General features: G+C 46.0%; 52 protein-coding genes (1 of these 52 cut by a window edge). 28 read left to right on the top strand and 24 right to left on the bottom strand.

Annotation, left to right across the window (positions count from 1 at the left end; all coding sequences use genetic code 11):
• Positions 1-62: 62 nt before the first annotated feature.
• Positions 63-1,502, bottom strand: coding sequence for a tetratricopeptide repeat protein (locus NWE73_RS15600; protein ID WP_277579278.1), 1,440 nt, complete (start codon positions 1,500-1,502; stop codon positions 63-65).
• Positions 1,503-1,701: 199 nt separating this feature from the next.
• Here NWE73_RS15600 and NWE73_RS15595 point away from each other — a divergent pair, with 199 nt between their 5' ends.
• The 7 genes from NWE73_RS15595 to NWE73_RS15565 all read left to right on the top strand — a co-directional run bounded on the left by NWE73_RS15595 (position 1,702) and on the right by NWE73_RS15565 (position 8,577).
• A complete protein-coding gene (locus tag NWE73_RS15595; protein WP_277579277.1) occupies positions 1,702-2,127 on the top strand; it encodes a hypothetical protein in 426 nt (141 codons plus the stop codon).
• A 571-nt stretch (positions 2,128-2,698) separates the two neighbouring features.
• Positions 2,699-3,145: a helix-turn-helix domain-containing protein gene (locus NWE73_RS15590; RefSeq protein WP_277579276.1), complete on the top strand. Its 447-nt coding sequence runs from the start codon at positions 2,699-2,701 to the stop codon at positions 3,143-3,145.
• Between the two features lie 123 nt (positions 3,146-3,268).
• Positions 3,269-4,495 (top strand): S41 family peptidase, encoded by a 1,227-nt coding sequence (locus NWE73_RS15585; RefSeq protein WP_277579275.1) that lies wholly within the window; start codon positions 3,269-3,271, stop codon positions 4,493-4,495.
• Between the two features lie 255 nt (positions 4,496-4,750).
• Positions 4,751-5,365 (top strand): hypothetical protein, encoded by a 615-nt coding sequence (locus NWE73_RS15580; protein ID WP_277579274.1) that lies wholly within the window; start codon positions 4,751-4,753, stop codon positions 5,363-5,365.
• 39 nt (positions 5,366-5,404) lie between these two features.
• A complete protein-coding gene (locus NWE73_RS15575) occupies positions 5,405-6,628 on the top strand; it encodes an RDD family protein (protein ID WP_277579273.1) in 1,224 nt (407 codons plus the stop codon).
• Complete coding sequence (locus NWE73_RS15570) at positions 6,625-7,569, top strand: rhomboid family intramembrane serine protease (RefSeq protein WP_277579272.1); 945 nt, start codon at positions 6,625-6,627, stop codon at positions 7,567-7,569. The genes NWE73_RS15575 and NWE73_RS15570 overlap by 4 nt, the downstream gene beginning before the upstream one ends.
• A gap of 123 nt (positions 7,570-7,692) precedes the next feature.
• On the top strand, positions 7,693-8,577 hold the full coding sequence (locus NWE73_RS15565) for an endonuclease I family protein (protein ID WP_277579271.1): 885 nt from the start codon (positions 7,693-7,695) through the stop codon (positions 8,575-8,577).
• Between the two features lie 274 nt (positions 8,578-8,851).
• Here NWE73_RS15565 and NWE73_RS15560 read toward each other — a convergent pair whose 3' ends face one another.
• From NWE73_RS15560 to NWE73_RS15540, 5 genes are all read right to left on the bottom strand, one after another.
• Positions 8,852-9,421 carry a transposase gene (locus NWE73_RS15560; RefSeq protein WP_277579270.1) on the bottom strand — a complete coding sequence of 190 codons (570 nt, stop codon included), beginning with the start codon at positions 9,419-9,421 and terminating at the stop codon, positions 8,852-8,854.
• 423 nt (positions 9,422-9,844) lie between these two features.
• On the bottom strand, positions 9,845-10,282 hold the full coding sequence (locus tag NWE73_RS15555) for a hypothetical protein (protein WP_277579269.1): 438 nt from the start codon (positions 10,280-10,282) through the stop codon (positions 9,845-9,847).
• Positions 10,283-10,398: 116 nt separating this feature from the next.
• Positions 10,399-13,350 (bottom strand): proline dehydrogenase family protein, encoded by a 2,952-nt coding sequence (locus NWE73_RS15550; protein WP_277579268.1) that lies wholly within the window; start codon positions 13,348-13,350, stop codon positions 10,399-10,401.
• Positions 13,351-13,475: 125 nt separating this feature from the next.
• On the bottom strand, positions 13,476-14,063 hold the full coding sequence (locus NWE73_RS15545) for a fumarylacetoacetate hydrolase family protein (RefSeq protein ID WP_277579267.1): 588 nt from the start codon (positions 14,061-14,063) through the stop codon (positions 13,476-13,478).
• Positions 14,060-14,554 (bottom strand): SixA phosphatase family protein, encoded by a 495-nt coding sequence (locus tag NWE73_RS15540; RefSeq protein WP_277579266.1) that lies wholly within the window; start codon positions 14,552-14,554, stop codon positions 14,060-14,062. Before NWE73_RS15540 ends, NWE73_RS15545 begins: the two co-directional genes overlap by 4 nt.
• Positions 14,555-14,627: 73 nt before the next feature.
• Between NWE73_RS15540 and NWE73_RS15535 the strand changes: the two genes are divergently transcribed.
• Entirely contained in the window at positions 14,628-15,536 is a 909-nt protein-coding gene (locus NWE73_RS15535; RefSeq protein WP_277579265.1) for an Hsp33 family molecular chaperone HslO, read from the top strand.
• Between the two features lie 136 nt (positions 15,537-15,672).
• A complete protein-coding gene (locus NWE73_RS15530; protein WP_277579264.1) occupies positions 15,673-16,902 on the top strand; it encodes a sensor histidine kinase in 1,230 nt (409 codons plus the stop codon).
• A gap of 7 nt (positions 16,903-16,909) precedes the next feature.
• Here NWE73_RS15530 and NWE73_RS15525 read toward each other — a convergent pair whose 3' ends face one another.
• A complete protein-coding gene (locus tag NWE73_RS15525; protein WP_277579263.1) occupies positions 16,910-17,830 on the bottom strand; it encodes a hypothetical protein in 921 nt (306 codons plus the stop codon).
• Between the two features lie 3 nt (positions 17,831-17,833).
• A complete protein-coding gene (locus NWE73_RS15520) occupies positions 17,834-18,295 on the bottom strand; it encodes a hypothetical protein (protein ID WP_277579262.1) in 462 nt (153 codons plus the stop codon).
• A gap of 562 nt (positions 18,296-18,857) precedes the next feature.
• On the opposite strand from NWE73_RS15520, the gene NWE73_RS15515 reads away from it, so the two are divergent.
• The 3 genes from NWE73_RS15515 to NWE73_RS15505 all read left to right on the top strand — a co-directional run bounded on the left by NWE73_RS15515 (position 18,858) and on the right by NWE73_RS15505 (position 20,265).
• Positions 18,858-19,472, top strand: coding sequence for a matrixin family metalloprotease (locus NWE73_RS15515; RefSeq protein WP_277579261.1), 615 nt, complete (start codon positions 18,858-18,860; stop codon positions 19,470-19,472).
• A gap of 115 nt (positions 19,473-19,587) precedes the next feature.
• Positions 19,588-19,842 (top strand): hypothetical protein, encoded by a 255-nt coding sequence (locus NWE73_RS15510; protein WP_277579260.1) that lies wholly within the window; start codon positions 19,588-19,590, stop codon positions 19,840-19,842.
• Between the two features lie 120 nt (positions 19,843-19,962).
• Positions 19,963-20,265 (top strand): helix-turn-helix transcriptional regulator, encoded by a 303-nt coding sequence (locus tag NWE73_RS15505; protein WP_277579259.1) that lies wholly within the window; start codon positions 19,963-19,965, stop codon positions 20,263-20,265.
• A 70-nt stretch (positions 20,266-20,335) separates the two neighbouring features.
• Here the strand turns inward: NWE73_RS15505 and NWE73_RS15500 are convergent, their stop codons facing one another.
• From NWE73_RS15500 to NWE73_RS15490, 3 genes are all read right to left on the bottom strand, one after another.
• Positions 20,336-21,619, bottom strand: coding sequence for a hypothetical protein (locus tag NWE73_RS15500; RefSeq protein WP_277579258.1), 1,284 nt, complete (start codon positions 21,617-21,619; stop codon positions 20,336-20,338).
• A 45-nt stretch (positions 21,620-21,664) separates the two neighbouring features.
• Entirely contained in the window at positions 21,665-21,988 is a 324-nt protein-coding gene (locus NWE73_RS15495; RefSeq protein ID WP_277579257.1) for a hypothetical protein, read from the bottom strand.
• 807 nt (positions 21,989-22,795) lie between these two features.
• Positions 22,796-23,119 carry a hypothetical protein gene (locus NWE73_RS15490; protein ID WP_277579256.1) on the bottom strand — a complete coding sequence of 108 codons (324 nt, stop codon included), beginning with the start codon at positions 23,117-23,119 and terminating at the stop codon, positions 22,796-22,798.
• 227 nt (positions 23,120-23,346) lie between these two features.
• Between NWE73_RS15490 and NWE73_RS15485 the strand changes: the two genes are divergently transcribed.
• Both NWE73_RS15485 and NWE73_RS15480 read left to right on the top strand, forming a co-directional pair.
• The gene (locus tag NWE73_RS15485) at positions 23,347-24,291 is read left to right on the top strand and encodes a PBECR2 nuclease fold domain-containing protein (RefSeq protein ID WP_277579255.1); all 945 of its coding nucleotides are present in this window, start codon (positions 23,347-23,349) and stop codon (positions 24,289-24,291) included.
• A gap of 23 nt (positions 24,292-24,314) precedes the next feature.
• The gene (locus tag NWE73_RS15480) at positions 24,315-25,469 is read left to right on the top strand and encodes an MFS transporter (RefSeq protein ID WP_277579254.1); all 1,155 of its coding nucleotides are present in this window, start codon (positions 24,315-24,317) and stop codon (positions 25,467-25,469) included.
• 77 nt (positions 25,470-25,546) lie between these two features.
• Here the strand turns inward: NWE73_RS15480 and NWE73_RS15475 are convergent, their stop codons facing one another.
• From NWE73_RS15475 to lnt, 5 genes are all read right to left on the bottom strand, one after another.
• Positions 25,547-26,302: a hypothetical protein gene (locus NWE73_RS15475; protein WP_277579253.1), complete on the bottom strand. Its 756-nt coding sequence runs from the start codon at positions 26,300-26,302 to the stop codon at positions 25,547-25,549.
• 177 nt (positions 26,303-26,479) lie between these two features.
• Complete coding sequence (locus tag NWE73_RS15470; RefSeq protein WP_277579252.1) at positions 26,480-27,919, bottom strand: PAS domain-containing sensor histidine kinase; 1,440 nt, start codon at positions 27,917-27,919, stop codon at positions 26,480-26,482.
• Positions 27,916-29,361 (bottom strand): lipase maturation factor family protein, encoded by a 1,446-nt coding sequence (locus NWE73_RS15465; protein ID WP_277579251.1) that lies wholly within the window; start codon positions 29,359-29,361, stop codon positions 27,916-27,918. Before NWE73_RS15465 ends, NWE73_RS15470 begins: the two co-directional genes overlap by 4 nt.
• Positions 29,362-29,373: 12 nt before the next feature.
• Positions 29,374-31,704, bottom strand: coding sequence for an endonuclease MutS2 (locus NWE73_RS15460; RefSeq protein ID WP_277579250.1), 2,331 nt, complete (start codon positions 31,702-31,704; stop codon positions 29,374-29,376).
• Positions 31,682-33,304 carry an apolipoprotein N-acyltransferase gene (lnt, locus tag NWE73_RS15455; RefSeq protein WP_277579249.1) on the bottom strand — a complete coding sequence of 541 codons (1,623 nt, stop codon included), beginning with the start codon at positions 33,302-33,304 and terminating at the stop codon, positions 31,682-31,684. Before lnt ends, NWE73_RS15460 begins: the two co-directional genes overlap by 23 nt.
• Positions 33,305-33,343: 39 nt before the next feature.
• Here lnt and NWE73_RS15450 point away from each other — a divergent pair, with 39 nt between their 5' ends.
• Positions 33,344-34,138, top strand: coding sequence for a hypothetical protein (locus NWE73_RS15450; protein ID WP_277579248.1), 795 nt, complete (start codon positions 33,344-33,346; stop codon positions 34,136-34,138).
• A gap of 144 nt (positions 34,139-34,282) precedes the next feature.
• Here the strand turns inward: NWE73_RS15450 and NWE73_RS15445 are convergent, their stop codons facing one another.
• The 5 genes from NWE73_RS15445 to clpS form a co-directional block, all read right to left on the bottom strand.
• On the bottom strand, positions 34,283-35,659 hold the full coding sequence (locus NWE73_RS15445; protein ID WP_277579247.1) for a S8 family peptidase: 1,377 nt from the start codon (positions 35,657-35,659) through the stop codon (positions 34,283-34,285).
• Between the two features lie 372 nt (positions 35,660-36,031).
• On the bottom strand, positions 36,032-38,197 hold the full coding sequence (locus NWE73_RS15440; RefSeq protein WP_277579246.1) for a lytic transglycosylase domain-containing protein: 2,166 nt from the start codon (positions 38,195-38,197) through the stop codon (positions 36,032-36,034).
• Between the two features lie 160 nt (positions 38,198-38,357).
• Positions 38,358-39,254, bottom strand: a complete 897-nt coding sequence (gene htpX / locus NWE73_RS15435) for a protease HtpX (protein WP_277579245.1) — start codon at positions 39,252-39,254, stop codon at positions 38,358-38,360.
• A gap of 72 nt (positions 39,255-39,326) precedes the next feature.
• Positions 39,327-41,669 carry an ATP-dependent Clp protease ATP-binding subunit ClpA gene (gene clpA, locus NWE73_RS15430; RefSeq protein WP_277579244.1) on the bottom strand — a complete coding sequence of 781 codons (2,343 nt, stop codon included), beginning with the start codon at positions 41,667-41,669 and terminating at the stop codon, positions 39,327-39,329.
• On the bottom strand, positions 41,666-42,010 hold the full coding sequence (gene clpS, locus NWE73_RS15425; RefSeq protein ID WP_277579243.1) for an ATP-dependent Clp protease adapter ClpS: 345 nt from the start codon (positions 42,008-42,010) through the stop codon (positions 41,666-41,668). The genes clpA and clpS overlap by 4 nt, the downstream gene beginning before the upstream one ends.
• Before the next feature lie 262 nt (positions 42,011-42,272).
• Here clpS and NWE73_RS15420 point away from each other — a divergent pair, with 262 nt between their 5' ends.
• The 5 genes from NWE73_RS15420 to NWE73_RS15400 all read left to right on the top strand — a co-directional run bounded on the left by NWE73_RS15420 (position 42,273) and on the right by NWE73_RS15400 (position 47,760).
• Complete coding sequence (locus NWE73_RS15420; protein WP_277579242.1) at positions 42,273-42,878, top strand: type IV pilin protein; 606 nt, start codon at positions 42,273-42,275, stop codon at positions 42,876-42,878.
• Positions 42,865-43,566, top strand: coding sequence for a tetratricopeptide repeat protein (locus NWE73_RS15415; RefSeq protein WP_277579241.1), 702 nt, complete (start codon positions 42,865-42,867; stop codon positions 43,564-43,566). Before NWE73_RS15420 ends, NWE73_RS15415 begins: the two co-directional genes overlap by 14 nt.
• Before the next feature lie 96 nt (positions 43,567-43,662).
• Positions 43,663-44,775 (top strand): molecular chaperone DnaJ, encoded by a 1,113-nt coding sequence (dnaJ, locus tag NWE73_RS15410; RefSeq protein ID WP_277579240.1) that lies wholly within the window; start codon positions 43,663-43,665, stop codon positions 44,773-44,775.
• Between the two features lie 365 nt (positions 44,776-45,140).
• On the top strand, positions 45,141-47,054 hold the full coding sequence (gene dnaK, locus NWE73_RS15405) for a molecular chaperone DnaK (protein ID WP_277579239.1): 1,914 nt from the start codon (positions 45,141-45,143) through the stop codon (positions 47,052-47,054).
• A gap of 109 nt (positions 47,055-47,163) precedes the next feature.
• Entirely contained in the window at positions 47,164-47,760 is a 597-nt protein-coding gene (locus NWE73_RS15400; protein ID WP_277579238.1) for a Crp/Fnr family transcriptional regulator, read from the top strand.
• Here the strand turns inward: NWE73_RS15400 and NWE73_RS15395 are convergent.
• Positions 47,743-48,606, bottom strand: a complete 864-nt coding sequence (locus tag NWE73_RS15395) for an MBL fold metallo-hydrolase (protein ID WP_277579237.1) — start codon at positions 48,604-48,606, stop codon at positions 47,743-47,745. The genes NWE73_RS15400 and NWE73_RS15395 overlap by 18 nt on opposite strands.
• A 188-nt stretch (positions 48,607-48,794) precedes the next feature.
• On the opposite strand from NWE73_RS15395, the gene NWE73_RS15390 reads away from it, so the two are divergent.
• The 7 genes from NWE73_RS15390 (at position 48,795) to NWE73_RS15360 (ending at position 54,577) form a co-directional block, all read left to right on the top strand.
• Positions 48,795-49,109, top strand: coding sequence for a rhodanese-like domain-containing protein (locus tag NWE73_RS15390; RefSeq protein WP_277579236.1), 315 nt, complete (start codon positions 48,795-48,797; stop codon positions 49,107-49,109).
• Between the two features lie 2 nt (positions 49,110-49,111).
• Positions 49,112-49,531 (top strand): YeeE/YedE family protein, encoded by a 420-nt coding sequence (locus NWE73_RS15385; RefSeq protein WP_277579235.1) that lies wholly within the window; start codon positions 49,112-49,114, stop codon positions 49,529-49,531.
• 3 nt (positions 49,532-49,534) lie between these two features.
• Positions 49,535-50,005 carry a DUF6691 family protein gene (locus NWE73_RS15380; RefSeq protein ID WP_277579234.1) on the top strand — a complete coding sequence of 157 codons (471 nt, stop codon included), beginning with the start codon at positions 49,535-49,537 and terminating at the stop codon, positions 50,003-50,005.
• A 52-nt stretch (positions 50,006-50,057) separates the two neighbouring features.
• Entirely contained in the window at positions 50,058-50,864 is an 807-nt protein-coding gene (locus tag NWE73_RS15375) for a sulfite exporter TauE/SafE family protein (protein ID WP_277579233.1), read from the top strand.
• 74 nt (positions 50,865-50,938) lie between these two features.
• Positions 50,939-52,876, top strand: coding sequence for an acetate--CoA ligase (acs, locus tag NWE73_RS15370; RefSeq protein WP_277579232.1), 1,938 nt, complete (start codon positions 50,939-50,941; stop codon positions 52,874-52,876).
• 13 nt (positions 52,877-52,889) lie between these two features.
• Positions 52,890-53,417, top strand: coding sequence for a DUF6580 family putative transport protein (locus NWE73_RS15365; RefSeq protein WP_277579231.1), 528 nt, complete (start codon positions 52,890-52,892; stop codon positions 53,415-53,417).
• Positions 53,418-53,512: 95 nt separating this feature from the next.
• Complete coding sequence (locus NWE73_RS15360) at positions 53,513-54,577, top strand: tRNA-dihydrouridine synthase family protein (protein ID WP_277579230.1); 1,065 nt, start codon at positions 53,513-53,515, stop codon at positions 54,575-54,577.
• 449 nt (positions 54,578-55,026) lie between these two features.
• Here the strand turns inward: NWE73_RS15360 and NWE73_RS15355 are convergent, their stop codons facing one another.
• The gene (locus NWE73_RS15355; protein WP_277579229.1) at positions 55,027-55,281 is read right to left on the bottom strand and encodes a glutaredoxin domain-containing protein; all 255 of its coding nucleotides are present in this window, start codon (positions 55,279-55,281) and stop codon (positions 55,027-55,029) included.
• Positions 55,282-55,349: 68 nt separating this feature from the next.
• Between NWE73_RS15355 and NWE73_RS15350 the strand changes: the two genes are divergently transcribed.
• Positions 55,350-56,021, top strand: coding sequence for a class I SAM-dependent methyltransferase (locus NWE73_RS15350; protein WP_277579228.1), 672 nt, complete (start codon positions 55,350-55,352; stop codon positions 56,019-56,021).
• A gap of 21 nt (positions 56,022-56,042) precedes the next feature.
• Here NWE73_RS15350 and NWE73_RS15345 read toward each other — a convergent pair whose 3' ends face one another.
• A protein-coding gene (locus NWE73_RS15345; RefSeq protein ID WP_277579227.1) for a prolyl oligopeptidase family serine peptidase crosses the window boundary here: on the bottom strand, positions 56,043-57,500 show its 3' portion. The gene runs 702 nt beyond the window's last position; only the last 1,458 of its 2,160 coding nucleotides appear in the window; its start codon lies beyond the right edge, outside the window; its stop codon occupies positions 56,043-56,045.

Genomic DNA, 57,500 nt, shown 5'->3' with positions numbered 1-57,500 from the left:
TATGGTGTCGCATGTGCGTTAAATGCGGATCGAAATTTTCGGTTAAAATATTGGTTATTGAATTAATACGAAACGACTTTATACATCGTTGATTTTCCGACACCAATTTGTGAAAGCTTTCCTTCGGCGACATATCGTCCGATCAGACGAATGGCGGTGGCTTTAGGAAGACCCAAAGCACTCATGGCTTCTTTTCGTGAAAAGTATTTCAGCGCTTTTAAAATTTCAAATTGGGAATCGGTCGAAACATTGCGGTTTAAACTCTGCAAATCTCTCATCACTGCGAAGTTTTTTAAGGGCTTTAAAAGGTAAAAGCCTTCGCGATAAGTTAGTGAAAGTGGCAATTTCTTTTCTTCTATATCTTGGCGAAATCGATGAAGGGCTTGTCTGACTCTGTTCGGTGAATTGACGAAATGAAAATGCTCGTCAGGAAATAGTCCGCTAAAGATGTCGCCGATTTTTAGCGGCGAGTACAAGTCTTTCGAAAACACTTCGAGTAGCTTCAAAGAAACTCCTGAAAGAACAGAATCTGGTCCTCGTAAAAACTTTCCTGAGCTTAAATCAAGACAGGAGCCCTTGTTGTCCCCCCAACGAAAAGTATCGGGCACTTCAGCATTTGGAAACAATCGTTCTAGATCGCGTCGGAACTGAACAAACGGCGTTCCGAAATAGAGTTTTAAGAATAGTGATCGGTCGAATTTGATTTTCAAGGACTCTAGATCCACTTTTCGTAAGCTGTCCCAAGCGCGATCTTTGGCTGCGACCTTGCGGAAATCCTTAAGTGGTTTGAGATCGTTTAGTTCGGTGGCGGTATTGATACCTATCTGTCGATGCAATAAAAGTTTATCGGAAGTTTTTGCTTTTCCAAAAATACTCAAACCTTGTTGCAAAACTTGTTGGGACTTTTTTAGATCGCCTTGAGCATGAAGAAGCATTCCCTGAATATGCAAGGCATTTGCTCGCAGTCGGCCGAATGATGTCGCAGAAAGTTCTTTGATGATACTTTCAAGTTCACGTTCACAGCGCGTAAGATCTCGTGTTTCAAAAAGAGCCTCTGTTAAGTTGATGCGACCTGCAAAATTATAGTAGGGATCCTTCTGTTGTTGAATATATTCCGTCAATAGAGGAATCGACTCTTGGAACTCCCATACGCCGAAGTGGGTCCATACTTTTGCAAGAAGCGTTTCTGGATGTTGCGGTTTCTGAATTGGGTTTAATAATCTCTTAGCTTCTTCGAAGCCTCCATTCAGGGTTAGAAGAACTGCATACTCAGCCAGTTCTCTTTCTTGCGGTCGTGAGTGCTCAGAGAAAATCAGAGGATGAAGAAGTCGCAACCCCAAGCCGATGTGATAGGTTCGACGAGAGATATTCGCCGCCAGCAAGCGCTCTTCTCTAGATAGACCCTCGAAGTCTTTTTTCGGAAGAAGTCGTACAGCCTCAGCGATGCGAGCCTGTCGCAAGAGCTTATCAGCATTCTGTAGTTGTTCCTTCAATACGGACATAACCGCCCTTTGCCTTATGTTTTGAGTTGATGTATCACGCCTGCATAAAAACGATTCTAGAATTATCGGATATATCTTTATATCATATTGTATTGTTTATGTTTTATCGAATCATAATATAACTGTTCGATTTTATGCCTTCTGATATTATTCAATGCGTCAAATGAACTCATAACGAACTTAAACAAGGAGATATTAGATGAAAACAGTAGCACTTATTATCACTGGCTTGATGTTATCAATGGCTCAGTTCTCTCAGGCAAGTGATGAACTTATTCCCGTAGAACAAATCGTAAAAGTACGCCAGCAACAAGTTGTCGCTGAAGTCAGAAAACAAATTAAAAACAAAGACACCGTCATTGGGATAGCACTAGCGGACAAAGATTTTCAATCCCATGGAGTTCAAGGCGTAGACGCTCTGGAAGTTTCAAATTATCAGAGTGCCAGAACAGGAAGTTCTTTTGAAGAAAGAGACTACTTGGTGAGTGTAAAAACAATGGCGGTTCATTATTGCGCCGGCGATTGTAACGAAATCGAAACGACATCTTTCATGATAAGCTGCCACCTTAGAGCAAAGGACTACGGCACCAAAGCAGTAACTATCAACTGCGAACCACAAAAATAGATCCCCAAAAGGCTGTCTTTCGAGACGGCCTTTTTTGCCTCCGATTCTCTCTGCGGCAGCAAAAAGGTACGGACACACTTTTGGTGACGCCTCTGCGAAACCAAAAGTGTGTCCGTACCTTTTTCTATGTTCCAACCGAATCGCAGATTCCTCAATAACAGAAGAAGCCAATTCCAATCGAAGACGAGTTTGGGGATGAGGGTGAAGGATTGATGGTCGTAGGGCGGCCTTCAGCGGGGCCCGGATGGCCCGAACCGGCGTAGCCGGCGCTGACGAGCCTGGAAGGCGTGCCGCCCCCGAAGCACCAGCAAGCCTTCACCCTCATCCCCAAACCCTCGCACTTCCGATAACCAGGAACGAAGCCATCTCTTATATAAAGAGGCAGAAGCCGACTCGAAAGAGAACAAAAAGCAAGAGCCATTTCCTAGACCTACAAAAGTCGAGTGTTTTGGCCAGTTTAAAGTGTCTCAAAAAAAAATTGATTCTGGCTCTTTAGTCTCACGATGGAACGCCGATAGGTACAAAGTGAGTCAAATAGCATTCGTTAATGTTTCAAAAGGGGAGGACTAGAATGTCACGTACAGTAATGATCGTGGTGAGCGATAACCAGGAAACCGTAGATAACGCAAAGAAGTACTGGGAGAACCATGATGTGACTGTTCATGCTTATTCTTCAGCGCAATGGCGTGAAGGCTTGGACAATAATTTTTTCAGACAACAACTTGCAGCGGGTGTTCCTGCGTTGGTATCAGGCAATAGCCCTGTAACTACTGATGCTGGTGGCAATGTTCTTCAATTCCCAACTGCAACGGCTTCAACAGCTTCTTCTAACGTTCAAAAAATGGAAGAGTTGGAAGCACAAGCAATTGAAAATGCAATCGTTCAATACAAAGGCAACTTGACTGAAGCTGCAAAAGCTTTGGGTATCGGTCGCGCGACTTTGTATCGCAAAGTGAAGCAATACCATATTGATCCTTCTGCAGCTCGCAAGAAGAAATCAGGACCGATTGCTGCATAATTTTTTATGCAACAAAAATTTTCTTCAATCTTGATTCGATAGATTGGAAGAACAAAATGGACTTCGTAAGAAGTCCATTTTGCGTTCACCTTAAACCTGCTCCGATGAAGTCGGGGTGTAGACATGATAGCGAACTCGATGGTTAAAATCGTTCTCGCCACCTTCTTAGCATTGGCCTGCGCCGTGGGGGCCTTTTTCTTTGCGATGCAAAAGTCGTTTGTGAATCCCTATCCTCTGGTCTGTAATTTTGTCGCGGAGAAAATTTACCTTTCCGATGATCAACTGGCCGACTGGAAGAAAACCTGCCTTCGTCGCAGTCGCTTGGTGACTGCATATTCTCCGAAAAAATTAATCATCCAAGACCTCAATAATGTGTTCGATCTTTTGAAGGTATCTCATTTGGAAATCTATGATGCCAAAGAAGTGCAAAATATTTGGCAAGGAGAATCCACGGACACGGGTCTTGAGGGAGACTTCGTTGAGAGTGAACTGGTCATCTTTAAAGTACATCCCCAGTCACCTGCCGAAAAAGCGGGCCTTAAGAAAGGCGATATTGTTGTTTCTTTGAATGGGGAGCAGCCCAGTTCCTGGACTGTGGCCAGTGAACCGGGGCAATATCGAATTCTGCGTGGTAAGGAAAATCTAAGCTTTGAAATCAAGCAGGGATCGTTTCAACGAGACGACAGTCTGAGAGTTCAAAAGTTTTCCAGCAAGGTTTCAGTTTTAAAAGTTCCTTCGTTTCGAGCGGATTTTTTCACCGAAGAAAAAATGAAGGCGCTTTCTCTTGATCTTCGTGATTCTAAAATGGTCGTCTTAGATTTGCGTGGCAACGCGGGTGGAAATTTTGTCGCGGGCTTGCGATTGCTCTCGGAATTTATTTGTGAACCTGTTGAAGTGGGCCAGTTGGTAAAGCCACGTTATGCGCAAGACTCCAAGGCTGATCTTCCCAATGACTTGAAAGATGAAAACCAACTTGCGGTGCTTGATGTTAACAAGAAAGTCTCTTTAAGAACTTTTAAATCTGAAGGCTGCTTTACCGGCAAGGTGAGGGTTTTGATCGACGGAAAATCCTCTTCAGTTTCGGAGATGGTCGCACAAGCTTTGAAAGAATTTAAGAAAAGCTATATTGCAGGAGCACCCAGCCGGGGACAGCTCTTGGTCGGTGTTTGGTATCCGATGGATGAGATTGCGCCTGGTGTGCAAATCTCAATTCCTGAAGCTTATTATCAAAGCGCTCGTGGACAACGCATCGAAGGTCAAGGCGTGAGTGTCGATAGGGTTCTCTACTACAAGCTGCCGCAAATGCAGGCTGGTATTGATTCCTGGGTCGATGAAATGCTGCGGAACTAGCTATTCTGTTCTGCACTCCGGCGCTGCCGGAGTAAAACCTAGAGTGAGGTCCAGCTGTATTTTGTGTTTCAACATGAGATGATCAAAGTGATACGTCAAACGCCTTTTGTGCATGTGTACATGCATTTTACGGCGACAGATAATATATTAGAAGTGATGCAGGCACACTCCTGGCAAGGTCCTTTGTAACCAGTTACTCATGAAGACTTACATTTATGACGATAACTAAAATCGAACGCCGTGCAGGGAGATCAAATGGGGAACGCTAAGGTGATTGAATTTCCAAAAGAAAGATCTTTGAGAAAAAGATTGCAAGACAAAGCCCAAGAGCAAAAAGCTGTTTTGTTTCTTTCCATTGCTTCGGTTCTCTTGATGACTGTTTTTGTGAATCAGTGGTTGGTGGACAATGCTGATCACAGTCTTTCTGCGCATGGCACTCGTCAAGTTGCGAGTTTCGAGCCTGCAGTTTTCGCGCGTGATGTGAAATGGGAGCATGAACTGGCAAAGCGTTTAAACGGGGAGACGGCATTCGCAGCCAATCTTGCAGAGCGGCCAACCGTGCGTGATGAACTCATCTTTGGTTATCTTGAAGGTAAATACGGAATGAAACTGGCAAAAGGTCGTATCGAAAGCCTTGAGTTTATTGATGCTCAAGCGGGCGAAACGCCGATGGCCATCGCAGATAAAGCACAGTTCCTTAAAAAGTACTCGAATGCCTTTGGAATTGAATTTGTCGAAGTGTCTCCAAGTCAAGGTTCTGAGACAGAACAGGTGTACAGCCTGATCGATAGCGGCAAGACGATCGTGGGGCAAGCCCACTTCGCTTTAGATGAACAAGGTCGCATTCATTCCTTGAAATTCACGAAGTAAACACTTTAGTCTTTTCTGTCCCAAGCCGATACAATCTGTATGTTATTTCCAGATTTGTCGGCTCCAGAAGCAAGCCATAATAAAAATCAAAAGAATCCAAAAGCGATTGCCTTCGTGGCAGATCGCTTTTTGGCGTTGGTGTTGGATTTCTTAATCATTTCACCGATCGTCAGTTTGCTTCTTGCGGGCTTGATGAGGAAAACAAAGACTTACTTCCTGTTGGACTCGCAATCAGCGGAAGGTTTTGTTGCCGGGTTGTTGGTTTTTATTCTGGGAGCGGCATTAATCGTTCTAATTCAATCCGTCTTTATGTATTTCTGGCAGGCGACACCGGGTCAGTATTTCATGCAGATGCGGGTGATCTCTTATCCGCATGAAAAAGGTCGTGTGAGCTTTTCGCAGTGCCTGGTTCGTTCATTCTGTTTTAGTCTAAGTTTCGTTGCTTTAGCGATTCCATTTTTGGAAGTTCTGAGTCATCCGCTGCGCCGGGCTTTCCATGAACGTGCGTCGGATACAATGGTCATCACACTTAAAAAAGTAAGCGATGAGGGGCCTCTGGAGCTGGAGGAAAGATTTATTTCCTCATGGATGCGCATGAGCTTTCTGATCTTTGCGTTGTTTGCAGTGGTCGGAGCGCTTAAAACTTATCACTCCCTGCATGCTGGTGGTTACAAAACAGCTGTCACCGCGAGTGGGCAGTGTAAGGAAATTCAAGACGCTGATTTGCAAGGTACTTCGCGTTTGGATGCAGCCTTGGCTTTATTTATGCTCAATGAGATCTCAGATGAGTGTCTTCACAAAGAAGCTGAAGCTTCGTTGTGGGGGGATCCTGTGAACTCCCAGGAGATGGCTTATCTGGCGAAGTACCTGATCTCTGATAAAGAAGAGCAGGAAGAATATTTTAAAAAGATTTGTGCTGATGGCACGTCATCAGCCTGTCTGCTGGGAACTTATTTAAAGGAAAACGGCGAGAAGCAACTGCTGAAAGATGTGGATCAGAAATTATGGGTGACCCAAGTCCTTTTGATTGAGGATAAATATGAGTCACGGAATTTCATTGCCAGTTTGGAAGCCATTGAGAAGTTGCAAAAAGTGCCGGCACTGAGAGCGGCAATGGAAAAGAAATATGTTCGTTCAATTTGGGCCTTAAAAGAGGGCGCAAGTCGTAATTCAGGTCGCGTGCCTGCGAGTGTTCAATCTGACAGCAGAGCGGAAGCGAAATCTTGGATTGAAGAATTCAAAGAAAAATACGGGGTTCAATGATTCTGCCAAGCCCCGCCGACATTCGCGATTACAAACGCTTTCCGCTGACTCTGACGTTGGTGTTATTGAATGTCTTTATCTTTATACTTATTTTTAGCGGCCATCATTCGTCGCTGTCCTCAAGCAACTTACTGCAAGAGGATGGGCTGACGTTGTCGGGTCGACTGTATTATCAGTATCTCAAAGATGTTCCGGCAAAAACCCTTTATGAAAAACCTGAGTGGACTCATAACATGCGCCCAGAAAATACGGAGCAGATGGGTGTTCTTGGGGCATATGCTTTGCGTGACGCTGATTTCCTGAAGGTCGCAGAGACTTCCACTTATCGTGGTGACGATATAGCCATCGCGGCCTGGAAAAAAGATATCAGTACTTTTCGAAAACAATATCAAGAGCAGTTGCTATTTAGATTTGGTTTAAGCTCATTGGAAAAAGGTCCCTTCTCTTGGTTGACCTATCAGTTTTCTCATTCGAATTGGATTCATCTGCTCTCGAATTTGATGTTCTTAGTTGTGATTGGTGCTGCGGTGGAGTCTCTGGCGGGCAGTGGTGTACTGCTGTTGGTGTATTTGATTGGCGGTCTTGCTGGTGGTTTGGGTTTTTTGCTTTCGCAAGGAGCGGGGACCGTGCCTATGGTGGGAGCCAGTGCTTCCATTAGTGCGCTATTAGCTTTTTATTGCGTTGCCGAGATTCGCAATCGTGTTCGTTATTTCTATTTTGTGTCTCCGATGCCGGGCCATAATGGTTTCATTTATCTTCCAACTTTCATGATATTTCCTCTTTTTCTTCTCGTGGACCTGGCTAATCTTTGGTCAACTCCAGAAGGCCTTGGGAGTGGGGTTGCCTATGCCGCCCATCTCGGAGGAACTGTGTTCGGTTTGATTGGCGGTTATGCCTATCGCGTGGGCACCAAAGGTGTCCCTGTCTTAACTAAATACTAACACTGAAATTTCTACCCACCCATTGACAGAAAATGGGCCTTCGCGGACATTACAGCCAGCAACTCTGGCAAAGCTGGAGTGCAAGCTACCCAACAGCAGTAATGCCTCAAGGAGTGGAACCGAATGATGCTATCTAAGCTCATTAAGTCAGTGATTGTTTTAACGTCGTTGTTGTTCATTGGCGTCGCGCAAGCAGGCCAACAATCACGAGTCCTTCCATACTACGGGCAAGAGTTTTTCGCAGATCTCAAAGCGGGTGTGCGAGATGAAGCCTTGGCGCAAAGACTAAAAACTGTTCTACGCAAAATGCATCAGGTGCAAGCAAACAGCTTCGATAAAATCGTCGATCAATGTGCTACCGGTGAACGTTGTTATGCTCACCGCGCGATCGGTTACAACGGTGCACGTGTTTGGTTGATGGGTGGTTACTACTTAAAGCAAGAAGGCACCAACGGCTATGCCGTATGGGATGTTTACTGCAATGAGTACCGTGGTCAAAGTGACTTCAGAGGCAAAGGTCCCTCACCGGGCACTATTCCCAATAACACTGTCGTAAATATTGAGCACACCTGGCCACAAAGCCGATTCAATCGTGCCTTCAATAAAGAGGATCAGAAGTCAGATTTGCATCACTTGTTTCCAGCGGACTCGAAGTTGAATGCAATTCGTGGCAACAACTGGTTTGGCGAAGTTACACAAGACACAATGACTTTCGATAAATGCCCGAACTCAGGCTCTCGCTTCGGTATCGGTTCCGCAGGCAGTGAGGATATCTTTGAACCGCCGATGGAACATAAAGGTCATGTTGCTCGTGCATTACTTTACTTTGCAGTTCGATACGATTCAAAGATCGATGCCGAAGAAGAAGCAATCTTGAAGAAATGGAATCGCGAACATCCTGTTGATGAGGATGAAGCCAGAAGAAATAATGAGATCTTTAAAGCTCAGGGAAATCGCAACCCTTTCGTGGACTATCCCGAATTAGCCGACCTAATCTCTGACTTCTAGGCGGCAGTTGAAAAAGGCCCAGCTGACTGCGTTGTCGGGCCTTTCGCTTCACTCCGACGTGGCGCTGCCACGCCTGCGTTTCTCGAAAAATCCTCCGCCTTGCATCTGGACCTTTTTGAACTGCCTTGGTTCTCGGTTGTTTGGAGGGGAGGAGTTGGTCGCTTTCAGCATCCCATCTCCAAAATACCTTAGAGTTCAGAGAGTACTCTCTCGGAACTGCCGTTGGAGCCACTTCCTTCATTTATAAAATAAGCCGTTCGACAACGGAGTATGTTTAGCTGGTGTTGAGCGCGCTTGCTTGCGCTCTTATTCCTTTGAGGCGTGCGCGAACTGCCGGGATGACCTTGAGGTTTTCCAGGAAGTTTAAAGTAACATAATCTTTTGCGATGGAGTATTTGGTGCTTCGTTCTACTAGGGTGGTGAAGGGGCGGAAGTCCCAAAAGCGGGTTTTGTTGGCTTGATTGCGGTTTGCTCCGGTGACTTTGAGGGCAATGGCTCCAGTGAGGGCGCGGATGAAGGAAGCGTAAGCGAGTTTTCTTTTAAGTTTAATGACCAGATGTAGATGGTTGCCGCCATTGGCGTAGTGCTGAATCTGAATGCGGTGGCGAGCCGCAAATTCAAAACATAATTTTTCGATTCTTTTCCAGTTTTCTGAGCTTTGAAAACTGCGTTTTCCCGTGGTTTGAGAAGATCTTAAAACAAGGTGAATGGAGCGCTTAGTGCAAAGTGGGCGATGAGTTCGGTATCGCGCTTTGCGAAAAAGAATTCCGCCAAAGGCGCTGGCAGCCTTCAATCGCGGATCTTCCATGGCGATGTCTTTCGTTCGAAAACTCGCTTGATTCATGAACGATGGTATATTGAAGATGTTGAAGAAAGACAAGTAACTAATTGGAAAGATTTAAGAAACAATTAAATTTGAAGTGTTTGGATGAAGTGATGCTTGAGGTGTTAGTTTGTGTGATATTGGGTTGGTGATGGTGTTTTTTTGATTATCGATGTTGGGAGATGACTCCGAAGAAGATGGAGCGCCTGCGTGTAGCGAAGTCGTTAGCTATGATTTTTTAAAGAAAATCGCAAATAATGAAAAAAAATGAAATTACCCTATTGCAATATGTACATTGGCATGTTGAGATTGTCTTTACGGGAGGGGTGATACCAAGGAAGGTACTCGGGGAGCATGATGTTCTCACCTCTATTTTTGATTTAAATAAAAAAGGCCAGAAGCAATTCTGGCCTTTTTCCTTTTTAAAACCCTGTTGTTTTGTTCTTAGCGGGCTTTGCTGACATAAAGATGCAAAGTTCCATCACTGACGACCAAATCCAAACGATCGCCATTGGCACTTTCAAAAGGAACTTCAATCGGTCCGGCATCACTCAATCCAAGATCTTTTAGCGGGATGTGAGCCTGAATCTTCTTGTTATGGAATTGAACCAAGGCGGAGGGCAGCAGGCGAAGCTGGCATCGAGCTGTATCTAGATCCCGCACGCACTCCATTTTAAAGCTATTGTCTGAGCTTAATAGCTGAGCATCTTGCTTGGCGCCGACGTACTTCAGCCATTTTTGCAGGCGGCTTTGGATGCCTCCTTGAGTTATCTGGATAATTGTTTTCTCGGGACGGAAGAAGACTCCTAAAGAGTCATTAGCTGCCAGGGCTTGGGAAGTGATGAAAAGAATTAGAATTGAGAGGGATACCAGGGCTTTCATGTGTCTCCTTGAGAGCGCAGCGAAACTTACAGAAGATCGATCTTAAAGCCAAGGGGAAATAATAAAAAAGGCGCTCCTGAGAGCGCCTTTTAGTGTCTGTGAATTTTTGGTTTTAACTATTCTTCTAGTGGAGCAAAGCCGCGGCGGAGAGTGTTCTCAGTCACGCAGATTGGTTCCATGTACTGTTTCAAGTAGTCGATACCGCCGGTTTTTGAGCCGACGCCAGACATTTTGAAGCCACCGAATGGATGACGATCCACCATGGCGCCTGTGATGCCACGATTGACGTACAAGTTACCTACTTCGAACTCTTCCTTCACGCGAGCGATATTCGCTGGGCTGCGAGAGAAAAGACCGCCCGTAAGAGCGTATTCAGTGCTGTTGGCGATTTCCAAAGCATGATCCAAGTTTTTAGCGCGGATCACAGCCACAACAGGTCCGAAGATTTCCTGTTGGGCAAGTTTTGCGTCGCCAGGAACATTTCCAAATATCGTTGCTGGAGCATAGTAGCCGTTAGAAGGCACATTGGCTTTGAACAACAACTTATGGTTTTTCTCGCCTTCAGCGATAGTTCCCAAAATGCGCTCATAAGCTTCTTTGTCGACAACCGGGCCCATGTAGGCTTTTGGATTTTCCGCAGAACCAATTTCGATTGATTTTGCAGCTTCCACCAAGCGGTCAGTAAAGCGATCATAAACTTCATCAAGTACGATCACGCGGCTGGCTGCCGAGCATTTTTGACCGCTGAAGCCGAATGAAGAGTACAGAACTCCATCAACTGCTTCGTCCAGGTCGGCATCGTTATCGATAATGACAGCATTTTTACCGCCCATTTCGATAATGCATCTTTTTACATGAGTTTGCCCTGGCTGAACCAAAGACGCTTTGTTCAAGATGTGCAGACCAACGGCTTTAGAACCTGTAAAGGCAATAGTCGTGGTGAATTTGTGATTCACAATATACTCACCAACTTCTTCGCCGTAACCAGGAAGGAAGTTGATAACACCAGCAGGGAAGCCTGCTTCAACGATCATTTTCATCAAGCCCCAGGCAACTACAGAAGATTGCTCGGCAGGTTTCATGACCACTGTGTTGCCAGTCACCGCTGCCGCCGTCACCATTCCGGCAAGAATCGCCAGAGGGAAGTTCCAAGGAGCAATAACAGCTGTTACACCGCGAGATTTGTAAATGTACTGAGACAGCTCACCAGGAAGGGCCCCTTGACGAAGAGGTGATGCCAACTCGCGCATATGACGAGCGTAGTAACGACAGAAGTCGATCGCCTCGCCAATATCGCCATCAGCTTCCGCCCATGGTTTGCCCACTTCAAGAACTTGCGTCGCAATTAATTTAAATTTATCGCGAGTCATGATGTCGGCAAGCTTATCAACCATGTCGGCGCGTTTTGCCGCTGGAACTGTTTTCCAAGTCTTGAATGCTGTTTGAGCCGCTTGCATAGCTTGTTCCGCGTGGTCAACAGATCCCATGTTGATTTTGCCAACCACTTGATCTGCATGAGACGGATTCACGCGTTCAAAGATATTTGAAGTGGAGATTTCTTTGCCGTTGATATGCAATGGAACGTTTACCGGCATAGACGCTTTGAAATCACTCAAAGCTTTTAGCATTTTTTCGCGGTCTGCTTTGACGGCGAAATCCAAAAGCGGTTCGTTGTAGAAGCGTCCTGGTTTTTTAGGGATCACTGGGGAAGTCGGAGTCAAACCTTGAGCAGGATCTTTCAAAAGCTCTGCTACAGATTTGTTGTCGGCGAATTTTCCACGCAACCAGGATTCATTCGAAGTGTTTTCAAGCAAACGACGTACAAGGTAAGCCATGCCTGGAATCAACTCGCCCACGGGAGCGTACTCGCGCATACGATAGCCCATATCGACCAAGGTTTTTTTGATGGGTTCGGCCATTCCGTAAAGCATTTGGAATTCCAAAGCTTCTTTCGGGATGTTGAGTTTTTCTGCGTAAACCATACACGCTGCCAAAGTTCTGACATTGTGAGAAGCGAAAGCCGGGCGGATGTGCTTGATGTTTTCAAGCAAGTACTTCGCGCACATTTCGTAGTTCGCATCTGATTCCGCTTTTTTTGTATAAACTGGAACCGGCCAGCCACGTTGTTCTGCCTCGATGGTCTCGTAATCCCAGTAAGCACCTTTCACCAGGCGTACCCAGAATGGTGTGCCACGTTTTTGCGCGAACTCTGTCAAGGCTTTGACGTCTTCGAAAGAATCACGAAGGTAAGCCTGGATCACGATACCGAAGAATTTATAATTTTTAAATTCAGGTTCATTGATCAATTCAGTGAAGACTTCCAATGTCAGATGTTTGACAGAGTACTGCTCCATATCCAGATTGATGAAGACACCTTTTTCCATCCCCAAACGGAAAAGGGGACGCATGCGATCTTTCAGAATCTTTTTAGATTCATCCCAAGCCATGTCTTTGATTTGTGAGTAAAGCGCCGTCATTTTAACTGACGCATTTACTTTCGGAAGGGCACCCTCATGATCGCGATCGATCTGAGGAACTTCATCCCATTTCTCGGCATCTTTCGCGAGCCAAGTAACAAGCTCTACGTACTTGTTGGTGTATTCTTGCGCTTCTTTTTCAGACAAGATCGCTTCGCCCAGAATGTCCACGGTGAAAGTCATTTTGTTTTTGCGCGCCTTTTTCAAGACCGGAAGAGCTTCATCCGGGTTTTCACCTGTGATGAACATCTTCGCCATGCCGACGACATTTTTTTTGATCGCGCTGGCCATCAAGCCCGGAGCCAAAGAGCCCAAGCCTAAGCCGACGTTGAATACTGGTGGCAATGCGCCGCCGTCTTCAGAAAAATATTCTTTCAAGTGACGAGAAACTTCATCACCAGAGTTGATTGAAGGAAGTACGTCCACAAAGCGGAACATATTGGTTTTAAATTTATCATTTTTCATACTCCATTCCATGATGGAGCCGTACCAGAAGTCTTTTGAGAAGATGGAAGCCTTGGATTGGCTTTCCATGCGTTTCATAATCTCTTCACCACGCGTAACAATCTGCGACTGAATATCGTTATTCATAAGGGGTTCCTTCGCTGTAAATTCGAAGGAATATTCACTCTAGTGGACGCGAATTTCAAGCTATAACTGTCTACACTCCTGCGTTGCAGGAGTAGCTGGTCTACACTCCTGCAGCGCAGGAGTAGCTATTTGACGAGCCATTTGTGAGTGATTTTGCCCACAATTTCGGCCTCGGCGACATCTCCTGCTTTTAAAGGGCCTACGCCGGCGGGAGTGCCTGTCAGGAGCAGATCTCCGGGCATTACCGGGAAATGCTGACGCACGAAGTCTATGAGCGCTTCCAGAGTGAAGATCATCTGGTTGGTGTTGCCTTTTTGGCGAATGTCTCCGTTGACCTTCAAAATAATGTCTAAGGCTTTTAGTTCTTCCAAATCATTCACCGTGAAAAAACCGGAAAGAGGGCAGGCCTCTTTGAAACTTTTTGCCAGGGTCCATGGTTGACCTTTGGCTTTGAGTTGAGCTTGTTTCGCACGCTCCGTAAGATCCAAAGCAACACAGGCTTCATCAATTTGCAGATTGTCATCGAACTGCAGGGCGAGTTCAACTTCGTGATGAATGTCCGTGCCCCAAGTTGGAAGGTGAATTTCTTTTGCAGCCAGTGTAGCGCAGCTGCCAGCTTTCAAAAATACCAAGGGTTCCGTCGGAACTTCGTTGCCAAGTTCTTTTGCATGTTCCGCATAATTGCGACCGACAGCCCAGATATTTTGAATCATAGATTAATCCTTTTTAGCTCGATAAATTTAAAAAATCCGTCTTCAGAAACCTCAAAGCCCATGTGTTGACAGGGACTCCAGTGCGCATATTCGTAGTCCGAAGAAAAATCGGTATCGCTCGGAATCACCGCCAAAGCTTCCACAACCCAGTCATAATGCGAACACATAAACACCACATCTTGAGTCAGGGTGCTTGCGCCGGTGAGTAAATTTTTAACACGCTTGCGGAAGTCGACAATTGTTTCGTCGCTGGTTTGCTCTTGCAAAGCTTCCTGCTCTTGCAGAGGGAGTTTTAATTGCTCGGCGAGGGGGCGAAAGGTGCTGTGAGTGCGCTTTCGCGGGGAGACCCAAAGCTGAGTCGGAGTAGGAAGTTCATTTTTTAGGACTTTTTCCATGAGCTTCACGGCTTGGCTGTGTCCCTCGAGGGTTAGATCGGGATCTCCGGAAAAATCGACGGCCTTTTGGGCGTGGCGAAAGATATAAATCTTCATGACTTCACTCGTGACATTTAAGAGGGGCTTTGTTAATTTCGGCCTTATTTTCCACGTAAATCGGGAGTTTGTCATGACCAATCACGACATTAATCGCGTCCATCGTTTTGTTTCTAAAGATCTAACTTTGCGTATTGCTTCTGTGGATGCGACTGAAGTTGTGCGCCATATGCAAGACCTGCAGAACATGGCGCCGTTGCCGACGGTGGCTGTGGGACGCAGCATGGTTGGTGCCTTACTGATGGCTGCCAATCTGAAAGATGGACAACAAGTGGGCTTGCTCTTCAAAGGCAGTGGTCATTTGCAAAGTGTTTATGCTGAAGCCTCTTACAATGGTCATGTGCGAGGTTACACTCCGAACCCGCAATGGCATCCTGAAAATTACGACAAAGGTTTGAGCTTGAGAGAAGCCATGGGGATCGGTCTTTTGACCGTGGCCAGACATCAGCCGTTCCAAAAGCAACCTTTCCACGGAACTGTTGAAATGATCAGTGGTGAGATCGGTGAAGACATTGCTCACTACTTGCATCAGTCGCATCAAATTCGTTCCGTTGTTTCTTTGGGTGTTTATCTTGATCAAAATGGCAAAGTTGAAAAAGCGGGCGGCATTTTGATTGAAGTGATGCCTGGGGTGGAAGAAGCCATTGTTGAATTGATTCAAAAAAATTACGAAGACAAACGTCCGAATATTACGAAGATGCTTGCTGCGGGTGCAACTCCTGAAGACTTGATCAAGCCATTCATGGAAGGAATTCCATTCGAAGAGCTTGAACACGCTCAGGGTCTTGAATACTTCTGCCCTTGCACTAAAGATCGTGTCGTGCGTGCTTTGGAAGTCATGGGTGAGGCGGAGCTTCAAGACATGATTGAAAAAGATGAACCTGTCCACGTCACTTGCCAAGTCTGCGGTCGTCCTTACGACTTGAGCATCGCTGAAGTGAAAGAAATCAAAGATCACCTTCACAAAGAGTCAATGCATTAAGGTGCACGAAAGAATGCTAGAGAGGCTTGTCTCATTTTGAGACGTCGAGCCGGTTCTGGCCAATGTCAAAAGGCTCTACGGTTATAATCACCAGGTTTCATTCCAGCTTGGAGTGGAACTTGCTCTTAAAGTGGTTATGAAACCACTTCTTCAAAACCTCTTAAAACGCAGTTCATGGCCTTGGTTGGCGGTGTTCTGTGTTGTTTTGGTTGCTATTGCCGGTTTGAGCTTTAGCTATGAGGTTTATCGTGCGCGCTCTGCGGTGACCCAGTACTTCTCGATCTGGGAAGAGGATATCGCGCAGTCCTTGTTGGTGAAAAAAGACAGCACTTTGTTGGATAAAATTCTTGGGCAGCTTCGCGATGTTCACAGTGCGGTGGCATCAGTCCAGGTTAAAAACAGCCTTGTTGGTGCACCAGGAGCTGCCAAAGTTGAAGGTTTGTGTGCCTTCTCAAACACCGTACCCATCACGTTGTTTTCATTGCCCGCGGGGACCGTGAATGTCTGCTATAGCTCGGCAGAGCTGGCTTGGAAATCCATGACGTCGCCGATCTTTATGCTGGGACTTTTCCTTGGATTGATTTTCTTATTTTTTGGTTCTCGTCGCGAACTGCTCAATCGCTTGCGTGCGCAAGAGCTGCAGGCCGAACTTTCGTTGAATAAAGAGATCTCAACCATGTCTCGCCAGGTGGCGCACGATATTCGCGGACCTTTGACGGCGCTGACAACGCTCAGTCGATTGTCTCACGAGATGACCGAAGAGAAAAAAGAACTTCTGACCTTGGCAGTTTCTAGAATTCGTGGGATTGCCGATGACTTGCTAGTGAAGGGGAGAGACCCGGCAGGTCTTTCTGCTTCTTCTGAAAATGTTGATCTTAAGACGAATGAAGTTCAGTCCATGGTATCAGAGATTTCTGAGGTGACTGGCAGACTTCTAAAAGAATATCGCTTTTCTCATTCGAAAATTGAATTTGCGTGGCACAAGCATGTGAAAGCGGACAAGGTGATGATTGCATTGCCGGAAGTGAAGTTGCAAAGAATACTGGCTAATATTTTAAATAACGCCATCGAAGCGTCTTTGGAGAAAGATGCGCAGATCAATGTTTCATTGCTGGACCGGGAAGACTGTTGGCTTTTGCAGATTATGGACAATGGCTGTGGGATTCCCGAAGAAGTTCTTCCGCGTTTGATGGCAGAAGGTATGACTTTTGGAAAAGATCATGGCCATGGTTTAGGTCTTTTTGACGCTCGCAAAACATTGCAAAGTATCGGTGGTGATTTGCAAATCCGTTCACGTGTTGCGGTCGGAACTCAAGTTCTATTGATTTTCCCAAAGGCGGGAAAATCTGTCGCTAAATCTTCTTAAAATAAAATTAATTTGAACCCTTGCTGCGTAAAGCTCTTTCAACGGCTTCTTCGTAAATATCTTTTTTGCGGACCTTGGGCTGTGTGCTTGTCGGAAGGTCTTTCTTACGCGCGGTGCCTGATTCCAGAGGGAAAGCTTTGAAGAGGTCTTGTTGTTTATCTACAGCAGAAAGTTCAAAGGAAAATTCTGAGTCTTTGCAGAGCGCCTTCATCGTGACTGGAGCGCTAAGGCCTTTCGCCGTGGTGATTTGGATTTCACTGACGTTGAAAGTGGTGATTTTCGTTTTTACATCCGCCTCGTTGGAATTTTCAATATTTTGAATGGCGCAGGGGAAGGTGATGATAAGTGGGTTTTTCGCGATAATTTTTAAATGGCTGTTGAAGGGGGCCGCATCTGTTGTTGGCGCGAGGATCTCCATATGCTTGACCACCAGGCCCCAGGGGTTTTCAAGCGTGCGTTCCGTCGTACTCAGTTCCATTTGAATTGTGATATTCAGATCGCTGGTCTTATTTTGGCCTTCAATAAGCTGCTGGGTAATAAGTGCTTCGAAGGAGTTAGGTCCTTTCGAAGAAAGAGATATTAATTGAGCTTTCTGAATAAGGTTTTTCTGCTGAATCTTCTCACGCAGGCGGCGCACTTCCTCGAGACGTCTGTCGCGCAGTTCTGGAGCCATCAAAAAACTTAAAGAAGCTTGAGTCTGCCAAAAGTTATTTGAGTCATAGTTGAAATAACGTTCCAAGTATTGGCGAAGAAAGGTGATCTTCTCCATCTCGCCCAATTGGAAATTTTCTGGTGATGAGGGGGAATTCAGCCCCGTGGTTACTGCGACGACGCGGGGGTTGTTTTTCAACTGCACATAAAGAAAAGTGCTGGTGGCCGCCCAGAGGATCGCAAGGGATAGAAGAATCTCAAGCAGCTTTTTTTTCATGAGCTACTTTTTCTCCAAAGGGACTATTTCAAGCATTTGATCCTGGTGATACTTGCGATAAGGTCCGTCATCAACCCATTCATCTCGTTTATAGAGATTCATTTTAACGTTATCTTTTTTGTAGATTCGTTTGCTTTCTTTTTCACTAAACGGACGCAATAAAACACTGGGTGTGCCTTCAAAGAGTCCGAGCTCTGACTTCAGTTTGTCATTTTCAAGCTTCATGACTTTAAGATCGTTTTCATCATTCCAGTAGTAGTTGGCGGCAATCGCAGTCACCACTCCGACAATCCCAGCCCAATACATCGCATGCAACTCTTTGCGTTCGTTTTCAGGAGCCGTCGCTGCGCCGATGACTCCACCGACACCAATGCCGACGGCTGTGGCGGCCAGGCGACTTTTTTGATTGGTGGCGCATGCAGAGATGAAAAGGCAAAGAGACAAAAGCAAAGCTGAGATTTTCATATAGACAATGCTAAGTTTATTTTAAGACAGAAGCAACAGCTGGGGCTTCTTGTATTTTTGCTGCGAGCCTTGATACCTGACAGACCCGAAATCAAAACTTTTGCGATGAAAAGCTCTGAAGCAAGAATTCGTTTATCGCGCGCGAAGGTGGTTGGAGCTTTTAGCTCTCCACCGGCAAGGAAGGATATGGGATGGGGTAGTGGGCGCAAAGAATTCCACGATTGTGGCCACGATGTGTGGGTGCCCGATGCAGTCTCATTTTGAGACTTGCCTATCTCCTAAAGCAATCGCTGGACCAACGGGTTTAGAGTCTTTTTGCACCACACTTTGCGGCGAGGGGGTGTACTCATGTTTGACACCAAAAACTGAGGTCATATCAACGGTTTAGGGGGCTCGGGCAGGCCTGTCTGTGCAGTAGACACGCGAGCAGGCTAAAATCAGAAAACCTCTCGAGCTTTGGCTCTTTGGTGAATCATCAATAATTCTATGAACTTAGAGATGTCAGGCGTTCAAGCCACATTGGTCTTCTTCTTGTAATGGAAGAGGTCAGGAGGACACTCTGATGTGGAAGTGGACTGGGGCAGCTTTGCTCCTATCAGTAGCTTTATTTGTACAAGCCTGCGCGCCTAAAGCGGCAGAGACAGACTGTGGCTTCGTGCAAAACTCCTATGGAGAGAGAGTCTCTTGGAAAAACGAAGGGATCATCGACCTCTATATTCATGACTCATTCCCGAATGAATACATTCCCGCTTTGCAGTCAGCAGCTCTTACTTGGGAGCGCAGTGCGGGTCGCAGACTCTTCAATATCATTACAGAAAAAGTGGGCGGGGAAATTGCCCCTCATAAAGACGGAAAAAACGTTATCTATTTCATGAATACCTGGGAAGCGAACCGTTCTACAGAGCAAGCCAGAACCAGTATCTATTGGAATGGCGATCAGATCGCAGAGGCAGATATCCGCGTTAACGCCTTGAATTTTGGTTTCTATTGGAAAGATTCGGGCGGATTCAATCCTAATGTAAATATCGAAGCTTTGCTTCTTCATGAACTAGGACATGTGTTGGGTCTTAAGCATAAGGACTCTGGGGGATCGGTCATGGCGACTTATCTGCCAAGTGGTGCAAATAGAATACAGCTGGCGTCGACAGACGTTAGCGATTTGAAGTGCGAATACTGAAGCAGAGTAGGGCCGCGTTGTAAAAACTCTATGTAAGTTTATTTAAGTTGTGGGAATGAAGTGAACCTCAATAGACTTTTAAGTCTGTCGCCGGAAAGTGGCCAGGGAGTATGTGATGAGAGTGATCAATATGAATAAAACAGTCGAAGCAACAACAGTAGAAACTGCAACTTCAGTTGAATCTTTCTTGGGAGCACTTTCTGAATCTCTCGAGCCCATGACTCACAAGAGCTATCATGAAATGGCCGATGTGCCTGTTGTTGAAGTCGATGCTTTGGCGCAGTTGCATGCAAACCTTGCTATGCTTGAAGATCTTCAAGGTCGTCTTTCATTTGTAATGAAAGAAGTGCGCTATCTCATGAAAGTGTAATGTTCTAAGGCCTTTCGGGGCTTATATTTACTAGACCATAAACATATGTTAGATGACATGTAAGTATTTTTCGCATTCTATTTAAGATAACAGATCTTGAATATTCGGAATGGGGAAGTAATGAAATGTTCTAACGCTTGTATCTTGAGCCAGGGGCTTCAGCCCTATATTCAGGATCAGTTTAAACAGTGGGGACTGACGAAAACGGAGGGCGAAATCGGCCTTCTCCTTCTCAAAGGTCTAAGTCTTCGCGAAATCTCCACGATCCGTGGTACTTCAGAAACAACAGTCCGCCAACAAGCCCTTGTGCTTTATAAGAAATCATCGGTGGAAGGACGCCATCAGTTTGCGGCGCTGTTCTTGGAGGATCTTCTATCTCCTTGCCAATATTTCCAAACAACCCAGAAAGTTCCTGGGACTTAAAAGAAAAAAGCTCCAACATTGTTGGAGCTTTTTTTATTTCGCTCGACCGAGTTGAGGTCTGAGCTTCCTTCTAGGCTTTGCGGCTGAATCCAAGATTATTTAAAATAGGGATGCGATAGATGACATAGTCGCCGTCGCGTTCGCGAGTCATGCCTTCTGCGATGATGGGCTTATCGAAAGCAAAGTCCTCTCGGAAGGTTTGATAACTGCTGGAAGACATGCTTTTCGCGCCATCTTCAATCTTATCTTTGAAAGCCCGTTGTCCTGAGACTGTTGCTTTGTCTTTTTGAATGCTGACTTTTACGGCGTCTTTTTCGTGTTCAGGTACGAAAGCTCTGAGCACGTAAAAGCCACCATTTTCTTGCAGGTCGCTACCACGGTTTTCGATGCGATAGAAAGGATCAGCTTGTTTGTTGGTGTACTTTTCTGAAGCCTTAAGGAAGTCTTTGTGAGTGCTTGCAAGTTCTTTGACGTAACGTTCACTTTGTACGTCCAGGGCTTCGCGATTGGCTTCTTCATTTTTTTGATAAGTCGATTGGAAATGCTTGTTTTGAGTGTGAATCTGCTTCTCGTAAGCATCTTTGTTGTCAGTAATACGAGTTGAATACTGCTTGTTCAGATTCTCTTCTTTGGAAGCCCATTGCTTTTGATTTTTTTCATAGCGAGAGGCTGCATCTTTATCGACGCGTTCTATTTTTTGCTCTTGCTTCTCTTGCTCTGAGGCGATTTTTACGTCGCCTTTTTGGCGAAGCTCGCCGTATTCTTTTTCGTTGCGGGTGCGCAGTTTTTCCTGCGCAGAACGACCACGTTGAACTTCATTGCTTAAAGCCATGTTATTCTGTTCGCGTTGTTTTTCCAGGCGCTTATCGCTGAATTCATTGATTTGCGCGACATCACGAGTGTAACGTTGCTTGGCTTCGGTGACGTCTTTGTTGGACTTCTCGCGAACAGCAGTGATGTCTTTCTCGGCGTTCTGCTTTGTGGCTTGGATCTTTTCGCGAGTGTTTTCTTGAGTTTCAGAAATTTGCTCTTGGCGTTTCTCGCGAGTTTCTGAGAGCTTTTGATCGAAGTTTTTTTGCATCGCAGCCGTGCGAGAGTTGTAGGTCTCATTCAATTTTTGGCGCTCAGCCAGGGCGTTGTCGAGACTTTCCTGCTGATTCTTGCGAAGATGGTTAATAGCTGCTTCATTCTCTTCGCGCACACCATCTTTCTTTTCGGAATAATATTCTTTCAGATCGGCGATCTGATTTTCATTATCCTTTGAGATTTCCTTCTTCTTACGATTGTACTCGTTTTGAAGCTCACTCAAATCAGACTGTTGTGCTTTACGCGTAGAATTGTCGATAGATGACATACTGGTAGTGTATCAAAGTGATACAACTACCTTAAGATTACTGGCTTACGTCTGTGGAATTCTGGTCTTTTGGTCCGAAAGCCCGTCAGCCGCTGGTTGGCGGGGATTCGGGCAGTGCGCCTTGAAGTCGTCAGTACGACCACGGCAGCGCCAAGTAGCAATATAAGTAACATCTTCATCAGCATCGACCTGATAGAAATAGCGATACTGAATATGATCCAAGGTACTTTCAACTAGACGAGAGGCTGGGGGAACAGCAGGATCTGCAGACCTTTTCGTAATCTGCAACAAAAACACCCGATACTCTGCCTGCGCAGCCACCGGAAGAACGAAAAAAAAGAAAGCCGACAAAAGAAATCGATATTTCACAATCTCTCCTATCGGCTTTGCGGTGGGAAAACTCAATCTCACCCTCAGATTACCACTGCCTCTTTTTTCCGCGATAAAATTCACCTCGTCGATCAATTTAAGACTCCATCACTTCGACACAATTCCCAACATCACCGGAACTGAACTCCTTCAACCCAAAATCTTTCGGAAACTGCCAAGCTCTTAGACACCTTTCCTCTTGGCGGGGTGGGGAGGCGGCTTCGCACGCGGTTCAAGTTTTGCGTTGTTTGTAGAGTGTCGCTTCGTCGGGCACGCCTTCCAGGCTCGGTCGCCGCCGAGCTGCGCTCGGTTCGCGGCATCGTGCCGCCGGCTAAGGCCCGACTACGGACACTCTACAAACAACGCAAAACTTGAATCGACAAATCCACATCCCCTCGCACTTAGAGGGCGCGTTGATGACCGATGCGAAGCTCCTCGCAGGATGTTTGATTGGTGAATTATCTGGAGCTGCGCTCAACGATTGAACACGCCAACAGCTTCAATCATTAGGAATAGGGCGTGGTAGGCGGATGATTTAACATTTTGATTGGAAAAAGCAGTTTGGCCTTTTGCGATTGGAAGAGTGAAAGTCGCGTGCTGGCGAAGTAGAGAGAAAAATTCGGAGCGAAGTCCCAAGCATCACCGAAATTTGCGGCTTAGGATGATTTTCCGGGCATCCGTAGTCGGGCCTTAGCCGGCGCCACGATGGCGCGAACCGGGCAAAGCCCGGCGGCGATCGAGCATGGATGCGTGCCCGACGAAGCGATGACCGGAAAAGCAGCCTAAGCCGCAAATCCCCGGTCGAAGCTAGTGACTATGCTCGTGATTAGCCCGAACGGTATTCTCAACGATGTGGAAGTAAGCACGAACGAGAATCTGGTAAGACTCGTTGTCCAAGGCCTGAAGGTAAGCCATTTTTTCGAAATAGGTTTTTTTCGCAATGAGCTCTGTCATTACGTCTTGGACCTTTTTCATTTTGTCGAAGCTGTAGAAGTCCTTGTCGTCTTTGACGTCTTTGAGAACGTCTGCGATCGACTTGTTATCAAAGAGAACGTGAACGCCCATTGCTGAGTGTGAAAGCAGAGCTTCCATTCGTTCTAGACTAGTTTCTTCTATGTTAGCGTTAGCCAAGACCGCCTCCTTGCGACGCTATTAGATGTCCCTATAAGAAGATGGTGTGGGTTAAATCCCACTGTTGCAAGAGGAAAAGAACGGACTATGACGGGGCTTGTCGTGTTGATTGTTTTTCTAGTTGTTGTGAGTCAGGAATGTCTCGATAATTGAAGCTTGTTCGATGATGATGAAGTGAAGTTATTTGATCATCGTGGGATGTAAGCAAACAGAGGACGCTCAAAAATATGGCAAAGACGAAGGCAAAAGCAGTAACAAAGGGAAAAGCCCCTGTTAAAACGACAGTGAAAGCCACTGGTAAAGTCCCTGGTAAAGTCACCGTAAAAGCCCCGGCGAAAAAGAAGGCGGCTTCTGTGGTGGACAAAGAGTTCATTCTTGTTGATGAAGCTGCCGGTCTTATTTTTGAAAACGAGCAAGATCTTCAAGGCTATTTTGCACCCGCTATTCAAAAATTAGAGGCTGAGTACCAAGCTCTTCGATCTGAAGATGATTTCACTGACGAAGAACAAATCGAACGCGAACATTTTCTTGACGCTTGTTTGGACGATCCTGATGAAGTTTGGATGGACGATAAGACCGTCGAAGACTATCCGATTTTTATTTACATTAAAGAGATCGAAGAAGGGGACATCGCTTTCAAGTATGTCGCCATTGCGTACGTATCGTCTGAAGAGGAATATCCAACCTTCGTGTTCATCCATTTCCCGACAAAAGACAGCCGTGTTTGGCAGAACTATCAACGCGGCGAAATGGCTTTTGACAGGGATTATGAAGAAGCTTCTGTAGGCGGAGTTGAAGGGGACGCACTTCTTGAAGGCGATCCTTTGGCCATCGGACTTTATCAGGCGATGATTAAAGTGCGCAGTGATAAGGACATTCCTCAAGACAAATTCCAGGATTTTGCAGCTTTGCGCGAAGAAACCATTGAGTCGGCAGACGAAATTTGGCGTAAGAATGATCTGGATGGAAATGTTCTTGTCTGTTTCATCAAGGAATTCCCTGATCACGAAGTCAAAGATTTGACTTATATTGCGGTCACTCAAGAGGACGAGGATTCCAATGTTCATTCATTGTTGTTCTCATTCCCGACGACAGACAGTGCATTGGCAGATCGTTATCGCCAGGGTGAAAACCTTCAGGCCGATGAAGTCAGTCAAGAATCTTCGCACTAATGATATTGCAATCGATCTGCTAAATGATTTGGCCTTACATTTTTATTTCTTATTTCAGTCTTTTCGTCTTTGGCCTGTGTGACAATGTCCGCGGGCCTTTGTTTCCAGAAATTCTAAAAGCATTTGCTATCAGCGACTCCATGGGATCGTGGATGTATGCCTTAAGCTCGATCTCTGGATTTATTTCCAGCTATCTGGCGCGGCATTTGTTGCGTCGGTATGACCGTCGCTTTGTTCTTCAGGGCGGAGCCATTGCTTTGATTATTTCAATGCTCGGCATGGCGGCCTCGCTGAATTTTTGGTTTTTCTTGGTCTTTAGCTTTTTCTTCGGCTTGAGTTTGGGGATCGTGGGTCTTATTCCCAACGTTCTTGTTCCCTTGGGATCCAGTTCAGAAAAGAAGCAACAACTTTTGGCCGGCTTGCATGCAATGTATGGAGTTGCCAGTTTGCTATCGCCCTTACTGGCGGCGGGAATTGAGTGGCTGACGGGCAGTTGGCGTTGGACCTTTGTGGTCGCGACGATTGCACCACTGGGTTTGCTTTTTTATTCTTTTCACTCCAGTCATAAGGATCTTCATAAGAAATCCGAACACTCTCGCGAACATCACCATAGAAATCGCAAAATGAATTTGAAGCCACAGTTGTTTTTGGCCTTGATGGTCAGTTTCTGTGTGGCGGCTGAGATCATGATTTCCTCACGCTTGGCTTTGTATATGCGCAGGGCTTGGAATTACGACATGGAGCAGTCAAGTCTCTACGTAACTTATTTCTTTGTCTGCATGCTTATCGGAAGAACGATGTTTGCAATTGTGCGGTTTCCAACCAGCATTCGTAATCAACTGTCTATCTCAGCGGCTTCGTCGGCGGTGATGATTCTTTTGGGTATTAACGTGCATCCTCTTTTTTTGGCGGGTGTGGGCTTTACCGTGGCTCCGTTTTATCCTATGTCGATTTCGTGGATCTCTTCAAAGTTTCCCCATGATTTGGATGCGGCCGTGTCTTATATGATGACGACGGATTCGGTGATGTTGGTGGTGATGCACTTGTTAGTTGGAAAAATTACTGATAGCGCCGGAATTTCCAATGCGCTTTATCTCGGTCCGTTGTTTTTGTTATTGTCGTTCCTTCTTACAAATACCTTTGAATACTTTTTTGAAAGAAAGCCTTCGGCTGAATAATCTGGTCCTTAAAACGAAAAACGTCTTCCTCAGGGTGGGGGAAGACGTTCTTTGTATCTTTAAAGTTTATTCTTAAATTAGAAGCAGAATGATTGCGCCATTGATTGGTATTGGGCCGTTGTCCAACCTTGGCTGGTCATTGATTTGAAAGGGTGCAGGCTTTGAAGAGCGCTGTTGCGAGCAGAACCATCAGCTTCCGTAGCGTAAGCAGCAGGGTTTGCAGAGTACGGTGGAAGTAAGATGTCCATTTGAGAAGCCACTGCAGTTGAAGAACTTGTGTAGCTTGCCACTTTCAACACATCGTAAGCACCTTGAGCATCGTTAAGGTATACGAGGATGTTAACGCGGTTAAAGAAAGTTTGTGCATCGGTGATGCCGATGCTTTGTGCTGTTGTTGATACATCAGACCATTTCAAAGATGTTGTCCAAGTTGAAAGAAGGTACTGACCTGTTGTTGGATCTTGGATTACGAAGTTCAATTTTGCCGGATCCAGGTAAGTAGAACCTGTTGGATTTCCCAACCATTTGAAAAATGAAATTGAACTGGTGTTGGATGAAAAGCCAGATGGAAGAGTTGCCATCTTTACCCAAACATAGCTCATGTCCAAAGCACCCGCAGCGTTTGTGTAAGATTTAAGTTTTACACCAATGCCAGAACCAGAACCTTGGTTGCATGAAGCAACGGCTTTATTTGCAGCATCTGTTCCTGATGTTGTATTGGAACGACTTGAAAGATCATTCGTTCCGCTAGCTTGTTGGTTAGAACCACAAGCTGTCATCATCGCTGCCAAACTTAGAATCAAAACTGTTTTTAGAAGATTTGCATTTGTCATAAAGCCCCCTGATGCCAATCTATAAAGCAAGGGTGGTGCCATATTTCACTCTGAGGCAGTTGAAAATATTCCGTGATATTGACAACTTAGAGTGCTTGAAAATCCCGCTCTGAAACGTTCTCACTCTGGTCCGTCGACAGAGTGAACAGAAGACGTTAAAAAGGTGTCATTCAGGATTCAGCGGACAGAAAGTGGAATCAGAACATTGAATGAAGATCCTTGTCCTTCGACGCTGTTCACTTCAATCTTTCCTCCCATACGTTCAATAATTTCCTTGCAGATGCTTAGACCCAAACCGGTGCCACCGTATCTTCGTGAGATGGATGAATCGACTTGATAGAAGCGTCGGAACAGATGAGGAATACTTTCAGGAGGAATGCCGATTCCGGTGTCTATAACTTTGAAGGCAATAAATTGCGGTTGATTGCTTTTGTGAGCATGAATTTGAATTGTACCTTGTTCAGTGAATTTGACGGCGTTGGCAAGGAGGTTGTTAAACACCTGCTCAATGCGTGCTGGATCTCCGTAGATAATAGTATTCACTGAAGGCTCAATGTTAACTTCGAGATTTAATTTTTTATTCTCGATTCTATGTTTCACCAGCTCAACAGAACGATAGATAACATCATGAACATTAAAAGCGATGTTCTCAAATCTTAACTGGTTCGCTTCAAGTTTTGCCAAGTCCAAAACGTCATTCAAGATGCGCAGTAGATTTTCAGAAGCTCGTGAAAGAACATCCGCGTATTGACGTTGTTCCTCGGTCAGAGATGTTTCACTCAGTATGTCCACCATGCCGATGATGGAGTTCATCGGAGTACGTATTTCATGGCTGATGTTTGCCAGAAAGTCCGTTTTGATTTTACTCGCAAGCTCGGCTTCTTCCTTCGCCTGAACCAGGCGTCGCTTGACTTCTCTTTCGGCAGAAATGTCTTGAACTGTTCCAAAGAGATAAACATTCACGCCATTATTTTTGAGAACTCGGGCGGTAAGACGAATGAAGGCCGTTTCACCGTTGGGTTTGAAAATTTGAATTTCGCGATCTGATTCCCGGGCTGATTCGGGTAAGGTGTTATAGTAGAGTCTAAGTTCCTCGACGTCTTCAGGGCTGTAGAAAGAAAAAACATTTTTAAAATCTGGAGTGAACGTATCTGGATGAACTCCGAAAATGCGATATGTTTCTTCAGTCCAACAAACTTGTAAATCACTGTAATCCAATGACCAACTGCCGATGTGAGCGACTTGCTGGGACTTCTGAGCTAGGAATCTCTCAACCTTGAGCTTTGTAATGTCGCGAATATAAACTAAAACCTTATCGGTGCCTGGTGTGACAAAGATATCCCAGAGAATTTCTCTATAGTGACCATTCTTGCAGCGAATGCGATTTTCAATAGAGATCGGGTGGGGAGTTGTGAAGGTGTATGCGCCCAGTTCAACTGTTTTTTGCAAATCTTCGGCGTGAATGAGTTTGTAAAATGGAGTCTGTAGAAGCTCCTCGAGACTCCAACCAAACACTTCAGACCACGGTCCGTTCAGAGATACAGGTGTCCAATCGCGCCCGAACTCTCCACTCATCTCGATATTGGAATCAAACAGCGGCTGTTGATCTGCGATCATGCAACGAATTCATCTCTTTCAAAAGTTGGACTATAAACTTCTACAAATCGGCGTTCCCACCATTGACCTTTTTTACGTAGAGTTTGCAGGTCACTGAAAGTGTATTCGTACTTGAGTATGCGCAGAAATTTTGGAGATTTGCCGCCAAAAGGATCTGTGCCCAACAAACTTTGAACTTCTCGGGACTCTGCAAACATCCTGGCAATCAGGTTCTGCAGCCACAAATTTTCACCGAAACTTTCCAAAGATGCAAACCACAATTGCCAGTCTAGACGAGGCTGATGGGGCGCCACCACGGACGGCATCTTCGTGACAGAGGCCGGTTTGAACCTGAACTCATACTCTTGCCAGTGCAATCCGTCGTTGCTGCCCTCAATTACCAACTCTGGGCGGTTCTTTGTCATCACCGCAAAAAGCCCGTAGGGATTGGAAATGCGAAAAGGATAAAGGAAGCGCATATAAGGGAGCAGAAAGTCTAATGTTTTACTTTTTTCGAAAATGGTTTTGTAGACCCAGAAATAGGCAGCTGGCACCAAAAGTATAAAAGCCAGCAAGGCTATTTCAGTCGGGAAAGCGGAGGCGATAATCCATTTTGAAACTGAAATCTTCCAGAAAGGATCTGGGATCACTCCCAAGCAAAGACCGATTGTAATGACATTGAAGAAAGCAAAGTTGCCAGAAAGAATAATGAGAATTTGAAGTAGAATTAAAAGCCAGGCAGCCACGGCCTGTGGTGTTCCCGTGATGAAAATAAATACGGGAACAATAAGCTCAATAGAAAACATCACAAGTGTACTGAGTTTTTGAAAGAGCGCGGGAGCCTTGTGAAGGAAATATGCAATTGGATTGGGCAGGGGTTGAGTCCAGTAGTGGTATGTCAGAGCCGTCAGATTTTTCCAACTCGCATCTTTGTGTGTCAGTTTCACGACACCTGAAGACAGCATCAGCTTAAACAGCAGCAACCAGCACAAAACCAAGATGATGGGGTTTAAAACATGGGCCCCAAAAGGAACCCACTCAAATCGCCAAGGTGCCATGAATAGGCCGAGGAAACCAAACTCCAAAAGCAGACTGTCCCATTGATATGACAAAAAGTTCTGCCCGCAACTGACGAAGGAAAGATAGCAAAGCCAGCAAATGAGAAACATCCAGCTTTGGCTGAATCCTAAAAATGCCAAAGACGCGGCGAACATTCCAAGGAAGCAAACGAAGCGAATGGCCGAGTCGCTGGATAGGATCCAAAATAAGGAGGGCATATGAAAAAAACGCTCCGAACCCATTTCGGAATCCAGCAAATACAAGAGATGATCGATCGAAAGAATGCCCTGTCTTCCGTACAGTCCCAGAACTTGGGGAAGCAGAGACAGAAAAGCAATGAAGTAAGACAATGCCAGTGACTTGCTGAGAAACCAGCTTGCAACTTCATAGTGAACTGCTTGCATAAAAAATCCGCCTTAGAGTTCGCCGAGCTCGACCCAGGTGATGCCATCGCCACCACCCTCCGGAGATCCTGCTTTCCATTTCTTTACATACATCGATCTAGATAAATAAGTGCGCACCGCTTTTTTCAAAGCCTCGGTTCCATGCCCATGAATGATCTTCATACGATCTTCTCGAGCCGTTGAGGCTTTATCCAATGCCACTTCCAAATCAGACAGGGCATCTTCGACGGTTTTCCCGCGCAGATCGAGAGTTCGATCTTCATCCGCTAATGCAACGGTGACGTTGGAGCTTTGGCGCACCAATTGCGACGTCGGGTTTTGCGGTTTTCCAGGAGGTCGCAGATCCTGCCAATGCAGTTGCAGACGGATCGAGCCAGACAAGATCATCACTTCGCCTTTGCTGTTCGGCGTGGATTGTACGATGCCGTCTTGGTTCAAGGTTTGTACAAAAACTTTTGAACCTGGCGGGAATTTCTTTGCAAACTCCTGCGCCGTCTCCGGAGCTCCCGGCTGAGTGATCGGCTTGGCTTTTACGATTTCCGGAAGATTATACTTAATCTCCTGAAGGGCCGTGTGGCGTTTGAAAGTTTCTGTGACCTTAGCTTGTGCAATGGCCTCTTCGACTTTGCGCTCGGCTTTTTTCAAAGTTCGCTGCAACCACTCATCTTTGTCTTTATTGAACTGTTCGAGCAGGCCTTCGTATTTCTTTTTTGTTTCGACCGCTTTCTTAGTTTCTTTGCGCAGATTATCCTGCAACACAGAGATGTCGGCTTTCAGGCGTTCGATTTGCTCAAGTCCTTCCAGTCGGGCGCGAGTCGCAGGAGCCAGGATGTCCATGGCTCTTTGGACGATGCTTTGAGCAACGCCAACACGTTTCGCCGTTTGAATTGCCAAAGAGTCGCCAGGAATACCAGCGATAAACTGATAAGTCGGGCGGCCTGTTTTGGGATCGTACTCAAGGCTGCCATTCAAGACGCGGCTGTCATCTTCCCAGCCCGACTTCAATGGTCCTAAGTGAGAAGTGATTACGCCAAAGATGTCATTGGTCGAAAATGTTTCAATGAAGCTTCTTGCAAGGGCGCTGCCTTCTTCGGGGTCCGTCGAGCCGCAGATTTCGTCAATCAAGATTAGGTTCTGATGCCCTTTGACTGAAGCCGCTTTGCCCAGGATTTTTAGATGTGCTGCGAAGGTACTGAGTTCCTCATCCACACTTTGGGCATCGCCGATGCCGATAAGGATGTCTTTAAAGAAAGGAATCTTGGAAGTTTCACTTGCGCAAATCGGAAGTCCACAGCGCGCCATCTGGGCGGCAAGTCCAATCGACTTTAGCAAAACGGTTTTACCACCGGCATTGGGACCGCTGAGAAGAAGAATGCTTTTATGACCGTCCAAGAGCACGGTGTTCGAAACGACTTTTTTTCCTGCCAATTGCAACAAAGGATGGCGAACTTCGATCAGCTCCATGCTGTCAGTTGAAAACTCGATCGGTTGAGCGTTTACCTGATTGGCGAACTGAGCCTGGGCGAAGCGCACGTCACACTCTTCCATTAAAAGACGAGTGCTTTCAATGTCTGTGGATTTTGATGAAAGATATTTTGAAAGTTCCGTTAAAAGTCTTTCAATTTCGTCTTCGATTTCAACTTCAATTTGGCGCAAACGATTGTTGTTTGGGATAACTGCTTGTGGTTCAACGAAGACAGTCTGTTTTGACTGAGAAGATCCGTGGATCACGCCTGGAAGATGCGATTGCATTCCAGAACGCACTGGAATCACCCAGCGCCCGTCACGAGTTGTGACGTATTTGTCTTGAATGACATTTTCCATTTGATGCGCTTTAACCAGGCGATCCATGGATTGTTGAACTTCCCGGGCCAGGCGTTCTTTTTCTTTGAACAAGCGATACAAAGTTTCACTGGCATCTGAGCGAATCTCGCCGCCACCAGTGATGATTTGATCGATGGCGGAAACGGGTTCCTCGGCATCCATCAAGCTTTTAGAAATAGTTTGCGCCCATTCGTTTTGCACTTCATGCAAAGCTTCCTTCAGCGCCAAGGCTTCAAGACAGAAGCTGCGCACGTCTTTGATTTCCAAAGTCTTAAGGACCGCGTTTTTCTTGAGACGTAAAATCCAAGTGGAATAGAGATCCAAGCTGCTCATATAAGGTCGGACACCTTGGTTGAGCACTTCAGTCGCATGAGCAATCTCATGGAAGCTAGCATAAGCCTCGGTTTCGGAGCGGTGAGGTTTGATTCCCATGACTGCCTCGCGGCCGGCATCGCTCGTTGCGTGAGACTTAATTTTCTCTAAAATTTCGATCCAATCAAGTACGACGAGATCTTGCATTGAAAACTCCTGTAATTAAAATCGCAAGCAGGATGAGTGAAAGAAGAGCCCAATCCCAATGGCCCGTAGTCACATAAAAAGTGGAAGGGGCATTTTTTAAATACTTTATCACGAACTCACCAGACCATTCCTCATGGAGAGGTGATTTTTGTTGAACGTCACCATTTGCCAAGATGGCGGTGCTGATTCCTGTGTTCGTTGAACGAATCAAAGGGCGACGCACTTCGATGGCGCGAGCCAAGGTCATGTAAAGATGCTGGCGTGGTTCAGAAGGGGCTCCGAACCAAGAATCATTTGTAACATTCACCAAAATATCAGCGCCTTTTTCTTCAAGACCGCGAGTGAAGGCTGGATACAAACCTTCATAACAAACCTGACCACCCCAGTGAATGGTGTCGCCATTGAATTGCCAAGCCATAACATCGGGGCCATGTCCTCGTCCAAAATTTGAAACAAATGGAAGGAGTTTAAGCAAGAATGGGAATCTTTCGCTCAATGGCAGATATTCACCAAAAGCCAACAACTCTGTTTTGCGATAGGGCTTATCAAGATTGTTTCCTTGAGCGTCGACAAGGAAAAGGGCGTTATAAGTTGATTGATCCAACTTGATATCAGTCTTTGCGTCCTTGGAGTAAGCACCAGTAATGAGGGGGCGGCCCATGGGGCCCATCTCTTCAGCTAAAATATTTGTGTGCTTGCGTCCCAAAAGATGTTGATCGAGGTAGTCGGGGAAGGCCGTTTCGGGCCAGATAAAGATATCGGTGTTGGGGAACTTCAAGAAGGCTTCTTTTGACAGCTTTGTAAAGCGGCGAGTGATGTTCTCTTGGTAGCCGCGTCCTTGTTCCGCGTAAACTTTTTCCAAGTTGCCAATGTTGGCTTGGATGATCGTGGCGTTTACTTTTCCATCGAAGTGGTTCCAGTTTTTGTTGTGCAAAGATCCACCCAGAATGAGCAAGATACAAAGAGCGACCAAGGCCGCCAAGTGGCTGAGCGCTTTCTTGAGGTGACTTTGTTGTAGCCAGATATAAGCAACCCATGCGTTAAAGATAAGCACGAGGGATGACAGACCTTGGAATCCAATCAGATCAGCAAAGTGATAAGCGGGGATTTTTGCCCACAAGAGCGTGTAACCCAAATGCCATTCAAAAATAACGGGCCAAATGCGTTCAAGCAGAGTATGCAGCAGGGCGATCGTAAATAAAGTGGCCGTTACCGAAAGTGATAGTTTATTTTTTAGCCAGACAGCAAGTGCCGTTGCTGCAGGGACGTACAGGTGCATAAGCGCACAAAAAAGCAGCAAAGCGACAATTGAAATGGCCCAAGGGAGTTGGCCAAACTCATGAGCAGTGTAGCCAATCCAATGAAATCCAATCAAAGTCAGAGTGAACTGAGTCAGCCATCCGGCCCAGAACGCTTTCTTCACAGAAGTTTTTTCGTTCGTGACAGATATCCAAAGGGGAGCGTAGCAGAAGATCAAAGCCCAAGGTGGAAACGGAATGTAACTGGTACCGACGAGAATTCCAGAGAGAAGCGCGTAAGGAGAAAAATTGAGTCGAAGAAAATCGTAGGCTTTATGCTTGAAAAATTGTATCCATTTCATCATCATGGTATTAGTAACACAAAGAGTGAGTGAGTCTACGTGAAATTGAAAGTTCGATGCCCATCATGCGCTAAGTTGTACGAAGTTGAGAGTGAAGAAATTCTCAATGAAGTGCCTGTATTTCAGTGCATCTCATGCGACAGTCGATTCGGTTTTGAGTACTCTCCCGAAGAGCATGCTCTCGGAACTCAGCAAATTCTGGCTTTTTTGATTCAAACTCCCGCAGAGAAGGCTTTTGCCGCTCAGCAACAAGAGGCGATTCAGGAGCAAACGGCCCATGCCGACATGAAATCTTGCCCGAAATGTGGTGCTTTGAACGGCCGTAAATCTTCGGAGTGTTATTCTTGCCACGTGATTTTTGAGCGCCTCGAGGGGCTGCCTCAGGATCCAACTTTGCGTGCTCAGCCCAGCTTGGTGCGTAAGTGGAAGAATCTTCTCGAGAACTTCGAAAATGAAGATCTTCACGACGAATTCATCCGCAGCTGCCATGAACTCGATGCTTTGCGCTTCGCGATTATGAAGTACGAAGAGATCAAAACTGCGCAGGGTGGGGATGTCCTTTGTGATCAGATGATTGCCAAAATCAATGGTTTGATGATGGTGGGTCTGTCACAGAATTCGTATGTTAAATCCGAAAAAGATCTCTCTCGTCCTAAATGGCAGAAGTATATGTACTGGGGACCTTACGGTTTGAGTGCTCTGCTGATTCTTTGGGGGATGTTGAGTTTAGGCCACCGCAATCTGATTGGTGTCGGGGTGGCTCTCACTTGCATGACATCTGGTTTGATCGTCATGATACGCGGAAAGATCTCTCTTTCCGACTTCTTAGACTAGGGCTTGGTGAAAAAGGCCCACCTGACTGCGTTGTCGGGTCTTATCCTTCTCTCCAGCGTAGCGCTGCTACGCTTCCGTTACGAATAAAACCCTCCGCCTTGCATGTGAACCTTTTTGACCAAGCCAGCTTTGCGTGGTGAATTTTTAAAAACCTTCGCCGTCTTGTTTGGTGCCGACTTTGCTCGGTTTTATTTTTGAACCCATGGCATCGATCAGTGAACGGCCGAAGTGACTCATGTCAGAGGCGGTTTGATCGACGCCATCTTCTGCTGTCAGCTTCGAATTCTTATCGTTAGGGTCTGCAGTGAAGCGCTTGATGTTCTGTGTGTTCACAGCCACCACACCTGTAGCGGAAACGCCCTGATCCAGAATTGCCAAAGCTTTGAAAAGATTCAACTGACGAGATGACTTGGTTTTTGAAGCCAACTGCGTTTGAGCATCACCTGTTGAAAGAATGTATCTTTTTACTTCTTCAGCCTGGAAATTTTGTTTGTGAGCCATCACCAAAGCCGCAGCACCGGTTACAAAGGCTGTCGCTTGCGAAGTGCCTGTCATGTATCCATATGAGTTGTTGGGAAGACATGAAAGAATATTTTGTCCCGGAGCCGCGATATCCACGGTATCTACGCCATAGTTTGAAGAAGACAGAACTTGAGTCGCAGGATCAATCGCTGTCACAGAGATAATGTTTCTGAGCTTGTAGTCAGCAGGGTAGTAGTGATGCTGATCTGAATTGGAGCGTTCGTTGCCCGCAGCGGCGACAAAAAGGATTCCCTTTTTTTCAGCTTCAGCAACAGCATCGTGTTCCTCTTGAGAGAACTCAGTGCCACCACCAGAGTAATTGATGATGTTTGCGCCCATTTTCACCGCATACTTAATAGAGGCTACGGTGTTTTTAAGATTGTCAGCACTTGGAACTTTTGGATCGTAGTATTTAAGAATCATCAAACTGACTTGCGGAGAGATCCCGATGATGCCTTTGCCGTTACCGGCTTCGGCACCCACGATGCCGGCAATATGAGTTCCGTGACCGTGATTGTCGTCAAGCTTGGGATTGTTAGAAACAAAGTTCCAACCATGGACGTCATCGATAAAGCCGTTGTTGTCGTCATCCACGCCATTGCTGGCCTTGTCGCGACCTTGCGCATCTTTGCCGGTTTCGCCAGGATTTTTCCAAAGGTTGTCCGCCAAATCTTCGTGATTAACATCAATACCGGTATCAATAATAGCGACAAGAATTTCTTTGCTGCCTTTGGTGATCGACCAGGCGCGAGCAGCGTCGGATTTCTTCAGGCCCCAAGCTTGACTGATAGCAGGGTCATTGAACAAAGCGCTGGGCTCGTCTTCGACCTTGTCAGTTTGTGAGGTGATGAAAGAGTTTTCGAAAAGACGATTGCTGTCTTTTTTGGAACTTTGTGTGCGAGCAGGGGACATTTCTGATTGATAGACATAATAGCCAAGGCCTCCGAAGAAGACTAATGCTGTACAGCCAGATGCAATCCACAATTTGCGAGAAAACATGAAATTGTTCCCCTTTCACTAGTAGGACTTATCGGCAGATTCACACTGAGATGAAGAGAGATGAAGCAGTGATGAAGCATTTTTAAAGTCTTTCCGTGTTTCAAAGTGAGACAATCAAGTCGTTGCTAACCTTGTTTTCATGATTGAAGGACTCGCAAAGCAAGGCTCTGGACTAGACTGTGCCGCAATGAGCGAGAGTGATTTCTTCTGCCAGCAGTAAGTTTACTTTCGGCGCCGGTGTTGCATTGCTTCTTCAGTTGTAAAGGAGGCCGTCATCTATTTTTTTGGCGGCAAAAAGTAACGCGAGATCCTTAAAAGGAAAACCCACAACTCGTCAGAATTGTGGGTAATAGTAAAGCTTTCTATTTTGCTTTACGGTCGATTCAGTTTTAACAATTCCTCAGGGAACTTGATGTTCGTTCCAGGGCTCAGGAGGCGCTGATAGAAAACATAATTGCGCATGGTCAGTTTGATGTAAGCGCGTGTTTCCTCGTAAGGAACTTCCTCGATGAACTCCACAGAGTCCGGACGGAAGCGCGTCTTCAACCACCCACGAATGGCGCTGTCGTTCGCGTTGTAGCCAGAGACCGCCAGGATGTACTGATTGTTGTACTTTTTCATTAAAGTCTTCAATTCAAAAGCACCCAAGGGAATATTGATTTCAGGCTTAAACAAGTCATTGGCCTCTTTGTATTCAAGCTTGTTTTGTACAGCGAGTTGCTTCGCCACGCTTGGTAACAATTGCATCAAACCAAAAGCATCCGCTGGACTGCGTGCCTCAGGGTTGAATGCGGACTCCTGGCGAATGATAGAGTAAATGAACTCACGGGGTGTGCCACTTTTTTGCGAAGCCTTGTCAACCACATCACGATAGGGTTGAGGGAAGAGGAGATCTGGGTGATCTTTTTGCAATTGATCTTTCACTTCAGGTTGTAAGGCGCCGATAGTTGAGAACAAGGGTAGATACAAACCCGCTCGAGCGAAGCCTGAAGACATCGTCAACCAAGTGGATTCGGAAGTGACATTGTTTTTCTTAAGTTCGTCGGCAGCTTGATTTAAAGCTTTTTCCGCAAAAGGCTTTTCATTCACTGCGATCAACCACTCAATATTTTGACGAAGTTGTGGATCCAGTTCATTGACGCCCAAAAGGCTCAAATTCATCGTCTCATCAGTATCATTTTTAACCGCAGGGAATTCGCGGTCCAATTCGCGGTAAGCCAGCATACCATAATAACCAAGAGGGTCTTCTTTTGAGAGCATCTCAAGCTCGGAAGTGGCAGCAGGGCGGTCGTTGAGCTTGTTTAAAGTGCGCGACAACCAGAAGCGAGCCTTGGCCATATCAGAAGGCTCTTTGGTAACTTCTTTCATTTGCTCGAGGCTTTTGCGAGCTTCTGCCCATTTCTCAAGCTTGTAGTAGTTCCAGGACTTTAACCAAACGATCTTGTCGCGCAAGCCGGCCATGCTGACAGGTTGTTCGTAGCTGGCCTCCAGATATTCAAGGGCCTTTGCGAAGTTGCCTTTTTCCTCTTCCATGCGACCCATGATGAAATAGACCTCATCCATAGGGTACAAGCCGCGCAGAAGCTTATGTGTTTCGTTAAGTACCTTCATGGCTTGAGTGCTTTGATCCTCAGTCCAAAGTGTACGAGCAAAAAGAACCTGGGTGTCGTGAAATCTTGCGATCACACGTTTGTCTTTTTTATTGGCCTTGAATTGCTTTTTTGACCAATTCACTAAATCTGACGACGCGTTGATATATTCTTGACGGCGTTGTGCCACCTTATAAGTCATGCGAATATTTTTGAAGGCCTGAAACTTGTCATCTGTTGTCGCTTCTTTGCTTGCGATGATTTTTTTGTAAGTTCCAAGAGCTTTATCGAAATCGCGATGGAATCGATAGTCCATCGCAACAGCGCTGAGATCCTTAAACGTCGGAGCGGGATTTAGGCGCGGGGAGTTTCTATAAAGTTGCGTTTGAACTTGTTCCGTTTCATCTTTTAGCTCTAACTTTTGCGCCAACAGCAGCGACTTCAAAAGATAGTCTTCTTTGTTTTTCTTATTGGATTCAAGCTTGGCTTTTTCAAGATAAGCATCCAAATCATCTTTTAGATCGGGAGTTTCTAAAGACTCTTTCAATTTGATGTCCGCGTAAAGATTGCGGTACCAAGGAGTCACAGCTTGAGGAAGTGGATTAAGCTTTTCGTTGTTAGGGCAAACTTCATAGGCACGAAGTAACGCAAGATCATGTAGTGGAAATTCTTGAATTTCCGAAAGTGTTTTGAAGCCAGTGCAGGACTCAGCTGGAGTAGAAGTTTTTTTCACAAGACTGAGTGTGTAGGTCTTCCACCAAAAAATATTATTCTCGTTTGAACCGACTGCAAGTTTTTCCAATTGCGCAGGAGTTGCATTCTTCCACTTTGCAAGAAAACTTGGCAAAGGCGGGTTGAGATGTTTCTCAATGCGGGTGTCGATGCGCGAAGTGGTCGTGCATCCCATAAGTACTGAAATAAAAGACAGGGCAATGATAATTCGTGGCATGAAGAAAGCTTACGCTCTCAAAGGGGTAAGGACAACCTTGACGGTTAGTTTTTTTGTAATCTTTAAAATAAAAAAACGCGCATCTGTTCAGGATGCGCGTTTTGTATAAAAACTGATAATGACCTAAGATCTAACTCTTAGATTCTTGCACGTTGCAAGGCTAGATTCTTGCACGTTGCAAAGCATCGATACGATCTTCAAGGCGGGGATGGGTCATGAAAAGTCCAGCCAAGCCGCCTTTGTCGCGGTTTGAAATCTTCAATGTGCCAGTTGCCGTATCATCTGCCGGAATTGGCAATTCGTAAGCCGCTTGCAATTTTCTCAAAGCCGCAATCATTTTCTCGCGAGACGCAAACTTAGCGCCACCGATGTCAGCTCTAAACTCACGCTTGCGAGAGTAGTAGTTCACGACGATAGATCCCAGCATTGTGAAAGCAATGTCGCCTAAGATCGTTACGGCAAAGCGCACGATTTCGCGGAATTTCTCGTCGACATTGGAAGCCACAAGGCCCGCCAAGATACGAGAGAAGAACATAGCGAAGGCATTCACGATACCTTGGATCAAAGTCATAGTAACCATGTCGCCATTCGCAATATGCGCCACTTCATGGCCCAGAACGCCTTCGACTTCATCTTTAGACATTCTTTGCAATAGACCCGTAGAAACCGCAACGAGGGCGTTTCCTTTTGAAGGACCTGTGGCAAATGCATTCACGTCCGGAGATTCATAGATACCGACTTCAGGCATCTTAGGAAGCTTCGCGCGACGAGCGAGTTCATGAACTGTGTTAACAAGAGAACGCAATTCTGGGTTTTGATTTTGTGGATCAATAATTTGCACGCCATGGAACATCTTTGTCATCCACTTGGACATCAGCAAAGAAATGAAGGCGCCGCCCATACCCCATACAAGACAGAATGCCATGAGGAACGGAATGTAAGAGTTAAGACCCGCAAGACCCAAGAAATGGCTTACGATAGACCACACTATACCAATTGTTACCATCACAAGAACGTTTGTGAGGACGAACAAACCGATACGTTTAAAAAATGCCATAGATCACTCCTTTAAGAGACACCCTAATTGTGATGCCTCTTTAGGAATTGTCAATACCCGGAGCGGTCGTAGCTATGTCGTGACTGGTTGCTTCTGATTCTTTTGTCCAGTTCCGCCGTTGGAAGTGGTGCTAAAATGGAACTTCAAAACATCTTTTTCGAGTTCCACATTGACACGTCCACCGTCGACAAGTCGTCCGAACAAAAGTTCATCTACAAGAGCTTTTTTCAAGTGTTCATCCACACATCTAGCAAGGGGACGTGCGCCATAAACTTTGTCATAGCCCTTTTTCATCAGCCATTTGATCACATCAGGAGTTGCATTCAGCTCTACTTTTTTCGTGAGCAAAGTCATCTTCAACTCGTTCACGAATTTCTGAGTGATTTTCAAAACCATGTCCTCACTGAGATCTTTAAATGACACCACCGCATCCAAGCGATTGATGAACTCAGGAGCAAATGCTTTCTTGATCGCATCCATTGATAGCGAGCTGCGATTTTCTTCAACCATACTGATGGATCCACGGGATGTTTCCATTGCTCCCGCATTTGAAGTCATCACAATGACCGCATTTTTAAAGACGGCCACGCGACCATTGCTGTCAGTCAAGCGACCCGCATCCATAACCTGCAATAAAATATTCGTGATATCGGGATGAGCCTTTTCAATCTCATCAAGAAGTAGCACGCAGTAAGGGTGTTTCGTCACAGCTTCTGTCAGCAAACCGCCTTCTTCATGGCCCACATAGCCCGGAGGCGCTCCGACCAATCTTGAAACGGCATGTTTCTCCATGTACTCACTCATATCAAAGCGTTCAAAGTGAACACCCATGATCGTCGCGAGTTGGCGACACACTTCGGTTTTGCCGACGCCAGTGGGGCCGGTGAAAAGGAAGCTGCCAATAGGTTTTTCAGGTCGACCCAGTCCGCTGCGTGAGAATTTAATGCTGTTAACCAGACGGTCAATAGCTTCATCTTGACCAAAGATAAGGGCTTTGAGTTTTTTGTCCAAATCTTTAAGTTGAGATTTTTCTGTAGAAGAAATACTTGCCACTGGGAGGCCGGTCATTTTGGCAATGACTTCCTCAATTTCAGGGATATCAATTTTAATGTCTTCCGCGGCTTCATTTTTCAAGCGGAAGTGGGCTCCGGCCTCGTCCAAAACGTCGATGGCTTTGTCGGGCAAAAGTTTTCCGTGAATATGCTTTTGCGAAAGTTCCACTGCTGATTTGAGGGCCTCATCAGTGAATTTAACTTTATGGAATTCTTCATAAGACTTGCGCAGTCCTTGAAGAATTTTAACGCAATCTTCATTAGAAGGTTCATTGACGTCGATTTTTTGGAAGCGACGATTCAGTGCGCGATCTTTTTCGAAATACTGACGATACTCAGTATGAGTTGTTGAGCCAATGCAGCTGATTTCTCCGCTTGCGAGGGCCGGCTTCAATAAGTTAGAAGCATCCATCGAGCCGCCGCTGGTAGCACCCGCACCAACAATCGTGTGAATTTCATCAATAAATAAAATTGTATTCGGACGTTTAGCGATTTCTTTTACGACCGCTTTAAGACGGCCCTCGAAGTCACCGCGGAATTTTGTTCCTGCCAGCAAACCGCCAAGATCCAAAGAATAGATCACCGCGTTTTTTAGTTTCTCTGGCACATCCCCAGATACAATTCTTTGCGCCAGTCCTTCCGCGATGGCGGTCTTACCAACACCCGGTTCACCGATGAGCAAAGGATTGTTCTTCGTGCGTCGGCAAAGAACTTGAACTGTTCTTGCCAAAACATCTTCTCGGCCAATCAGAGGGTCTAATTTGCCCTGACGAGCGCGTTCGTTTAAATTCACACAGAAACTTTCAAGAGGGGAGCCGCGTCCTTCTTCATAACTGTCCTGACCATTTTGCTGTGGTTGCTGATAGTCTTGGCGAGATGAAGCGGGTGGAACGTCATGTTCTTTTCCGTCTTTGGTAATTCCGTGCGAGATATAATTAATAATATCGAATTGAGTAAGTCCCTGGCGCGCCAGTGCAAATGTCGCGTGAGAGTCCTGCTCATAGAATAAAGAAACCAACAAACTGCCTTCGCTGATCTGATTGCGTCCAGCGCTTTTCATTTGAATTGCTGCACGTTGAATCAGGCGGTGACAAGCCAGTGTGAACTCAGGATTCCACGTGTCGAAGCCGCCATAGGATGACAACTGATCATCCGTAATTTGCGGGATTCCCACTTTCAAATGATCACGCAAATCCTGACGAAGCTTCTGCACGTTGACGGCGCAGGCTTCAAGGATTTCCACCATGATCGGGGACTCGGAAAGCACTAAAAGAATGTGCTCCAGAGTTACGAACTCATGACGATGGCGTTTTGCAAGTTCCGTCGCTTCACCAAGTTTTCGTTCAAGTTCTCGACTCATCATGGTTCCTCCTCCAGTGTGCTCTTAAGCGGGTTCTGGTTGAGCTGCGCGAATTGGTTCACTTGCATTACTTTCATCTCTGCTATCTCTAGACTAAAGACTCCAGCAACTCCGGCACCCTTCTTATGTACATCTAACATTATTTGCGTGGCTTGCTCTTCTGTTTTCGCAAAAAATCGACGCAATACAAGAACCACGAAATCCATGGGCGTGTAGTCGTCATTGAGCAAAATCACCTTGTACATCTTTGGAGTGTCCAGTTTTGGGACAGATTGTACAGCTGAGTCGCCTTCCGTGTTGGAGAAAGGGTAGTTACTATTGTTGTTGTCGTTGCTATTTCCCATGTCTTTATTCTACTCCATGACTCAATTTGATCACGATTTACGAGATTGCAAGTCTAGCTTGAAGGGAAAAGCTGGAACTTGGTCTGTGAATCTGGTGTTGCTCCGGCCTGTTCCTTTGAAACGCTAGGGGACATTATTATGTAAACATTTAAAAGTTTCTAGTCTCGTATCTGAGACGGTGTATTGATTTTGCTAGGCAGTTTTGACACACTAATGTTGTTAAACAATTGAACGATTTTTTAAGACATATGGAGGTCTTTAAATGAACCAATCATCTCGCGCGTCTCAACGCGGTTTCTCACTAGTAGAATTGATGGTCGTAGTAGCGATCATTGGTGTACTAGCGTCGATCGCAATTCCTTCGATCAATAGATACATTGCGAAGGCCCGCCAAACCGAAGCTAAAACAAACCTATCAACACTTTATACTTCGGAAAAAGCATTTTTTGCTGAGTATAATGTTTATGACAGTCGTTTTGGTGCGGTTGGATATATTCCAGAAGGTAATCTACGCTATAATGTTGGGTTCTCTGGGGTAGGTACGCAGGCCGGTATCGCTAATGGGTACAGTACGATTCCTTCGGTTACATTTGTTTCAGCTTCAGCTTATTGCTTGGGGGGGGCTGCGGTAATGGGTGCGGGTACTGTAGGCTGTAAAATGGTTAATGGTGCTACGAATGCTGCGCCTCCAGCGATTGCAGATGCTATGTGTGCTGGTGCTGGCGGTGTGGGGGCTACTTGCGTAACTGGTGCAAACATATTTCAAGCTGGTGCTGGTGCGAGAATTTCAACAAATGCGGGCGTAGATGACTTTTGGACTATTGATAGTAATAAAGTTGTAAGAAACACTCAGGATGGCATTAGATAATTCTGATCATTGCGCTACTCTGAAAATAAAGATCTCAAGCTTTCAGCTTGGGATCTTTGCATTTTTACTCGTCGTATTGTCAAGCCTGCTTAGACCTGGCGTTAAATTCGAAGAAAAGCATTTGATATTGCCTCCACCTCAAATTGAGCGATTTAGTTTTGGCTACAGTGAAGTTGTAGCGGATGTTTTCTGGATTCGAATTCTACAGGACTTTGATTATTGCGACGAGAAGATTGTTGAAGGTCAATGCCGGAACAATTCTTGGATGTTTCAAATGCTTGATGTGACCACAAAGTTGGCTCCGCATTTTCGGATTGCCTATGCCGCTGGAGGCATTTCATTAACGGTGCTGGTTGGGGATCTCGAGGGGGCGACAAAGATTTTTGAAAGAGGCGTTCAAATGTTGCCTCATGATTGGACAATCAGTTACCGCGCGGCTTACCACTACCTCTACGAAGTAAAAGATAAAAAACGCGCAGCGGAGCTTCTTATTCAAGCCGGTCAAAACGGTGCACCACCATGGGTTTTCACTTTGGCGGGACGTTTGTATTCTGACTCCGGCGAGTTGGACTTGGCGCAAAATCTCCTTCAGGAAATGAAGGACACAAACCAAGATGAAACTCTGATTAAACGCCTTCAGGACAAAATTGACTCGATGAAGGCATCGAAAGTCTCCAGTAAACAGTAACGCAAAAGCTAATTGCCATAAATCTAGGCAAACCTCGCGAAAAGAAAGCCCGTAGCCCTTGACGGGAGCTTTATCGTCACCATATTTTGTCATGCTATGGCACAAAGAGATTACTACGAGATTTTAGGCGTGGCCCGCGACGCTGAAGCAGATGTTATTAAAAAAGCTTACCGCAAGCTGGCGATGCAATTTCATCCGGATAAGAACCCGGGAGATAAAGAATCAGAAGAAAAATTCAAAGAGGCTGCAGGGGCTTACGAGATCCTGAGTGATCCACAAAAGCGTGCTCAGTATGATCGTTTCGGTCATCAGGCATTTAGCGGTGGACGCGGAGGCGGTCATCAAGGCTTCCAAGATGTGGACGATATATTCTCTCACTTTGGTGATATCTTCGGTGACTTCTTTGGTGGCGGAGGCGGTGGTGCCCGTCAAAGTCGTTCTCAAAACGGACCACGTCGTGGTTCTGACCTTCGCTATGTGACAGAGGTTTCGTTGAAAGACGTGATCTCTGGTATGGAAAAAGAAATTGAATTTGATACCGATGAATCTTGCGGTGAATGCAAAGGCAGTGGCGCAGAAAAAGGTCATCATCCTGAAACTTGCCCAATGTGTAATGGCTCGGGCCAGGTGGTTCGCTCACAAGGTTTCTTTGCGATGGCTTCAACTTGCCCAACCTGTCATGGCAAAGGCACTGTTGTTAAACATCCGTGCAAGTCGTGCAAAGGCAAAGGCCGTAAAGCTCAGCATAAAAAAATCCGCTTAAATATTCCTCCTGGAGTCGATACAGGCACTCGTTTGCGTGTGGCGACTGAAGGCGAGGGTGGTTACATGGGGGGACCTCCGGGCGATCTCTATGTGGAAATTCGCGTGAAGCCGCACAATAATTTTGAACGTCGCAATGAAGATCTCTTTGCGGAGCTTTCAGTTCCTTATGTGCAAATGCTTTTGGGCGCTGAAATCGAAGTTCCAACTGTTACTGGCAAAGCCAAAGTGGAAATTCCAAAAGGCTCTCAGCCTGGTGACAAAGTGAAACTTGCGGGTGAGGGTTTGCCGTCTTTGAAAGGCAGCCGTCGCGGCGATATCTACTTCTTAGTGAATGTGCAGTTCCCAGACAAACTTCATAAGGACGAGGAAAAGCTTTTGCGTGAAATCGCGAAGGCTCGCGGTCTGGATGTGAAGGGTGAGGGCGGAATATTCCGTAAAAAGTAGCTGACTTACACTCCGACTCTGTCGGGCTGGTCTACACTCCGACTCTGTCGGAGTAAGGCTAAAAAAAAAGACCCCGGTGCATGAAGGGTTGCGACCGGGGCCGTAGAGGGACTAATTATTAAGCGCCTTTTGGGCGCTTAGTTTTTAAGAGAGGAGCGAAGCAAGATAATGTCTTAAGCTGCCCTCCAACACTAGTTAAAACCCTGTAACATATTGATATTGTTTATTAAAAAGCTGTCATCTTTTGGTTTAAGTAAGGCAGCTGTTGGTTCTGAGAAAAAAGTGAGGCCCTGACCTTGACGAAACGGCGGCAGGCCCCACATTTAAAGTGTCTTAATATAGATATAAATTGAAGGAGTTCACGTATGGGTAAAATTATTGGTATCGACTTAGGAACGACAAACTCTTGCGTTTCGATCATGGAAGGCGGAGAGCCGAAAGTGCTTGTGAACGAAGAAGGCGCGCGTACCACTCCATCCGTTGTTGCGTACACAAAAGACGGTGATCGTCTTGTTGGTCAAATCGCTAAACGTCAAGCGGTGACGAATCCAGAGAACACAATCTACTCTGCAAAACGTTTCATCGGTCGTAAATTTGAAGAAGTTCAAGAAGAAATCAAACTTGTTCCTTACACTGTAGTTGCTAAAGGCAATGACTGTGCTTTCAAGGTTCAAGGTAAAACCGCTTCTCCAGAAGAAATTGGTGCGGCAGTTTTGGCAAAACTTAAAAAAGTTGCTGAAGACTATTTGGGCGAGCCGGTAACAGAAGCTGTTGTGACTGTTCCAGCTTATTTCAACGATGCGCAAAGACAGGCGACGAAAGATGCCGGTCGTATCGCGGGTCTTGATATTAAACGTATTATCAATGAGCCAACTGCAGCAGCTCTTGCATACGGTTTGGATAAGAAAAAAGAAGAAAAAATTGCGATCTACGACTTCGGTGGTGGTACGTTCGACGTATCAGTTCTTGAAGTGGGCGACGGTGTCGTTGAAGTTCGCGCAACAAACGGTGACACTCACTTGGGTGGTGACAACTTCGATACGATCATCCTTGAGTGGTTGATCACGGAGTTCAAAAAAGACCAAGCTATCGATTTGAAAAACGATAAAATGGCTTTGCAACGTTTGAAAGAAGCGGCAGAGAAAGCAAAAATCGAACTTTCTTCTGCACAAGAAACTGAAATCAACTTGCCGTTCATCACGGCAGACCAATCAGGTCCGAAACATCTTCAAACTAAGCTTACAAGAGCTAAATTTGATCAGATGACTGAAGACTTGGTAAAACGCTCTATGGAGCCTTGCCGTAAAGCTTTGGCTGATGCGGGCTTGAAACCAGCGGATATCGACGAAGTGATCTTGGTCGGTGGTTCGACTCGTATTCCTGCGATCCAAAAAGCAGTTAAAGACTTCTTTGGTAAAGAACCAAACCGCACTGTAAACCCTGACGAAGTGGTTGCAGTAGGTGCCGCTGTACAAGGTGGTGTCTTGGCCGGAGACGTTAAAGACGTGTTGTTGCTAGACGTAACTCCATTGTCTTTGGGTATCGAAACTTTGGGTGGTGTGATGACTCCGCTTATCGAAAGAAACACTGCGATTCCTACTAAGAAATCACAAGTGTTCTCGACTGCAGCAGACAATCAACCAGCCGTAGACATCCATGTTCTTCAAGGTGAGCGTAAGATGGCGACAGACAACAGAACTTTGGGACGCTTTGAGTTGGTAGGTTTGCCTCCAGCGCCTCGCGGAGTTCCTCAAGTTGAAGTGACTTTCGATATCGACGCCAATGGTATCTTGCACGTATCTGCGAAAGATATGTCTTCTGGTAAATCTCAGAACATCAAAATCACGGCACAAAGTGGTTTGTCTGAAGAGGAAATCAAAAAGGCAGTTCGCGATGCTGAAGGCCACGCTGACGAAGATAAACGTAAAGCAGAAGCAGCTACACAAAGAAACAACCTGGACAATCTCGTTTACCAAACAGAGAAATTGGTCAAGGACTCAGGATCTCAACTTCCTGAATCTGAAGTGAAAGCGGCAACTGAAGCTGTTGATGAAGCGAAAAAGATCCTTGAAAACAAATCAGCAAGCGCTGATGACATGAAGGGTGCTTTTGAGAGATTGCAAAACCTTACTCACAAATTGAGCTCTGAGCTTTACAAAAAGCAAGGCGCGCAACCAGGAGCTGAAGGCCAGCAGGCTCAAGGCGAAGAGGCTCCAAAGGCTTCTGAAAACAAAGGCGGCGACGATGTTATCGACGCTGACTACAAAGACGTTAACTAAGAGTAAAACCAAAAGCCCGGGGCAACCCGGGCTTTTTTTTTAGGGTACGCCGTACCTTTTTGCGATGCCGAGCATCGCAAAAAGGTACGGCGTACGTGGAGTGAGGGCTGTGGAATTGAGAGAGATTTTTAGCGAAGCTCGACGAGTTCAATACAAGCGTCATGATGTCATTTATAAAATGGGCGATGAGCCTGAGAATATTTATTTTTTGGACAAAGGCTTGGTGGGCTTGGTTGTGTGGAGCGAGTCTGGCAAAGATCATCTCGTGCGTCTTTTTAAGGCAGGGCAGATTTTCGGGCATCGCAGTTTGTTTGCTCAAGAAAGATATCATGCTTCGGCGACGGCTTTAGATGATGTGGAAGTATTGGTGATGTCCAAAGCGCAGCTTCGCGAGCGTATGAAGGGCAATTGTGACCTTGCCGAAAATCTTTTGCAGAATCTCGCCAAAGAACTTCGCGTGGCTGAAGCGAAGCAGGTTGTCTTAACTGAAAAAGACGTCTCGGCACGCATTGCTGAAGCGATTATTTACTTTAAAGAGCTTCATCCAACTCATTCATGGACACGACAGGAGATTGCTGACTTTTGTGGGACAACAGTGGCGACGGTGATTCGCACATTGGCGAAGTTCGTGGATGACGGCCTTATTGAACAACAAGGCCGTGATATTATTATACTGGACCGGGAAAGTCTATTGTCGCAGGGGTGACTTCAAATAGCTCACCCCGTTGGCTTCTGGGGGCGGCAGGTGACCCGCGTTGATGTTGACTTGAATGCTCGGGAAAAGAAGCTTAGGTGCAGCTAAGGTCGCATCACGACGCTTGCGGAACTCAATATATTCACTTTTTGTTGTCGTCGCCTTCAGCTGAATATTCTGCTCTTTTTCTTCTTTCACAGTCGTTTCAAACTTCAAACTTCGGCCTTCAGGCTGATAGTCATGTCCCACGAAAATACGAATGTTGTCAGGCAAAGTGTAAATGTTTTTTGTGATAGACTCATAAAGAGTTTCCGCACTGCCAGCAGGGAAGTCACAGCGACCGGTGCCGGAGTCTGGCATAAAAATAGCGTCCCCTGAAAACAAAGCGTCTTCAATGAGGTAAGAAGCACAAGCCGGCGTATGGCCTGGCGTGAACAATACCTTGAACTTTAAAGAGCCCACCTCAAAAATTTGTCCTTCCTTCAATAGAAGATCAAAAGCTTTTCCAGAGGTGTCGAACTCTGGATCCAAATTTAAGATGGTCTTAAAAGTCTTTTGCACTTCAGTGATGCGCTCACCGATGGCCACTTTGATATCCGGGAAGAAGTTTTTAAAAAGCTGTGAGCTCGACAAATGGTCGGCGTGAGCATGTGTTTCTAAAACCCACTTTGGAGAAAGATTGTTCTCTTTCAGGTAGTGAAGCACTGGCTCCATCGACTTTGTGCTGAGCTTTCCAGACGCAGGTTCATAGTCCCAAACAGGGTCAATAACAACAGAGTCTCGAGTTTGAGGGTCGTGAACGACATAGGTCAGAGTTGATGTTGCTGGGTCGAAAAAGTGCTGAATTTTAATGCTCATAATGAGACTCCTAACAATTTTTAAAGCTCAATTAAAGCTCGGATTTAAATCGAATACAGCTAAAACCAAAACAATAGATCAGCCATAAAACAACTATAAATCAAGATCCGGCACCTCAATTATGTCCGTGAGCATAATTGCCAACTTTAGAATAGCTGTAGGATGGTTTCCAGTGAAGGAGAAAGTTTATGCGTGAAATCACCTGCCAAGAGGTTCATGAGCAGCGCAATAAAGTGCGAATCATTGATGTCCGCACTCCCGAAGAGTTCAAGGGGGAGTTGGGGCATATTGAGAACGCAGAGCTAGTCACTCTCGGACCCGACTTAATAAATTTTTTGAATACTTTGAATCGCGATGAGTCTGTTGTTTTTGTATGTCGAAGTGGGGCTCGCTCGGGGCAAACGACTTTGCTGAGTGAAGAAATGGGATTTCGGCAGACAAGCAATATGCTTGGAGGCATGATTCAATGGAATAATTTAAATCTACCTGTGGTGAAGGAGTAAGTATGTTGCACAGTATTTTAATGGCTTTATTCGGCGGGGCTTTGATTGGGCTCGCCGCCTCTTTGATGTTGGTTTTAAACGGACGTGTCACGGGAATTAGTGGCATCACCAACGGTCTTTTGAGCTTTGTAAAAGGGGATTATGCCTGGCGAGCAGCCTTTGTCGGAGGCTTGCTAGGGGGCGGTTTTATTCTTGGACAATTACATCCAGAGTTTTTTGAAAACACCACGGGCCGTCCTTCCGTCATGATTGCCGTGGCCGGTTTGATTGTGGGTTTTGGGACAGTTCTGGGAAGTGGTTGTACCAGCGGTCACGGGGTGTGCGGCATTGCCAGATTTTCGCCTCGATCGTTAGTGGCAACATTGGTGTTTATGCTGGTCGGAATGGCTTCTGCAACTTTATTGAAAGCGATTTTGGGATAATCTATGAAACAACAAAAACATTTTCAAATTTTAGCAGCGTTCGTGGTTGGACTTTTATTTGCGATCGGACTTGGGATCTCTGGTATGACTCAGCCTCAAAAAGTCATTGGCTTCCTTCAGCTCACCAAAGACTGGGATCCATCACTGATGTTTGTGATGATCGGTGCGATTCCGGTACATGCTTTGGCTTATCGTTTGATTCGCGGTCGTAAGAGTCCTTTGTTTGATATGAAATTCCATGTTCCGCAATCTCGTGAAATCACCAAACCCTTGATTGTCGGCAGCGCGCTTTTTGGTTTTGGTTGGGCGTTGGGAGGATTCTGTCCTGGGCCGGGCTTGGCTTCTTTGGGAGCGGGGGCACCAAGTGCGATTTTGTTTGTGATCTTTTTGGTGGCGGGAATGGTTTTGCAACGCCTCTATCAGAAAGTTGCAGCTAAAGCTGCAGTCAGAAGGTCACAGCTAAAACCGCTGTGAAATAGCACTCAATAAAACTTGAATTACTAGTAGTTAGGAAAAAGGTGAAGTTATGGAAATCCTCCATCAATATGGCAGTTTCATTGCTGGGTACTTTGGCGCGCTTTTGATTGGCGTCTCGCTTGGTGTTCTTGGTGGAGGAGGCTCCATCTTAGCTGTCCCACTGTTGGTGTATCTGTTTTATGTTCCCGCATCCCTGGCTACAACTTATTCATTGTTTATCGTCGGCTTAACAAGTCTTGTCGGATTTGCCAGAGCGGCCCATGTCAACCGAGTCAGTTGGAAAGCGCTGTTTGGTTTCGGGATTCCTTCCTTGGCAGGATTGCTCGCCGTGCGACGTTTGATCTTGCCGAGCATTCCGGCGAAGTTTTTGGTGTTCGAATTTGAAGTCGATAAGAATGTTTTGATCATGACAAGTTTTGCGGTCGTGATGCTCTTGGCTTCGATCTCGATGATTCGCCACAAAGGGAACAAGCTTGAACAAAAGTCCTCCTTGCCGGTTTCATTGACGAAAGCAGTTTTGGTTGGAGGAGTGACAGGTTTTGTCGGAGCAGGGGGAGGTTTTCTAATTGTACCGGCCTTGGTTGTCATGAATCGATTGCCTATGGCTTTGGCGGTAGGAACTTCTTTGGGTGTGATAGCTTTGAACTCCTTATTGGGTTTTACCGGTGATGCCATCGGTGGAGTTGCCATTGACTACTTATTCTTACTCAAGTTGGCTGCAATTTCCGTCGTCGGGATTTTCGCGGGCTTGGTTTGGGGACAAAAAACTTCGGAGCAAAAATTAAAACCTGCATTTGGATATTTTGTTCTGATTGTCGGAGCCCTAATCTTTATGCAGCAGCTCTCTAAGCTATAATATATGGCAGACCGCAAAGACTCTCGTATTTGACATTTGGAAGTCCTCTTCTAGAATAGAAGTTCGAGGTTATTATGCACAAAGAACTTTATCCTGTAGACGCTAATTTCGCAAAAACGGCCCTTATTACCGAGCAGAAATACAAAGAGATGTATGAACGCTCGGTCAAGGATCCAGAAAGTTTTTGGGCAGAGCAAGGGGCGCGTCTTGATTGGTTTAAGAAATGGGACAAAGTTAAAGAGACAAGTTTCAAAAAACCAGTGAGTATCAAATGGTACCAAGGTGGAAAACTCAATGTCTCTTACAATTGCATAGATCGTCATCTCGACAAGCGCGGCGATAAGATCGCTTTTATCTGGGAAGCTGATAAGCCAGAGATTCCCTCTAAAAAAATCACGTATAAAGAACTCCATAAAGAAGTCTGCCGCTTTGCGAACGTATTGAAAAAAATGGGAGTCAAAAAAGGTGATGTCGTCACCATCTATATGCCGATGATTCTGGAAACCACGTACGCGATGTTAGCATGCACTCGCATCGGGGCGATTCACTCTGTCGTCTTTGGCGGTTTTGCTCCTGATTCAATTTCAGATCGTATCGTCGACGGTGGTTCGAAATTTGTAATCACCGCAGATGCTGGATTCCGTGGAAGCAAAGTCATCGCATTGAAGGAAAATATCGACAAGGCTGTCGTGAAGGCGAACATTGTTGAAAAAGTTTTGGTTGTTAAGTATGCGCAAACCAATGTGGAGATGAAGGCGGGACGTGATATCTGGTATCACGAGATCGTTCAATCTGTGACTGATCAGTGCGAAGCGGAGCCCATGGATGCAGAAGATCCTTTGTTTCTTTTGTACACCTCAGGTTCTACGGGAAAACCTAAGGGCGTTATGCATACGACGGGTGGCTATCTTGTCTATGCCAGTCTGACTCATCAATATGTTTTTGATTATCACGAGAATGATATCTACTGGTGTTCTGCCGACGTTGGTTGGGTCACAGGGCACAGTTACATTGTCTATGGTCCATTGGCCAACGGTGCGACTTCAGTTTTCTTTGAGGGTGTTCCCAATTATCCAACTCCTGCGAGATTCTGGGAGATCGTGGATAAGCACCAAGTTTCAATCTTCTACACCTCTCCAACAGCCATTCGTTCTTTGATGCGTGAAGGAGATGACTTCGTCACAAAAACTTCACGTCAAAGTTTGCGTCTTCTGGGTTCGGTGGGCGAGCCAATCAATCCCGAAGCTTGGGCTTGGTATCATGATTTAGTTGGCAACAACAAATGTCCCATCGTCGATACTTGGTGGCAAACTGAAACAGGTGGCATCTTGATCTCTCCATTGCCAGGAGCGATCGCGACAAAACCGGGCTCCGCAACTTTGCCATTCTTTGGTGTTCAGCCAAAACTTTTGACTCTTGAAGGTAAAGAGATTGAAGGCGCTGGCGAGGGCGTTTTGGTGATCGCGGATTCTTGGCCTGGACAAATGCGCACGGTTTATCATGATCATGCCCGTTTTGAAGATACCTACTTCGCAAATTATCCAGGATTCTATTTCACTGGTGACGGATGTCGTCGTGATGAAGACGGTTATTATTGGATCACGGGTCGCGTGGATGATGTGATCAATGTTTCGGGCCATAGGCTGGGAACAGCAGAGATCGAATCCGCATTGGTTGCGGATCATCGCGTTGCCGAGGCGGCGGTGGTGGGTTATCCACATGATATCAAAGGGCAGGGGATTTATGCCTTCGTGACTTTGAAAACCGGCGAAGTTCCCTCTGACGAACTGAAGAAGGAATTGGTTTTGACGGTGCGTAAAGAGATCGGTCCGATTGCGACTCCAGATCTTATACAATGGGCGCCGCGTTTACCGAAGACTCGCTCGGGGAAAATCATGCGTCGAATCTTGCGAAAAATTGCTGAAAATCATCCGGATCAATTGGGCGATATCACAACTTTATCTGAGCCAGGAGTGGTTCAAGAGTTGGTAGACAACCGAATGAATAAGTGATAATTTCGGCCTCATGACTACACGCACAACTACTTATATGACGCTTGTTTTGATGGTTTTGGGCGCGGCTTTTAGCCGTTTGATGCCTCATCCTTGGAATTTCACTGCTATCGGCGCGATGGCTTTGTTTGGTGGTTCTTATTTTCCATCAAAACGCCTTTCGATGTTGGTGCCATTGTTGGCTTTGCTCCTAAGCGATCTCGTATTGGGTTTCCACTCCACAATGTTGTTTGTCTACCTGCCATTCACTTTGATGGTGATGTTGGGTTGGACTTTGCGTGAAGGCAAAAGTCCAATGCGTATCGTGACGGCTTCATTGGTGACAAGTTCCGTGTTCTTCTTGGTTTCAAACTTTGGTGTTTGGATCATGGAAGGAATGTATCCGCAAACATGGCAAGGTCTTGTGAGCTGTTACGTTGCTGCGATCCCATTCTTTGACAACCAAATCCTTGGCGATTTGTTTTTCTCTGGTGTGATGTTCGGTGCGGCTGAAGCTTTGAAAAGAACGGCTCCTGAATTCTTCTCAGCGAAGTCAGTTTAGTTTTTAGGTCTTTAATTCCAAACGGAGTTCATTGTGCAAGCAGTGGACTCCGTTTTTGTTTGTGCAATCTTAGTTGCACGTCGAGAGTAGTTCAGATGAGTCGCAAATTGGGCCTTCATCGCCCGATACTAGATGGTAAAGTAAATTTCCCTCTGTGCTTGGCGCCGATGGTAGGACTGACACACGTCGCATTACGTGAAGTCATGCGCGAGTATTTACCACAGGATGCTTTCACCATCTGGCCCACGGAAATGTTGAACTCGCGCAGGGTTCCGGATGAAAATCTGGAAACCACGCCGGAAACCATGCGCTCAGCCAGTGAAAATGGATTGGTCCCACAAATTCTCGGCAATGAAGAAGAACCCATCGCAAAGACCGTAAAACGTCTGATTGAGTGGGGAGCGGAAGCCATCGACATCAACATGGGCTGTCCCGTACAAAAGGCCTTAAAGCATAACTACGGTGTCGCCTTGATGGGTGATCCAAGTTACGCCGCCGAAGTTGTACGTATGACCGTCAAAAATTCAACGATTCCAGTCAGTGTAAAATTGCGCGCCGTCGGTAGCACCAAAGAGTTCGACGAATTATTGACGTTCGTATCAGGTCTCCGAAATTCCGGAGCCGCATGGGTGTGTTTGCATCCCAGAACCGCCGCCCAAAAACGCAGAGGCAGTGCCGATTGGGAGCAAATCAAACAATTGCATCAAGCCGTCGATTTCCCAGTCATCGGAAACGGCGACGTACAAACCGTTGAAGATGCGATCAATATGCTCAGTGAAACGGGCTGTGATATGGCAATGTCTGGAAGAGGTCTTGCCGCACGTCCATGGATGCTGTGGCAGCTCGGCGAAGAATTGGGCTTTGCACCACCACTTGGAAAAGAAAATCAAAAAGCGCCAAGAACTCCCGAAGAGGAAGGCGCAGAGTACGGCAAAGTTTTACTCAAGCTGATACAGGCCAGTAACAAGTACTTCGGACCTGATCGCGCAATGAGAAAGGTCCGATTCTATGTACGCACGACGGGTGTGTGGCTTCCATTTGGCAATGCGCTCACGGGAGTTTGCGCGAAAGCGCAAACGATTGAACAGATGCTAGAACTTGTGACGAAGTTCTTCGACGTTCCTCACGAGATGAGTCAACGTACGGAGCTTCGTCAGTAGTTTCCTAAGATGATCAGATCTGAATTCGAAGAATTTGGCTAAGGACTATGCCTTAGTCAAATTTTTGCCTTCGATGTGCTCCTCTTAAAAATGAATAGCTTTATGTGGGGTCTGTGTGGAGACTCTAATCTAAGACAGAGGATTGGGCTCTAAGAGCAAAATCGAAACGAAGAAGCAACGCAACACCGGCGCCGAAAGTGAATCTTTGCGAAGCAAAGACAACGCCCCACTTAACGAACAAGAAAAAACTCGGAAGCAAGATTTGTTAAGGAAGTGGAATTCTTAGTTCATGCGTAGAGCGGCCTTCACCGGCGGCACGATGCCGCGAACCGAGCTTTAGCTCGGCGGTGATCGAGCCCGGACGGCGTGCCGATCGAAGCATGAGCTAAGAATTCCACTTCCTTAACAAATCCTTCGCATCCAGCACAGTCTTCCGCCCGAAGTCAGCACTAGGCTTCGAGCAGGGCAGTAAGCTTACCCTCGTCATCAAGGGCCTTCAGATCCGTGTAGCCACCGATAAGTTTGCCATTGATCAAAATGATAGGAACCGTTCTCCAGCCAGTTTCGCTTTTGATGCGGTCGATCTCTTCCGGTTTGTTGGTGAGGTCGACCATGTCGTAAGCCAAACCCTTACCGTTAAGAAAATTGATTGCGCGATCGCAGAAAGGACAAGGGTCTTTTTTGTAGATTGTGATTTGTGCCATATTTTACCTCAGATGAAAGTATATAATTCTTTTTGACATGTGCCTAGAGCAGAGACAAGGTCTAGCAGATGGAATGCTTACTGTGTCAGACCCCTCATTCAGCGGCCTTTAAAGTGGTTAAGAAACCCGAGCGTAGCTATTATCATTGCGCGCAGTGTGACTTAATCTTTATGAACCCGAAAGAGCGTCTCGATGCGGCACAAGAGAAAGCTCGTTACGACTTTCATCAAAACGAGGATATGAAGGGCTACCGAGCATTTTTAGAGCCTCTTGTGAAGGATGTTGAGCAGTTTGCGAAGAATGCAAAGCGCGAACCTTCTGACGTCAGCGTTCTGGATTATGGTTGCGGTCCTACGGCCTTCTTAGGAAATTGGTTCACTGAAAAATCCTTCCGCGTGACCAACTACGATCTTTATTATTTTCCGGATCAAGACTCTTTGAAGAAAAGCTATCACGTCATTACTTCCACAGAAGTGTGGGAGCACCTGTACGATCCGCGTGCGGAACTTGTGAAAATGATAAAGATGCTAAAGACGGGTGGGATTCTGGCGGTGATGACTTCTTCGCATAAAGGTGAAGCGGCTTTTCATGACTGGTATTACCGTCGCGATCTCACTCACGTGACCTTCTTTTCGGAAAAAACCATGAAGTGGATCGCGGATCATTTCAATTTACAGTTGATCAAGGGCCGAAGCCCTTATTGGATTTTTCAAAAATGGGATGCACAAACTCCCTCTTAGCTTAAGGTTTTGCAGAGGGACCTAGTTTTTGCCACTCAATTTTTGCCACAGATAAGTGTACTCCAGAGTATTCCACAAAATCTTTTGCTGAATGTTTGCGTTTCCGGCGTGGCCACCTTCGGTGTTTTCGTAATAATAAATTTTATGACCTTGTTCTTTCATGCGGGCGACCATCTTGCGCGCGTGTCCTGGGTGAACGCGATCATCCTTCGTGCTCGTCATGAATAGCACTTCCGGATATTTTACTTGGGCCTTCACGTTTTGGTACGGAGAATAGCTCATCAAAACGTCATTCATTTTAGAGTCATCAGGATTTCCATATTCCTCCATCCAGCTCGCGCCAGCCAGAAGTTTGTGATAGCGGGCCATGTCCAGCAGGGGCACCTCGCAAAGAACGGCATTGAACAAATCAGGGCGTTTCACGAAGGTCGCTCCGGTCAGAAGGCCTCCGTTCGAGCGACCTTGAATTCCCAGATGGGTCGCACTCGTTATTTTGTGTTGAATGAGATCTTCGCCAATCGCGATAAAGTCTTCATAGACCTTAGGGCGATTTTCGCGCATCACGGAACGATGCCAAGTCGGGCCGAATTCACCACCGCCACGAAGGTTGGCAGCAACATAAACGCCACCTCTTTCCAACCACAATTTTCCAATACTATCCAAGTAGAATGGTTGAATCGGGGACTCGAAACCGCCGTAGCCATAAAGAAGCGTCGGGTTTTTTCCATTCAGGACCAGGTTCTTTTTGTGAACGATGAAGTATGGAATCATTGTGCCGTCAGCGCTTTTTGCGTGTCGTTGCTCAACGATCAAATCTTTGGACTTGAATCGCTCTGGCGCCTGCTTCAATAAATCCCAAGTGGCACCTTTGTGAGCTGAGACTCCTTGATAGATTGACGAAGGAGTTAAGAAATCCGTGTAGGCAACAAGATAGTTGTCGTCCCAAGGGTCGGCAGAATAGACTCGCGCCACTCCTTGGTTGCCCATTTTGAGGTCTTCAAGAAGCCAGCCTTTTTCGGTGTGTGTGATGCGAGCTATCTTTCCTTGAATATTGTCTAGCAGGTTTAGATAGATTGCGGACTTGCTCACTTCAACCGAGTTCAAGAATCTTTTTGCGCTCGGAGTGAAAAGAACTTCAAGGGAATCTAAGGCCTTTTCTTTGTTCTTTAGTTGGGACACGGGGAGTGCCACAAGACTTCCCACGGGAATTGTCTGCGTTTTTGTCTTCAGATCTTCGCGCAACAAAAATAAAAAAGAGTCATTGAATACTCCAGACATTTGGGCGCTTGAAGGTAAGGGCAGATGAGTGCGAAGACCCTGTTCATCTTCGTACCAGATTTCATTTTCATAAAATGAGATCACCCGGAAGTGAAAGCGGTATTTCTTATTTTCTGTCGTATAGACAAAGCTTGAGGCGCTCATATCTTGAGGTCCGCCTTTGAAAACTTCTTTGGCCTCTTTGAGGGGCTGACCCCGTTT

This window comes from Bdellovibrio svalbardensis, from assembly GCF_029531655.1.
Taxonomy (GTDB): Bacteria; Bdellovibrionota; Bdellovibrionia; order Bdellovibrionales; family Bdellovibrionaceae; genus Bdellovibrio; species Bdellovibrio svalbardensis.
This window is presented reverse-complemented; position numbering and strand designations above follow the sequence as displayed.

What these genes read in the sequence shown, in the direction of transcription:
- NWE73_RS15600 (WP_277579278.1), bottom strand. Translation starts at nt 1,502, where the DNA reads ATGTCCGTATTGAAGGAACAACTACAGAATGCTGATAAGCTCTTGCGA.
- clpA (WP_277579244.1), bottom strand. Translation starts at nt 41,669, where the DNA reads ATGATGAGTCGAGAACTTGAACGAAAACTTGGTGAAGCGACGGAACTT.
- NWE73_RS15485 (WP_277579255.1), top strand. Translation starts at nt 23,347, where the DNA reads ATGGCAAAGACGAAGGCAAAAGCAGTAACAAAGGGAAAAGCCCCTGTT.
- NWE73_RS15565 (WP_277579271.1), top strand. Translation starts at nt 7,693, where the DNA reads ATGATGCTATCTAAGCTCATTAAGTCAGTGATTGTTTTAACGTCGTTG.
- NWE73_RS15500 (WP_277579258.1), bottom strand. Translation starts at nt 21,619, where the DNA reads ATGTCATCTATCGACAATTCTACGCGTAAAGCACAACAGTCTGATTTG.
- NWE73_RS15470 (WP_277579252.1), bottom strand. Translation starts at nt 27,919, where the DNA reads ATGATCGCAGATCAACAGCCGCTGTTTGATTCCAATATCGAGATGAGT.
- NWE73_RS15505 (WP_277579259.1), top strand. Translation starts at nt 19,963, where the DNA reads ATGAAATGTTCTAACGCTTGTATCTTGAGCCAGGGGCTTCAGCCCTAT.
- NWE73_RS15540 (WP_277579266.1), bottom strand. Translation starts at nt 14,554, where the DNA reads ATGAAGATTTATATCTTTCGCCACGCCCAAAAGGCCGTCGATTTTTCC.
- NWE73_RS15510 (WP_277579260.1), top strand. Translation starts at nt 19,588, where the DNA reads ATGAGAGTGATCAATATGAATAAAACAGTCGAAGCAACAACAGTAGAA.
- NWE73_RS15460 (WP_277579250.1), bottom strand. Translation starts at nt 31,704, where the DNA reads ATGCAAGATCTCGTCGTACTTGATTGGATCGAAATTTTAGAGAAAATT.
- NWE73_RS15390 (WP_277579236.1), top strand. Translation starts at nt 48,795, where the DNA reads ATGCGTGAAATCACCTGCCAAGAGGTTCATGAGCAGCGCAATAAAGTG.
- dnaK (WP_277579239.1), top strand. Translation starts at nt 45,141, where the DNA reads ATGGGTAAAATTATTGGTATCGACTTAGGAACGACAAACTCTTGCGTT.
- NWE73_RS15535 (WP_277579265.1), top strand. Translation starts at nt 14,628, where the DNA reads ATGACCAATCACGACATTAATCGCGTCCATCGTTTTGTTTCTAAAGAT.
- NWE73_RS15560 (WP_277579270.1), bottom strand. Translation starts at nt 9,421, where the DNA reads ATGAATCAAGCGAGTTTTCGAACGAAAGACATCGCCATGGAAGATCCG.
- NWE73_RS15475 (WP_277579253.1), bottom strand. Translation starts at nt 26,302, where the DNA reads ATGACAAATGCAAATCTTCTAAAAACAGTTTTGATTCTAAGTTTGGCA.
- NWE73_RS15465 (WP_277579251.1), bottom strand. Translation starts at nt 29,361, where the DNA reads ATGCAAGCAGTTCACTATGAAGTTGCAAGCTGGTTTCTCAGCAAGTCA.
- lnt (WP_277579249.1), bottom strand. Translation starts at nt 33,304, where the DNA reads ATGAAATGGATACAATTTTTCAAGCATAAAGCCTACGATTTTCTTCGA.
- NWE73_RS15480 (WP_277579254.1), top strand. Translation starts at nt 24,315, where the DNA reads ATGATTTGGCCTTACATTTTTATTTCTTATTTCAGTCTTTTCGTCTTT.
- NWE73_RS15530 (WP_277579264.1), top strand. Translation starts at nt 15,673, where the DNA reads ATGAAACCACTTCTTCAAAACCTCTTAAAACGCAGTTCATGGCCTTGG.
- NWE73_RS15590 (WP_277579276.1), top strand. Translation starts at nt 2,699, where the DNA reads ATGTCACGTACAGTAATGATCGTGGTGAGCGATAACCAGGAAACCGTA.
- NWE73_RS15385 (WP_277579235.1), top strand. Translation starts at nt 49,112, where the DNA reads ATGTTGCACAGTATTTTAATGGCTTTATTCGGCGGGGCTTTGATTGGG.
- NWE73_RS15360 (WP_277579230.1), top strand. Translation starts at nt 53,513, where the DNA reads ATGAGTCGCAAATTGGGCCTTCATCGCCCGATACTAGATGGTAAAGTA.
- NWE73_RS15420 (WP_277579242.1), top strand. Translation starts at nt 42,273, where the DNA reads ATGAACCAATCATCTCGCGCGTCTCAACGCGGTTTCTCACTAGTAGAA.
- NWE73_RS15515 (WP_277579261.1), top strand. Translation starts at nt 18,858, where the DNA reads ATGTGGAAGTGGACTGGGGCAGCTTTGCTCCTATCAGTAGCTTTATTT.
- NWE73_RS15575 (WP_277579273.1), top strand. Translation starts at nt 5,405, where the DNA reads ATGTTATTTCCAGATTTGTCGGCTCCAGAAGCAAGCCATAATAAAAAT.
- NWE73_RS15415 (WP_277579241.1), top strand. Translation starts at nt 42,865, where the DNA reads ATGGCATTAGATAATTCTGATCATTGCGCTACTCTGAAAATAAAGATC.
- NWE73_RS15585 (WP_277579275.1), top strand. Translation starts at nt 3,269, where the DNA reads ATGATAGCGAACTCGATGGTTAAAATCGTTCTCGCCACCTTCTTAGCA.
- NWE73_RS15520 (WP_277579262.1), bottom strand. Translation starts at nt 18,295, where the DNA reads ATGAAAATCTCAGCTTTGCTTTTGTCTCTTTGCCTTTTCATCTCTGCA.
- NWE73_RS15595 (WP_277579277.1), top strand. Translation starts at nt 1,702, where the DNA reads ATGAAAACAGTAGCACTTATTATCACTGGCTTGATGTTATCAATGGCT.
- NWE73_RS15395 (WP_277579237.1), bottom strand. Translation starts at nt 48,606, where the DNA reads ATGAGCATTAAAATTCAGCACTTTTTCGACCCAGCAACATCAACTCTG.
- NWE73_RS15350 (WP_277579228.1), top strand. Translation starts at nt 55,350, where the DNA reads ATGGAATGCTTACTGTGTCAGACCCCTCATTCAGCGGCCTTTAAAGTG.
- dnaJ (WP_277579240.1), top strand. Translation starts at nt 43,663, where the DNA reads ATGGCACAAAGAGATTACTACGAGATTTTAGGCGTGGCCCGCGACGCT.
- NWE73_RS15365 (WP_277579231.1), top strand. Translation starts at nt 52,890, where the DNA reads ATGACTACACGCACAACTACTTATATGACGCTTGTTTTGATGGTTTTG.
- NWE73_RS15525 (WP_277579263.1), bottom strand. Translation starts at nt 17,830, where the DNA reads ATGAAAAAAAAGCTGCTTGAGATTCTTCTATCCCTTGCGATCCTCTGG.
- acs (WP_277579232.1), top strand. Translation starts at nt 50,939, where the DNA reads ATGCACAAAGAACTTTATCCTGTAGACGCTAATTTCGCAAAAACGGCC.
- NWE73_RS15380 (WP_277579234.1), top strand. Translation starts at nt 49,535, where the DNA reads ATGAAACAACAAAAACATTTTCAAATTTTAGCAGCGTTCGTGGTTGGA.
- clpS (WP_277579243.1), bottom strand. Translation starts at nt 42,010, where the DNA reads ATGGGAAATAGCAACGACAACAACAATAGTAACTACCCTTTCTCCAAC.
- NWE73_RS15355 (WP_277579229.1), bottom strand. Translation starts at nt 55,281, where the DNA reads ATGGCACAAATCACAATCTACAAAAAAGACCCTTGTCCTTTCTGCGAT.
- NWE73_RS15580 (WP_277579274.1), top strand. Translation starts at nt 4,751, where the DNA reads ATGGGGAACGCTAAGGTGATTGAATTTCCAAAAGAAAGATCTTTGAGA.
- NWE73_RS15545 (WP_277579267.1), bottom strand. Translation starts at nt 14,063, where the DNA reads ATGATTCAAAATATCTGGGCTGTCGGTCGCAATTATGCGGAACATGCA.
- NWE73_RS15555 (WP_277579269.1), bottom strand. Translation starts at nt 10,282, where the DNA reads ATGAAAGCCCTGGTATCCCTCTCAATTCTAATTCTTTTCATCACTTCC.
- NWE73_RS15440 (WP_277579246.1), bottom strand. Translation starts at nt 38,197, where the DNA reads ATGCCACGAATTATCATTGCCCTGTCTTTTATTTCAGTACTTATGGGA.
- htpX (WP_277579245.1), bottom strand. Translation starts at nt 39,254, where the DNA reads ATGGCATTTTTTAAACGTATCGGTTTGTTCGTCCTCACAAACGTTCTT.
- NWE73_RS15375 (WP_277579233.1), top strand. Translation starts at nt 50,058, where the DNA reads ATGGAAATCCTCCATCAATATGGCAGTTTCATTGCTGGGTACTTTGGC.
- NWE73_RS15570 (WP_277579272.1), top strand. Translation starts at nt 6,625, where the DNA reads ATGATTCTGCCAAGCCCCGCCGACATTCGCGATTACAAACGCTTTCCG.
- NWE73_RS15445 (WP_277579247.1), bottom strand. Translation starts at nt 35,659, where the DNA reads ATGTTTTCTCGCAAATTGTGGATTGCATCTGGCTGTACAGCATTAGTC.
- NWE73_RS15550 (WP_277579268.1), bottom strand. Translation starts at nt 13,350, where the DNA reads ATGAATAACGATATTCAGTCGCAGATTGTTACGCGTGGTGAAGAGATT.